Raw genomic sequence first — 44176 nt, 5'->3', positions numbered from 1 at the left:
TGGCAGGCGGTGCCTATTCCGTGCGGGCCGCTTTCGACCCCGGCGATTGCCTGCTCCGGCTGGTTTCCATACGTGATCCATCGCCGCTGAACACGCTGGATCAATTCGGCAAATCACCACTTTGGCTGTCCCGGCACGCGCGGGGCGAGCTGTTGGACCGCTGCCGGTCAGCGACACTGGGCCTTTTGCTGCGACCCGTGCGCCCCGAAGAAGTACTCACGACCGCGTTGCGCCGATATCTGAGCGGAGAGACAGCAATCACCCGCCAAAAAAGGTTGGATCAGGTCAAATCCGTCGGTTCAATCGAGATGCGTCGACTGGCGGATGAATTTGACGCGGGTTTGTCAGACGCACGGACAGTCATTCTTGGTCCGGAGGCAGGAGTGACCACAGTCGTCTCGAGCCTCGACGGAATGGTCATCCGGCGCTAAGTGCCGCAATACCCGCACGCACAGCGTCAAAGACGGCAGGGTGGCCAAGGGAATGGCCCGCCGCCTCGATCAGGACCAGTCGCGCATCCGGCCAGACAGCCGCAAGACGCGCGGACGTGATCGGCGGGCACAGCAGGTCAAGCCGGGCCTGTACGATGACGCCGGGAATCCCGACCAGCCTGTCCGCGCCGCGCATCAGCGCACCCGGCTCCAGAAAACAATCATTCGCAAAGTAATGCGCCTCCATGAAGGCGCTGGCGGGCAGCGGGCCGTCCTTTTTTGGAGGCGCGGGCGACAGATCGGACAAAGCGCGTTCCGCGTTGCTGAAGGCGCGGGCGGGGGCTGTGTGAATTGCCGGATCGGGGTTCAATATCTTGGGCCACAGCGTCTCAAGGCTTCCATCGGCCTGCGCCATCAACGCGGCGTAAAGATCAGGCTGGAACGCCGGCAGGGCTTGGTTGAACGCCCAGTCCAGTTCAGCCGCCGTGCCCAGAAACGTCGCACGCAGCACGATCCCCGTCACCCTCTCAGAATGCGCCTGAGCGTAGGCCAGCGCCAGCGTAGCCCCCCAGGAGCCACCCACCACAAGCCAGCTCTCCACTCCAAGATGCTGCCGCACCGCTTCCAGATCACTGATCAGATGCGTGGTGGTATTGGCCCGGCGTTCGCCGTGCGGCTGGCTTCGCCCCGCACCGCGCTGATCGACAAAAACGGCGAAATGCCGATCCGGATCAAACAGCTTGTGCTGCGACGGGTTGCAGCCGCTGCCCGGTCCGCCGTGCAGATACACCGCCGGGATGCCGCCCCGGCGCCCAACGGTCTGCACCCAGATGCGATGGCCGTCCCCCACATCCAGCAGTGCGCCAGTGTCAGACATGGACGCGGTAGACGAAGGGTTCGTCGGAAGCCGGGTCATCCAGCAGCGCATCGACAGCGGCGCGGTTGGGGGATTTGCGGCAGACGGGGTCTGTGGCCGCCGGATCGCCCAGAATCGCCATCGCCTGACAGCGGCAGCCGCCAAAGTCGATGTCACGACGCTCGCAGCTTTGGCACAACTCGGGCATCCAATCGGTGCCGCGAAAGGCATTGAACGCGGGATCGTCGTACCAGATCTCGGACAGGCTGGCCTTGGTGACATTGGCAAAGCTGAGCGAGGGAATCGTCTCTGCCGCGTGACAGGGCAGAACGTCGCCTGCTGGCGTGATGTTAAGCCCCGTCGATCCCCAACCGCCCATACAGGCTTTGGGATAATCGGCGAACCAGTCGGGCGTCACGAAATCAATCACCAGTTCCCCATGCAACCGCTCGCGTTCTGCATCCACCGTGGCCTTGGCGGCGCGGACCTTGTCGTTGAAGCCCTGCAGCGAGCGCACCGAGAGCGACGCCATCATCCGATAGCGATCCTCCATCTGCTCGACCGCCCATTTGAGCGCGCGGATCGCCTTGGCCGGCTCGGTGACGACGGGCGAGAGCAGATGCGGAATATCGTCGTAGATGCTGAGCTCGAGCATCTTCGGATCGATCATGATCAGCTTACATTCCTCGGGCGTCAGCCGGTAGAGCAGCGACAGGATCATGCAATTGAGCCCCACCGACTTGCCCGAACCGGTAGTGCCGGCGACGAGCAGATGCGGCATCGGCGCGAGATCGGCGATCACGGGATCGCCGGCGATATTCTTGCCGAGGATGATCGGTAGCTTGCCCGACTGGTCCTCGAAACTCGCGCTGCCGATCATTTCGCTGAGCACGACCATCTGGCGCGAGGAGTTCGGCAGTTCGATGCCGATCACGCTGCGGCCCGGAATCACCGCGACGCGCGCGGAGATCGCGCTCATATTGCGTGCGATATCGTCGGCGAGCTGGATGACGCGGCTCGCCTTGATCCCGCTTTCCGGTTCCAGCTCGTACATGGTGACGACGGGACCGGGGCGAACCTCGACGACTTCGCCCTTCACCTTGAAATCGTCGAGCACCGATTCGAGCAGCCGCGCATTGCGCTCGAGCGCGCTGCGATCGAGCTTGGGCCCGTTGTCGTCGGGCGGCGGGTTGAGCAGCTCGATCGGCGGCAGTTCGTAATCGAGATTGAGCGAGCGCTGCTTCGGCCTGGCCTTGCCCTGTTTCGCCGATTTGGGCTCGGCGATGACGGGGCTGCGCTTGTCTTCGGGATCGGGCGGCGGCGCGACGATCTTGCGCGGCTTGGGCGCCTTCGCCGCTTCGGGCTCGGAAATCTTGACCGGCGCTCGCGCCTCGCGGCGGAAGATGAAGGCGCGCTCTTCCTCTTCGAGCGCCAGGCCCTTCCACCAGAGATAAAGCCCGCCCGCGCCGAGCAGCGGCACCAGCGTCCAGCGTGCCCAGACGCCGGCATCGCCCAGAACGCCGATCAGCGCCTCGAACAGCGATCCGCCGCCATAGCCGAGCAGACCGCCCCATCCGAGCGGCAGCCCGCGAATGCTCGCATTGGTTGCCAGCATCATTGCCGCGCCGATCAGCAGGATCGCGGCCCAAATCAGGAGCGCCGAGCGCAGCCAGCGGCCGAGCGGCGCATCGCGCCACAGCCGCAGCGCGACGACGATCACGAGCGGGATTATCAGCGCCACGAGCGGCCCGAAGACGAGCAGCAGGAATTCGGACACATAGGCGCCGAGCGGGCCGAGCCAGTTCTGCGCCGAATGACCGGCCGAGGTGAGGAAGGAGGGGTCGGACGGACGGTAGCTGACGAGCGACAGCGTCACCAGCAGCGTCCCCACCAGCATGCCGAGCGCGCCCAGCAGTGCCGACGATCGCGCCGCCGCGCGCCGCATCGCCTCTCTCCAGGCCGGCAATTGTGCCGTCATTCCCTTGCTTGCCATGCGCGCGACCCCCGCTTTGTGCGCCAAATGTTCTCTCGATTAACCCTAATGCGCGCTGGGCGGACTCCGCGTCAAGCGCGACAGCCTATCGCGCCCGGTTTTCGCGCGTTAAAGCGAGTCCTCATGACGATGAGTGGTTTAGAAGTGGCACACTTCAGAAGAATGCCGTTTGGGCTGAGCTTGTCGAAGCCCTGTCTTTCCTTTGCCTGCGGGACAGAAGAAATCGGTCCTTCGACAAGCTCAGGACAAGCGAAGTGAACAACGACGTCATCATTCTCGGCGGCGGTCTCGTCGGCCAGACGCTCGCTCTGGCGCTCGACGCGCATGGCATGACGAGCGCCGTGATCGATTGCGCGCCGGCTGAAGCCTTGCTCGACACACGCTATGACGGCCGCGTTTCGGCCGTCGCCAGCGCGAGCTGGAAGATGTTGCGCGCCATCGGGCTCGGCGATGCGCTCGACGGCAAGGGCTGCCTGATCTCCACCATTCGTGTCAGCGAGGGCCTCGAACCCGGCGGGCTCGATTTCGAACCGGCGGAGGATGAAGGGCCGCTCGGCATCATGTTCGAAAACCGGTTGATGCGCGCGACGCTGTTCGAGGCATGCCGGAAGGCCGAAAATGTGTCGCTCCATATGGGCCGCAGCGCCGAAGCCATCGATCGCGGGCCCGGCCAGGTGACGGTAACGCTGGACGATGGCAGCGAACTCACCGCGCCGCTGCTGATCGGTGCGGAGGGGCGCGGGTCGCCGACGCGCGAGGCGGCGGGGATCAAGATCGCCAACTGGCGCTACGGCCAGCATGCGATCATCGCCTGCCTGAACCACGAAAAACCGCACGGCCATATCGCCTACGAGATTTTCTATGCGGATGGTCCGTTCGCGATCCTGCCGATGAACGACGATGCGAACGGCCATCGTTCGGCGCTGGTGTGGAGCGTGCCCGAGGCACAGGGCCCCGCGATGCTGAAGCTCGGCGAGCGCGCCTTCCTCGCCGAAGCGGAAAAGCGGATGGGCGGGTTTCTCGGCAGCGTCTCGCTTGCCGCGCCGCGCGCCGCCTATCCGCTCGGCTTCCACAACGCCGCGAAGATCACCGCGCACCGGCTCGCCTTGGTCGGCGACAGCGCGCACGGCATGCACCCGATCGCCGGGCAGGGGCTGAATGTGGGCTTCCGCGATGTCGCCGCGCTGACCGAAGTGCTGGTGGAAGGCGCGCGGCTCGGCCTCGACCTCGCCGACGCCCAGCTCCTCGCGCGCTACGAACGCTGGCGCGGCCTCGACACGCTGATGACCGCCATGGCCACCGACGGCCTGACGCGGTTGTTCGGGCTACCCGGCAAACCCGCCAGCCGCCTGCGCCAGTTCGGCCTGAACGCCGTGAGCAAAATCCCGCCGCTCCAGCGCAGGTTCACGGATGAGGCGCGCGGGACGAGCGGGAAACTGCCGCTGCTGTTGCAGGGGGTGATGGTTTAGCGCGTTGCCTACCTAGCTGATGGATACCGCCCGACCACTTGATCTAACCGAGATTCCTGACAGCTTGGCTGAACGGGCCGCCATGATGGAAAGCATATTAATCGAGTCTGCGACTGGCGGGTCGAATGGCACGAAATATTACGAGTATCTGCGTCGCGAATTCATGCGAAGTGAGAACACGCGACACCTCCTTCCAGATTTCGTTCGGACCCACCGAACTCTCGGGGCATTCTGGCCCTATATCCGTGATGCAGCCGGTTCATATGCAGATCGCAGAATGATCATAACTAACGCGTTCACACCGCTGATCGACTACCTCGAGGGCCGCGACCTAGCACCAATGGACTCGGTAGCGTCAGATTCCTTGCGCTCTTTTGACAGCGAGGGTGTTCATGAAGTTTGGGAAAAAGCACTTTCGCGGCGGAAAACGGACCCGGAGGGCGCGATAACCATCGCGCGAACTCTCTTGGAAACAGTGCTGAAAAGAATTCTTGATGAGACTGGCACGGAACACTCCGACACCGCAGACTTGCCTAAGCTCTATAGAATGGCAGCTGAGGAACTAAATCTATCGCCAACACAGCACTCAGCCGAAGCTATCAAAATGATTCTGGGCGGCGCAACTACTGTAGTGAATGGATTGGGCACGCTGCGCAATCGGCTGTCTGATTCTCACGGGCGATCTGAAAAAATCCCCGTGCGACCAGCCGAACGTCATGCAAAACTTGCCGTAAACATGGCCGGTACGATGGCCTCGTTCTTAGTGGAAACGCATTTAGATCGTCAGAAGAGCTAGGGGCCGATCAATCTACTGCAACGTCGCCCGATCGTCCCCGCCGCTCTGCTGGTGCATGCGGAAGAATTGCATGAACTGGATCAGCAGTTCGGCGCGATCGGCGATGGTGGGGGCTTCGAGCAGTGCCTGTTTCGCGGCGATGTCGAAGGGGGAGACCTGGGCGCACAGGTTGACGAAGCTTTCATCGTCCAGCCCGTCGATCCCGTCCCAGTCGACGGCATAGCCGAGCGCGTTCGCGAACTTCTTCGCCTCATCGGTCAGCCCGCCGCGCATCGCGATGGCGAGCGGTTCGGGGTCGAAATCGTCGTCCGCGAACTCGGTCAGGTCGGCATCGATCTGGCGGAAGCTGGTGCCGGCATCGCGCTCGCTGATCATCCGGAATCGCGTCAGCCCGTCGAGCACGATGTTGAACCGCCCGTCGTCGAGCGCCTCGACATCGGCGATCCGCCCGACACAGCCGATATCGAACAGCGGCGGGCGATCATTCTCGCCACCGCCTTCGCCGCGCGGCTGGATCATCGCGATCCGCCGGTCGCGCGCCATCGCATCCTTGACCAGCGCCCGGTAGCGCATCTCGAAGATATGCAGCGGCAGCTGCGCGCGCGGAAACAGGATCGCCCCCGCGAGCGGGAAAATCGAGAGGCGGGTCATACAATCCTCCCCGGTACGGGGAGGGGGACCATGCGCAGCATGGTGGAGGGGCGCCCGCCACAAGTGCTGATCCAGGAGGCGGGTGCCCCTCCGTCAGCGCTTCGCGCTGCCACCTCCCCGTTCCGGGGAGGAATTAGGGCGCGCTCCGCTATCACCCGAACAGGATCGCCGACAGCCGGCGGCGTTGCTGCGAGACCCACGGATCTTCCAGGCCGACGACCTCGAACAGCTTCAACAGCCGCTCGCGCGCCGCGCCGTCATTCCATTCGCGATCGGCCTCGATGATGTGGAACAGATTATCGGCGGCGGCATCGCGGTCGCCCTTGGCGATCTGCGCATTGGCGAGCTCCAGCCGCGCCTCGTGATCGTCGGGGTTCGCCGAGACCTTTTCTTCGAGCGGGCCGATGTCTTCGTCCGCCGCGCCGCTGCCGGCGAGGTCGAGCGCGGCCTGGGCGCGGACGATATCGGGATCGCTCTGCATATCCTCGGGCACCTGGCCCAGCATCTGCCGCGCCTCGTCGATCTTGCCCATCGCGATCAGCGTGCGGGCGAAACCGGAAATGACCTTCGTGTCGGTCGGCGCCATTTCGAGCACCTGGCTGAAAATGCCGAGCGCACGTTCATGGTCGCCATCCGCCAGCACATTCTCGGCCATCTCGACATATTGCGCGATCTCGGCGCTGTTGTCGGGCTTGCCGCCATCATCGGCGCCGGGCTCGACCGGCAGCTGCTGCAGGATCTGGTCGAGCGCCTGTTTCAACTGGCCTTCGGAGCGCGCACTGCCGAGATCGGCGACCGGCTGCCCCTGGAACATCGCATAGACGGCCGGGATCGACTGGACCTGGAATTGCGCGGCGATGAACTTCTGCTCGTCGACGTTCACTTTCTTGAGCACCACGCCCTTGTCGGCATAATCGGCCGCGACCTTTTCGAGCACGGGCGCGAGCTGCTTGCACGGCCCGCACCATTCGGCCCAGAAATCGAGGATGACGAGCTTCGTCATCGACGGTTCGACGACGTCGGTGCGGAACTGCTCGACCTCGGCCTTCTGGTCTTCGGTGAGGTTCAACTGTGTTGCCATGGGGGGATTGCTCCTGCTCGCGTTCGGCTTTGCGCCTATATGGGGGAAGCGCGGCGGGAACCCAAGGGGTAGGGGGAGGAGTCAATGGTCAAACTCGACCTAGCGGTCGAGCGCGGCACCGGCCCGCACCCCCACCCGACCTCCCACGAGAGTATTCTGAATGGGAGGTCGGGTGGGGGTGCGGGCCGGTGCCGCGCTTTGGCGATAGCCAAAGTCTGACAAAATCCGCGCTATCTTCCCATCAACAGCAGCAACAGCACGCAGATCACGACCGCGACCGCCTGCATCGCGATACGGCCCTGCATCGCCTTGTTCTGCCGGTGGCCCGACATGTTGGGCCCGTCGCCCATCAGATCCTGTTCGGTCGTCTTCAGGAACTGGACGATCCCGCGGATCAGGAAGAAAACGGTCGCGCCCATGGCGGCGATGAGAAAGATGATGAGGATCGTCTGCATGGGGCCAATGTAAGCCGAATCCGCGAAAATGCCATCGGCAAGACGATGATTTTGCCGATCAGCGGGATCGAAGCGCTGCATCGGGGACCTGCGGCCCCTCGCGCAATGCCGCAACGATCGCCGCCGGGTCCGCGCCCGCTTCGCGCAATGTCCGCAGCGAACGCGCATCGTCGCGCTTGGCCAGCCGCTTGCCCGCATCGTCGGTGACCAGTTCATGGTGCCAGTATCGCGGTTCGGGAAGGCCGAGCAGCTCCTGCAGCAACCGTTGGAGATCGGTCGCGGCGACAAGGTCGTTGCCGCGAACGACATCGGTCACGCCTTGCGCTGCATCGTCGACGACCACGGCGAGATTATAGGAGGCGGGCGCATCCTTGCGGGTCAGCACGATATCGCCATGGTCTTCCGGACGGGCTTTCACCCGGCCCAGCTCGCGATCCGTCCATTGCAGCGGGCCCACCAACTTCGCCGCACGCTCGATATCGAGCCGCCACGCAAAGGCCTCGTCCGCCATCCGTGCTTCGCGCTCGGCCGGCGCGACCGCTCGGCAGGTGCCCGGATAAACGGGGCCGTCGATACCATGCGGCGCCGATGCGCTGGCGCGGATTTCGGCGGCAATCTCCTTGCGCGTGCAGAAACAGGGATAGACGAGATCGCGCGCCCGCAATTGCGCCAAGGCCGCATCATAGGCCTCGAACCGTGCGGATTGCCGCATCGGCTCGCCGTCCCATTCCAGCCCGAGCCAGCGCAGATCCCCCTCGATCGCGGCGTAATATTCCTCGCGGACGCGGCCCTGGTCGATATCCTCGAATCGCAACAGAAACCGCCCGCCTGCCGCGCGCGCGGCGTCATGCGCGCACAATGCCGAATAGGCATGGCCGAGATGCAGATACCCCGTCGGGCTCGGCGCGAACCGTGTCGCGAAGGACTCACTCATCCGCAGATTCGCGCATTGCGGACTTGACCGGGACTTGGCGCTTTGCTTGTCATCATGGCGTCACGTTAACCTGTCTATGGGCGTGGCGACAGGAGGAGGCTCGGAAAACCGGCTTCTTCCGTCCTGAGTGCGACAGGCCGGGGGTGTCTGGTTTTGCGGGGTTTTTCCGCGAAGCTGGAGGCGTTGTCGGTTCATGTACCACCCGGATCTCATCCGCCATCCCGATAGTTGCCCGGCGCTGGTGCTCAACGCCGATTACACGCCTTTGTCCTATTATCCGCTCAGCCTGTGGCCTTGGCAGACCGCGATCAAGGCGTTTTTCCTTGATCGCGTCAATGTGATCGAGAATTACGAGCGCGAGGTGCATTCGGCCTCGCTGACGATGAAGATCCCGAGCGTGATTGCGCTCAAGCAATATGTGCGGCCGAGCCAATATCCGGCCTTCACCCGTTTCAATCTGTTCCTGCGCGACCGGTTCGTCTGCCAATATTGCGGTTCGCCCGACGAGCTGACCTTCGATCATGTCGTGCCGCGGCGGCTGGGCGGCAAGACGAGCTGGGACAATGTCGCCACCGCCTGCGCGCCGTGCAATCTGAAGAAAGGCGGGCGGACGCCGAAACAGGCGCATATGACGCTCACCGTCGCCCCGCACCGGCCGACGACATGGCAGCTGCAACAGCACGGCAAACGCTTCCCGCCCAACTATCTGCACGAAAGCTGGCACGACTGGCTCTATTGGGACATCGAGCTGGAGGCTTAGGTTTGTCAGACTTTGGCTAACGCCAAAACGACTTCCTCGCTCACTCCGCCATCTTGATGTGAACCGAAAGGCCGGGGCCCGGATCGATGGGCGCCGTGTCCGTCTCGATCCGCTTGGCATCGGCGCGCGCGCGGTGCGCGATCGCCTCCGGCACGCCCGGTGCGAGATAGACCCGGTCCGCACGGCCCAGCAGCAAGGTTTCGCCGATGGAGAGGTCGTCGGGATCGCCGGATCGCAGAACAATCGTCTCGAACTGGTCGCCGGTGCGCGGCGGGGCACTCTCCTGGCCGGCAAGCCAGCGATCGACGTCTTCGGCGCTCCGGGGCAGCAGCGGATCGAGCGGCCCGTGTTCGTCGAAGGCGGCGTCGATGGCGTGGCGGCGCGCTTCGGCGTCCGGCCAGCGCGCGCGAAGGTCGCCGCGCAATTCGCGCATACGCGTGGCGACGGCGCCGATGCCCGCCGGAATCAGCCGCTCGGCGCGCTGACGCAAGGCTTTGGCAAGCCCGGCCGACGCGCCCCCCGTTCCGATCGCGACGAGGACCGGATCACGATCGAGGATCGCCGGCATCGTGAAATCGCAATGATCGGGCCGATCGACCGCGTTGACGAGAGTGCCGCGCGTCTTCAGCCGGTCGATTGCCGCCAGTGCATCCGCCTCGTCGTCGATCGCGACGATGGCAAGCCGCGCTTCTTCGTCGGCCTCGTCGACCGGAATCCCGCCCGCGCGCTCGACGAGAACGCGCTTGGCGTCCGCCGCATCGCCGGCGCCCAGCACGATGACCGGGCGGCCCCTGATTTTCAGAAAGGCGGGAAGGCTGTGCATTGCGTGACCATAGCAGCCGGGCGTGGCCTGCTAAAGCGTTTCGATAAAGGCGCGGACCTCGGGTTCGAGCTCCGGATTGTCGAGCGCGAGCGCGATATTGGCGTTGATGAAGCCCGATTTGCTGCCGCAATCGAATCGCCGCCCGTCGAAAGTATAGGCGTGGAAGGGCTGCTTGCCGATCATCTGCGCCATGGCATCGGTCAGCTGGATCTCGTTCCCCGCGCCGCGGCCCTGGTCTTTCAGGATGCCCATGACTTCGGGCTGGAGGATATAGCGGCCGGGGATCATCAGGTTGGATGGCGCCGTGCCGGGGACGGGCTTTTCGACCAGCCCCTTCACCTCGGTAATCGGCCCGTCGGCCGCGCCGGGATCGATGATCCCGTAGGCACTCGTCTGATCCTCGGGCACTTCGAGGCCGCAGACGATATTGCCGCCGAGCCGGCCATAGGCATCGACCATCTGCTTCATGCAACCGGGGGTGCCGACCATCAGCTCGTCGGGAAGGAAGATCGCGAAGGGCTCGTCGCCGACAATATGCCGCGCGCACCAGACGGCATGGCCGAGGCCGATCGGCTCCTGCTGCCGCACGAAGGAGACATTGCCGGGTGCAAAACGCGAGCCATCGAGGATCGACAGATCCTTGTCGCGATCCGCCATCGTCGTTTCGAGCTCGTACGCAATATCGAAATGGTCCTCGATCGCGCCCTTGCCGCGGCTCGTGACGAAGATCATTTCCTCGATCCCCGCCTCGCGCGCCTCGTCGACCGCGTACTGGATCAGCGGCTTGTCGACGACCGGAAGCATTTCCTTGGGGACGGCTTTGGTCGCGGGCAGGAAGCGCGTGCCGAGCCCTCCGACGGGAAAGACGGCCTTGCGAACGGGTTTCATGGGGAAGCTCCTGAAAGGGTTATTGTTTGTCAGACTCGACCTTTCGGTCGCGGCGCTTTGGCGTTAGCCAAAGTCTGACAAAAGAAAAACCGGGTTTACGAGCTCACGCCAGAAAATCGGGCATGGGCTCCGCCTCGATCAGCGCTTCGGCCTTCACGCGTTCGGCGACGACGGCGAAACGGTCGCCATCAACCATCACTTCGGGCACGAGCGGGCGGCTGTTGTACGTGCTCGCCATCGTCGCGCCATAGGCGCCGGCGGTGCGGAAGACGGCAAGATCGCCGGCCTTCACGGCATCGATCTCGCGGTCCATCGCAAAGGTGTCGCCGCTCTCGCAGACCGGGCCGGCGATATTGGCGACCATCTTCTCGCCGGTCGGATGCACGGCGTCGAAATCGTGATAGGCATCGTACATCGCCGGCCGCGCGAGATCGTTCATGGCCGCATCGACGATCACATAGGGCCGCACGATACCGGGCTTCACCCAAATGACCTCGGTCAGCAGCACGCCCGCATTGCCTGCGATCACGCGGCCGGGTTCGAACATCAGCGTGACGCCCCAGTCCTTCGTCACCCGCTTCACCATCGCCCCGTAATCGGCTGGCGACGGCGGCACCTTGTCGCGCTCGTACGGCACGCCAAGGCCGCCACCGAGATCGATCCGGTCGATCACATGGCCCGCCTTGCGCAGATCCATAGCCAGCGCGCCGACCTTGGCATAGGCGCGTTCGATCGGATCCAGATCGAAGATCTGGCTACCGATATGGAGCGCGAGGCCCCGCATGTTCAGCCCCTTGAGCGCATCGAGGCGCGCGAGAATATCCCCGGCAAGATCAATCGGGACGCCGAACTTGTTTTCGCTGAGGCCGGTCGAGATCTTGGCATGGGTGCCGGCATCGACATCGGGATTGACGCGCAGCACGGCGGTGGCCGTCTTGCCCTTGGCCGCCGCGATTTCGGCAAGCGCGGCGCCCTCTTCCTCAAGCTCGATATTGAACTGGCCGATTCCCGCGTCGAGCGCGTGGGCAAGGTCGTCCCGGGTCTTGCCGACGCCCGAATAGACGATGTCCTTTGCAGCAACGCCCGCCGCGAGCGCCCGCTTCATCTCGCCGACCGACACGATATCCGCGCCGAAGCCCTGCCGCGCCAGCACGCGCAGCACGGAAAGGTTCGGATTGGCCTTGATGGCGAAGGCGATATGCACGTCGCCCAGATCGGCCAACGCCTCCTTGAACACGCGCGCATGCCGCTCCAGCGTTGCGCGCGAATAGACATAGACCGGCGTGCCGACCTGCTCGGCGATCGTCGCGAGCGGAACGTCTTCGGCGAACATGGCGCCGCCGCGAAGCGCGAAATGGTCCATCGCTCAGCCCGGCGGCGGCAGGTCGAAGGGATCGTCCTGGCGTTCCTCGGAGCGGCGTAGGATCTCGTCGACGCGTTCGGGGCGCTGTTGCGGCGTCGGCGTCAGCAGGTCGTCGGTCGTCGGCTCGGCGCGGGCCATCGCCGGCGCGACGGGCATGCCTTCGCCCGGTGCCGGGCGCAGCGCCTCGCGCCCGCCGCATCCGGCGAGCGTGACGGTGATCAGCAGGGCGGCGATCGCTTTGCGCATTATTCCTCGTCCAGCGCCTTGCGCGCTTCCTCGACGCGAGCCCGTACCTGATCGGGCGCGGTTCCGCCATAGCTCGACCGGCTGGCGACCGAGGCATCGACCGTCAGCACGTCGTAGACGCCCTCGCCGATCCGCGAATCGATGGCCTGCAGCTCGCCGAGCGACAGCCCGTCGAGCCCGCATCCCTTCGCCTCGGCGGCTTTCACCGCCGCGCCGACGATATGGTGCGCCTCGCGGAACGGCACGTCGCCCTCGCGAACCAGCCAGTCGGCGAGATCGGTCGCGGTGGCAAAGCCCGATTCGGCGAGCGCGCGCATCCGGTCGGTGCGAAAGGTCAGCGTTTCGACCATCCCCGTCATCGCCGCGATCGACAGCCCGAGCAGGTCATGCGTCTCGAACACCGGCGGCTTGTCGTCCTGCGTGTCCTTGGCATAGGCGAGCGGCAGCCCCTTCATCACGCCGAGCAGCGCGACGAGGCACCCCGAAATCCGCGCCGCATGGCCGCGCACGAGTTCGGCGGCATCGGGGTTGCGCTTCTGCGGCATGATCGAGCTGCCGGTCGAATAGTCGTCGGGTAGCGTCACGAAACCATAGGGCTGGCTCGCCCAGATCACGATTTCCTCGGCCAGCCGCGACAAATGCATCGCGGTGACGCTGGCGGCGTAGAGATAATCGAGCGCGAAATCGCGGTCCGACACCGAATCGAGCGAATTGGCGGTCGGCCGGTCGAAGCCCAGCGCCGCAGCCGTCGCCTCGCGGTCGAGCGCGAACCCCGTCCCCGCCAGCGCCGCGGAGCCGAGCGGCGATTCGTTGAGCCGGCCCCGCGCATCGGCGAAGCGGCTGCGGTCGCGCTTCGCCATTTCGTAATAGGCCATCAGATGATGCCCCAGCGTCACCGGCTGCGCCGACTGGAGATGCGTGAAGCCCGGCATCACGGCATCGGCATGTTCGCCCGCCCGCTTCACCAGCGCCCACTGCAACGCTGCCAGCCCCGCATCCATCGCGTCTATCGCGTCGCGCACCCAGAGCCGGAAGTCGGTCGCGACCTGGTCGTTGCGCGACCGCGCCGTGTGCAGCCGCCCGGCGACCGGGCCGATCAGCTCGGTCAGCCGCGATTCGACATGCATGTGAATGTCTTCGAGGTCGAGATTCTCCGGGACGCCGTCCGCCTCATATTCCGCAGCGACTCGGTCGAGCCCCTCGGAAATCGCCTTCGCGTCATCGCTCGACACGATCCCTTGCGCGCCGAGCATCGCGACATGAGACTTGCTCGCGGCGATGTCCTGCCGCCACAGCCGCTTGTCGAAGGGGATCGAGGCATTTATCTCGCGCATCACCGCGGCCGGGCCTTCGGCGAAGCGCCCGCCCCACATCGAGTTGGAGTTTTCCGTGCGATCAGTGATGGCCCTGGCCCTTGTTCCGATGCTTCTCGTCGCGGCTTGCGATAGGCAAAGCGGCGAAGCGCCGCAAGCGCGCGAGGGCAGCGCGCCGCAGATCGCCGCGCCTGCCGGCACGCCCGGCGGCACGAGCGAGCGCAGCTATGCGGGCTCCGAAGTCCTCGGCCGGATCAACACCGATTATCGCGGCATGGCGGCGCCCGAATTCGCCTTTCGCGATCCCGATGGCAACGAGATGCGGATATCGGACTATGCCGGGCGGCCGGTGCTCGTGAATGTCTGGGCGACCTGGTGCGCGCCGTGCATCGCCGAAATGCCGACGCTGGACCTGCTAGCCGAGCGCGAGGGCGATGCGCTCAAGGTGCTGACGATCAGTCAGGATCTGCAGGGCGCCGACGCCGTTGCGCCCTTCATGGCCGAATATGATTTCGCGCATCTCGAACCCTGGCTCGACCCGCAGAACAGCTACATGGCCGATCTGGAGGCGGAAACGCTGCCGATCACCATCCTCTACGATGTCGACGGCGCCGAGCTGTTCCGGGTGTTCGGCGGCATGGACTGGTCGGGCGAACGGGCGCGGGGGCTGATCGCGGAAGCGCTGGGCGGCTAACATTCCTTCCCGGCACGGGGAGGTGGCAGCGCGAAGCGCTGGCGGAGGGGGCTATCATCTTCGTTCCGCGTGTGGAGAGCCCCCTCCACCATGCTTCGCATGGTCCCCCTCCCCGCACCGGGGAGGAATTCAGCGCCGCATCACTGTCAACGGCAAACCACCTTCGGGCCTGAGCGTCACCATCCCCGTCGGCATCACGCTGCGATCCGGCAGCGCCTCGAACCGCCATCCGGTTAGCCATGTCGCGAGGATCGCCAGCGCTTCGGTGATCGAGAAGCGCGCGCCGACACAGGTGCGCGGGCCGCCGCCGAAGGGGATGTACTCGAAGCGGTCGATCGCCTTGCCGCGCGCGCCGAGAAAGCGCGTCGGGTCGAACCGGTCCGGCTCGTCCCACAGCGCACGATGGCGGTGCAGCACCCAGGGCCAGATCGAGATGATATCGCCGGTGGCGACGTCATACTCGCCGAGCCTGTCCTCCCCCGCCGCCTGCCGGTCGAAGCGCGGGACGGAGGGATAGAGGCGCAGCGTTTCGTCGAGCGTTGCGCGCAGCAGCGGCAGTTTCGCCGAAAGGTCGCCGTCGAGCGCGGTGCCGCGCGCCTCTTCGGCCAGCATCGCCTGCCAGTCGGGCTGTTCGGACAGCAGATAGAGCGCCCAGGTCAGAAGGTTGGCCGTCGTCTCATGCCCGGCAACGTAGAAGGTTGCCGCATTGTCCACGGCCAGTGCCAGCGCTTCACCCGGTTCGTAGCGCTCGCGCAACTCGCCGATCACGCCGCCGATAAAGTCGTCGCCGCCATCAGGCCCGCGCGCGCGGACCAGATCGGCGAGCGTGTGGCGCAGGAAGCGCTGCGCCCGCCTTCCCCGCCGGATCTTGCCGTTCCATGCCAGGGTCGGCAGGCCGAGCACGGCGGAGAGCCGCACGGCACCCGCGGCGACCAGTGCATCCTCGATGGCGGCGCGTGCCTCGGGCGTCTTGAGCGAGGGGTCACCGCCAAACAGCGCGTCCGCGATGATCGCCATCGTCGTACCGGTCGCGACCGATGACATGTCGATGGTCTCGCCCGCCCGCCACTGCGCCGCCGTATCGCGCGCCGCAGCGGTAAACTGATCGATCCGCGCATCGACGGCGGGCGGGGTGAAGCTTGCCGCGACGATCTTGCGCTGGTCGCGCCACAGCGTGCCGTCGCTGCTGAGCAGGCCTTTTCCGATCAGCGGCGCGAGCAATTTTTTGACGATATCAGGCTTGGGATAGTTGGACTGGTTGTCGAGCAGCACGCGTTTGAGCGAGGCCGGTTCGAACGGCATCTGCACCGTCCAGCCGAGGAGCCGCCGCTTGATATGCGGCTCGACGAAAGCGCGCTCCGACCAGCCCGACACTGCGCTTTTCGCCCGCTCGCCGATGAACCCGCTCCAGAACGGTCCGCGTTTTTCCGGGCGCGGCGGATGGGCGGGGACGAAAGGTGGTTGGGCCTGTGCGGGGCGGCTCATCAGGTTTCCCTATTCCGTTAGGGCTGAGCCTGTCGAAGCCCGGTTCTCGATCTGCGATACGCCCTTCGACAAGCTCGGGGCTAACGGTATCGTAGGAGCGTAGGGTGCGCCCATGTCAGGCCCAACCATTATCCGCGCAGCAGCTCGTTCACGCTCGTCTTGGCGCGCGTCTTTTCATCGACCCGCTTGACGATGACCGCGCAGTAAAGGCCCGGACCCGGCGATCCGTCGACCAGCTCCTTGCCGGGCATCGTGCCGGGAACGACGACCGAATAGGCGGGGACGCGGCCGGTGAATGTCTCGCCGGTGAAACGGTCGACGATCTTGGTCGATGCGGTGATGAAGACGCCCATGCCGAGCACCGCGCCCTCGCCGACGATCACGCCCTCAACGACCTCGGAACGCGCGCCGATGAAGCAATTGTCCTCGATGATCGTGGGATTCGCCTGCAGCGGTTCGAGCACGCCGCCGATCCCGGCGCCGGCCGAGATGTGGCAATTGGCGCCGACCTGCGCGCAGCTGCCGACCGAGGCCCAGGTGTCGACCATCGTCCCCTCGCCGACATGGGCGCCGATATTGACGAAGCTCGGCATCAGCACGGCGCTCTTCGCGACATGCGCGCCCTTGCGCACGATCGATCCGGGCACGGCGCGGAAACCGGCGGCGCGGAATTCCTCTTCGCCCCAATCGGCGAACTTGCTCGGCACCTTGTCCCACCAATGGCCGCCGCCGTTCGAACCTTCGATCAGCTGCATATCGTTGAGGCGGAAGGAGAGCAGCACGGCCTTTTTCAGCCATTGATGCACCTGCCAGACTGCGCCTTCGCGCGTCGCCACGCGCGCCTCGCCGGTATCGAGCAAGGCAAGCGCGGCCTCGACGGCGTCGCGGACTTCGCCCGTCGTATCGGGGTCGATCGTCTCGCGCTTCTCCCAGCCGCGTTCGATCGCCCGTTCCAGTGCCGCGTGGTTCATGCCGCCTCCGTCAATTGCTGCAGCCACGGCGTCACCGCGGCGATTTCATAGTCGATATAGCCCGCGTCCGCCTCGTGCGAACCCCTTTCCGAGCCGTTATTGACCCAGACCGTGGTCATGCCGATCGCTTTTGCCGGCTTCAGGTTGCGCGCCATATCCTCGACGAACAGCGCGCGTTCCGGATCGACGTCGAGCGCCGCGCACATCCCGGCATAGCTGACAGGATTGGGCTTGGGCGCATAGCCGCAGGCATGGATGTCATGGATCGCCTCGAAACTCTGTCCCAGCCCCAGCTGCGCGAGAACGCGGCTCGCATAAGCCGCATCGCCATTGGTGAAGACGAGCTTGCGCCCCGGTAGCGCGCCGATTGCGGTAACGAGTTCGCGATCCTCTTCGAGCACTTCGAGGTCGATGTCATGGACATAGTCGAGAAATTCGTTCGGTTCGACGCCATGCGCCTCCATCAGGCCGGACAATGTCGTGCCGTGCGAGTGGAAATATTGTTTCTGGATCCGCCGCGCCTCGACCCGGTCGACCGACAGCAGCTCGGCGATGAACGAGCCCATTTTCTCGTCGATCTGATCGAACAGTCGCGCGCCGGGCGGATACAGCGTATTGTCGAGATCGAAGATCCAGTGATCGATATGGGAAAGCGCCGGGACCATGGTCGCCGAGCCTGTTAGGCGCGCGGCGCGGCGAAGGCAAAGCGGTTAAGCACCGCGTAAGGCATTGCAGGCATAACCACAGGACCAATCGAGTGATTTTGCGAGTTCAAACATGATCGCGACCCGCACGCGCCTCCTGCTGGCGAGCAGCCTCCCCTTGTGCATGGCTCTGTCCGCCTGTGGTGGCGGGGGCGGAGGTGGCGGCGGGATCGCATCGGCGCCGCCGCCACCCGTGGTCCCGACACCGCCCGCGCCGCCACCCCCGGCTCCGCCGCCTCCACCTCCTCCGAGCGCAGGCTTCGACACCGCCGAATTCCGTCGCTCCGAAGGCATCGCTCATGCCAATGCGGTCACCGCCTATGAGAATGGCGCGACCGGTGCCGGTGTCACGGCGGCCGTGATCGACAGCGGTCTGGCCACCTCGATCGCAGAGTTCAACGGGCGCGTCAGCCCCGCGTCGCGGGACGTGGCGGGAAATCGCGGAATCGGCGATGTCGGCGGCCATGGCACGTCGGTCACCGCCGTGCTCGCCGCGGCGCGCAATGACGCGAATATCGTCGGCATGGCGTTCGACGCGACGATCCTGACGCTGCGTACGGACGAGCCGGGGACCTGCGAAAGCGAGGATGGCTGCTCGCACCTGACAAGCGATATCGCCGCCGCGATCGACATCGCGGTGCAGAATGATGCGCGCGTCATCAATATCTCACTCGGCGGTGGCGGAGCGGCCACGCCCGGCATGCGCGCGGCCGTCGGACGCGCGGCGCGGGCCGGCGTGGTCATCGTGATTTCGGCCGGCAATGAGGGCGATACGCCGGACGGCGCCAACCCCGACCTTCTGGCGCAGGTCGCCTTGACGAACGAAGCGAACGGCCATGTCATCATTGCCGGGTCGGTGGGCAATGGCGATGCGATTAGCGAATTTTCCAACCGCGCCGGCGTCGGGCAATCCGTATATCTCGCCGCGTTGGGAGAGCGCGTCCGCAGCTTCGATCAGAACGCGCAGACATTTCTCTATTCGGGAACCTCCTATTCGACGCCGCAAATTGCGGGCGCGGTGGCGTTGCTGGCCCAGGCCTTTCCGAACCTCAGCGGCCGCGAGATCGTCCAGCTTCTCTTCACGAGCGCGCGCGACGGCGGCGCGGCGGGGGATGACGCGATTTACGGTCAGGGCATCCTCGACCTGCGCGCGGCATTCAGCCCGCAGGGCGGAGCCAGCGTCGCGGGATCGGCGGGGGCGATCAGCCTGACCGGCAACGGCACGCTCTCCGAGCCGATGGGCGATGCCGCGCAGACGGGCATGGGCGCGATCATCCTCGACGGCTTCGACCGCGCCTTCGCCGTCGATCTCGCGCAAACGGTGCGCCGCGCGCCGTCGCAGCGGCATCTCGTCCACGCGCTGGGCTCGCGCGGTACCGCCCAGGCGGTCACCTCGGCAGGGCGCGACGCGATGATAGCCGTTTCGATCGATGCCGGCGCTGGCCCGGCCGAAGTCGCCCGGCTGTCGCTGCGCGGCGAGGATGCCGAGCGGGCGCGTGTCGCGGCCGGAATTGCCGCCGCGCGGATCGATCCCGACACGACCATCGCCTTCGGTTTTTCGCAAGGCGGCGATGCGGTCGGCGCGCAACTTTCGGGCCGTGTGCGCCCCGCTTTTCTCGTCGCCGATAGCGCCTATGGAGCGCGCGGCTTTGCGGGGCGTACCGATACCAGCTTCGCGCTGCGACACAGGATCGGCGATACGGGCGTGACGGTGTTCGGGGAGCAGGGCGATGCCTACAGCCTTGCCGATGCGTATCGCACCGCCTTCGACGATCCCTATCGCCGCAGCCGCTATTCGCTCGCGGGGATCGCTGCCGATCGCGCGTTCGGCGGCGTCCGGCTGGACGCGGCGTTCAGCTACGCAAGCGAGGAGGAGAGCGTCCTCGGCGCCCGTTTCGCCAACGGCTTCGGCAATCCGGGCAGCCGATCGGTCTTCGCCGATTTCGGTGCGCGCTACAATGCCGGCAACGGCTGGTCTTTCGCCGCCGATGCGCGCCATGGGTGGACGCTGGCCGATGCGACGACGGGCCTGATCGATGGCGGCACGATCCGCAGCTATGCGTTCTCCGCCGATGCGAGCAAATATGGCGTGTTCGGCGATGACGACCGGCTGTCCTTCCGCCTCGCCCAGCCGCTGCGCGTCTATGGCGGCGGTCTCGATCTGACGCTCCCGACCTCCTACGACTATGCGACGCTGACGCCGGGCTATTCCGAAACGCGGTTCAACCTCGCGCCGGATGGCCGGGAAATCGATGCCGAGGCCGCCTATGGCCGCGCGCTCTGGGGCGGCTGGCTGTCGGCCAATCTCTTCTACCGCCGCGATCCGGGGCATATCGACGCCCTGCCCGACGATTATGGCGCCGCGATGCGGTATACGCTGGGATTTTGAGAGCGGCGGACCTCCGTCAGGAAGTTTCTGACAAACTCCACCCTATCCGAGCGGCGCCAAGAGGATCACGCGCAGGTCGCGCTCCGGCCGAAAATTCTCGCGCACCATTTCGAACTGCGTCGGCGCGATCCTTCTCAGCCCGCTGCCGCAGAAGCTGACGATCGCATCGGTCGAACCCTTGTCCACGACGAGCCGGAACCGGCCGATGGGCGAGCGCCAGTTCGCCCCGGTCGTCAGCACATAGCCGAAGGTCGATTCGCTGAGCCCGCCATATTCGGACCGGCCGAGCATGTTCCGCGCGCCGGCGAGGAAATCCTCGTCCATGCAATATTCGGCGATCATTTCCCGGCCCCATTCGGATTCGCGAAAACCCGAATAGGCGAGCGCGGATCCGGCCGTTCCGCCGACGCTGGGGGCGTAGCGATGGGCGATCCGCAGCTCTTCCCCGGCGGGGAAGGTCTGTTCCCAATAATAGCTTTGCCGCACCGTCCATATCGGCCGGACGTAGCGATGCGAGGTGCCGTTATCCTCCCAGCGACTCACATCGATCACACCCTCCGCCTCCAGCGCGGCGGCATCTGCGGCGCTCATCCCATCGAGCGAGGCATTGTACGCGTTCCAGTCCTCGCCCGGCATCAGTACGATGTTCCGCGCCGTCAATAGATCGGTGACGTCACGATCACCGACAAAGGCGCGGGTTTCGACCGACATCGGCACGGACTCGCCCTCGACGCGGGTTTCGAAATCATGGGGGTAGGACCAGTCGCCGTCATAGGAGAGATCGAGTTCGGGCAGCGGAAACGCGACGATCGTCGTGACGTCATGATCCGACGCATTGCGGAAGATATAGTTCACGCGAATCTCGTCGGCCGAGAGGTACAAATCCTCTTCGAGCATATCGATATGTTCGCTCTGCCGCAGGACGAGGCCGCCGGCGGTCAGCTCGGCGGTGCTGTCATTGGCGTATGCCGGCGCCGCGCAGGCCAGCGACAGGGCGGCGATCAGGCGAAACGGCTTCATGCGGATATCCCCTCCGGACGCGACCGGAGCCGATACTGCCGCAGCGCCGCGCCCCGGTCTAGACCGTAAAGCTCTCGCCGCAGCCGCAGGTGCCGGTGGCGTTCGGGTTGTCGAAGGTGAAACCGGCGACGAAATCGTCTTCCTGCCAGTCCATCGTCGACCCGATCAGATAGAGCACCGAGGCGGCGTCGACATAGAAATCACCGCCCGGCGTTTCGATCTTCTCGTCCATCGGATCGGCTTCGGAAATATATTCGACCGAATAGGCGAGGCCCGAACAGCCGCGCTGCGGCGTCGACAGCTTGAGGCCGACCGTGCCTTCCGGTGCGTCTCCGAGCAGCTTTTCGATCCGCGCATTGGCGGCATCGGTGAGATTCAGTGCGGCGGGTATCGCGCGGGTTTTGACGTCTGTCATCACAGCATCCCCAGTTCGAGACGGGCTTCATCGGTCATTTTTTCCGGGCTCCACGGCGGGTCCCAGACGAGATTGACCTCGGCATGGCCAACGCCGGGCACGGCGCCGACGCGCAATTCGACTTCGCCGGGCATCGACTCGGCGACCGGGCAATGCGGCGTCGTCAGCGTCATCGTGACGATCGCTTCCTTGTCGGCGGTCACCTCGACACCGTAGATCAGGCCGAGATCGTAGATGTTCACCGGGATTTCAGGGTCGTAGATTTCCTTGATCGCGGCGACCACGGCGCCTTCGAGATCGTCCGCCTCTTCCGCGTCGGGATCGGGCTTCGGCTGCTGCGCCAAAAAGCCTTCGAGATAGTCCTTCTTGCGCGCCAGTTCCTCGCGCGGATCGCGTTCTTCCAGATCCTGCGCCTCGAAGGGCGAAGGCGCGACAACCGGTTCGCTGGTGTCGGCGTCTTCGACTCTGGCCCGGGCGGGCTTGTCGACGCTGTCGACCTCTTGTGTTTCGATCTTGCGGGGTTCGTCGTCCATCATTCCCACCCTATCCGAAAATTCGTGTCACGCGCTCGATCCCGCGCACCAAAGCGGCGACGTCGTCGCTGTTGTTGTAGACGCCGAAGCTCGCGCGCGCCGTGGCGTCGACGCCGAGATGCGCCATCAGCGGCTGCGCGCAATGGTGGCCGGCGCGGATCGCCACCTGCTCTTCGTCCAATATGGTGCCGATGTCGTGGGGATGAACCCCCTCGATGCCGAAGCTGACGATCCCGGCCGAATCGTCCGGCCCGAACAGCCGCACCGAATTGATCTGGGACAGCGCCTCGCGCGCCTCCGTCACCAATGCGTTCTCGTGCAGCGCGATATCGTCGAGCCCGATGGCTTCGACATAATCGATCGCCGCATGCAGCCCGAGCGCGCCGACGATATGCGGCGTTCCGGCCTCGAAGCGCTGCGGCGGCGGGGCGAAGGTCGTGCCTTCGAAGCTCACCTTGTCGATCATCGCGCCGCCGCCTTCCCAGGGCGGCATCGCGTCGAGGATCTCGGCCCGCGCCCAAAGCGCGCCGATGCCCGTCGGGCCGTAGAGCTTGTGCCCGGAAAAGACGTAGAAATCGCAATCGAGCGCGGCGACGTCGACGGGCATGCGCGGCGCGGCCTGGCAGCCATCGAGGAGCAGCTTCGCGCCGACGCCATGCGCGAGATCGGCGGCACGCTTGCCGTCGAGCACCGAGCCGAGCACGTTCGAGACATGCGCGAGTGCGACGAGCTTGTGCGTCTCGGTCAGCATGTCGGCCATCGCATCGAGATCGATCCGCCCGTCTTCGGTCAGCGGGCAGACGTCGATCTTTGCGCCCGTCCGCTCGGCGAGCAACTGCCACGGGACGATATTCGCGTGATGCTCTAGCGTCGACAGCATGATCCGGTCGCCGGCGCCGATATTTACGCCGCCCCAGCTGTTGGCGACGAGGTTCACCGCCTCCGTCCCGCCGCGCACGAAGACGATCTCGCCCTCCTTGCCGCCGATGAAATCGGCAACCCGCCTGCGCGCCGCTTCATAGGCGACCGTCATATCCGCCGAGCGTGCATAGACGCCGCGATGGACGGTCGCATAGGTCTCGCCATAGCCACGCGTGATCGCGTCGATCACCGCCTGCGGCTTCTGCGCCGTCGCGGCCGTATCGAGATAGGCCCAGCCTTCGGGGATCGCCGGGAAGTCGGCGCGGCGGTCGAGCGCCTTTGCGTCCTCTCGCGGCGTAACGGCGACGTTCATACCAGCGCCTCCAATGCAGCCAGCGCCTTTGTTTCCATCGCCTCGCGCGCATCATTGTCGGCCATGCTCACAAAGGCGTCGGCGATGAACGCCTGCAGCATCAGCCGGCGCGCCTCCTTGGGCGGAATGCCGCGCGAGGCCATGTAGAACAGCGCCGCCTTGTCGAGCTCGCCGACCGTGGCACCGTGGGCGCACAGCACGTCGTCGGCGAAGATTTCGAGTTCGGGCTTGGCGTTGGCGGTCGCGCTGCGATCGAGCAGCATCGCCTTCACCGACTGCGCGGCGTCGGTCTTCTGCGCGTGGCGCGCGACGCCGATGCGGCCGAGAAAGCTGCCCGTCGCTTTATCCGCGAGCACCGAGCGCACGACCTGGTTCGACGTGCCGTTGGGCTCGTCATGGCGGACATCGGTGACGATCTCGAGCGTCCGCTCGCAGCCGCCGAGGATCGCGCCGCCCAGTTCGAAATGCGCGCCGTCCTCAAGCCGGACATCGACCGCAATCCGTCCGTAATCGGTATCGATGGCGAGGCAATGCAGCGCGAACCGCCCGCCCTTGCCGACATGGACGTCGAGCGTGCGAACGGAAACATTCGGTTCCGCTGCTTCGAGCACGATCTGCCGCGATGCCGTTTCGCCGGCAGGCACGTCGATCGTCTCGCGCTGTCCGGCAATGTCGGCCCAGACGCTTTCGAGCGCGCCGAGATCGGCATAGCGCCACGCCTCGTCGCGGCGGGTGGGAAGGGGGAGCGTTTCGTTCATGTCGTGCCAAGCCGGCGCAAGCCGGTCTTCTCATTTGAAACGCCGATATTTGAATCACGCAAAGACGCAAAGACGCGAAGAGCGCTACGCTGCAACCACCTTCTTTGCGTCTTTGCGTCTTTGCGTGAGACAATTCGACGCATCCGGATTGCGCTATCGCGCGAAGAAAGAAGGAAGCCGGTCGACATTACGCCGCCTCCGCCACGGCCTCATAGCCTTCTTCTTCAAGCTGCAGCGCGAGATCGGGCCCGCCCGTCTTCACGATCCGGCCCGCCGCCAGCACATGGACGTAATCGGGCTTCACCGTCTCCAGCAAGCGCTGATAATGGGTGATCAGCAGTACGCCCTTGTCGGGTTTGCGCATGATCGCGTTGATGCCCTCGCCCACGGTGCGCAGCGCATCGATGTCGAGCCCGCTATCGGTCTCGTCGAGGATGGCGAGTTTCGGGTCGATGATCCCCATCTGTACCATCTCGTTGCGCTTCTTCTCGCCGCCCGAAAAGCCGACATTCACGGCGCGCTTTAGCATATCGGCGTCCATTTTGAGCGCCTTGGCCTGTTCGCGCGCGACCTTCAGGAAATCACCCGCCGACAGCGGGTCTTCGCCGCGCGCCTCGCGCTGCGCGTTCACCGCCGCGCGGAGGAACTGGATGTTCGACACGCCGGGAATTTCGACCGGGTACTGGAAGCCCAGGAACATGCCCGCCGCGGCACGCTCATGCGGATCCATTTCGAACAGGTCTTCGCCGCCGAAGGTCACCTTGCCTTGCGTCACCTCATAGCCGTCGCGCCCGCCCAGCACATAGGCGAGCGTCGACTTGCCGGCGCCATTGGGGCCCATCACGGCGTGAATTTCGCCCGCGCCGATGGCGAGGTCGATGCCCTTCAAAATGGGCTTGCCGTCGACTTCGGCGTGCAGGTTTTCGATGTTCAAAAGCGTCATTCGCTGATTTCTTCCTCGTCTTCGGCCGCCGGCTCGTCTTCGGCAGGCGGCTGGTAATTCGGCGCTTCGCGCGCGACGAGCGCGGCGACGGCGCGGTCGGTCTGCTGGGTCAGCCGCTCAGCGCTGGCGCGGACTTCGGTCTCCGCGGCGCCCGGATAGCGGGGCAGTAGTTCGAAATAGAAGGCGTTGACATAGGCCGCGCGGGCGCCGGAGCAGCTGAGCACACTCTGCTCGCCCGCCTGTTCGGGCTCATAGCCCTGTTCGATCAGGCTGGCACCTGCCGCGATGGCGCAATCCTCATAGCCGTGCAGCGCGCGGGTCAGGTCGGAGATCTCCCGTTCCTCTTCCGTTTCGACCGCTTCATCAGGGTCGGTGATTTCCTCGTCCGCTGGCGGTTCGGCTTCGCTGTCCATGCCATCGTCATCGGCAATGGCGGCGTCTTCCTCGGCCGCATCGCCGTCATCGTCTTCGCCGCCGGTAACGACCTGGTCGCCGAACAGCAGGTCGATGGCTTCGAGATTGGGCTCGCCATCGGGCTCATCGTCCTGCGCGAGGGCGGGCGCGGCAGCGGTGGCCATCAGGGCCGCAATGGAAATGCCAAGCAACTTCATTTCATTGTCCTCTCGTCGACGCGCCTATCGCGCCTTCACATGGATCGGGACGGCGCAGCCCGGATAGCGCGCCGCCATCCGGTCCACCCAGTCGAATGCCTGCGGCTGATACAGCGCCGCCGCGCTCGCCGTGCGTTCGCCTTCGCAGGCCGCGAGCCGCGCAGGCAGCTCAGCCTCACTCGGCAGCCCGTTGGCACCGATGCACTGCGCATAGACCTCCGCCTGCACCGCGGCCGGACCGTAATCGCTGCGGAACTCAAGCGCGCCAGGGCAGGGTTCGGTTGCCCCTTGGAGGAGCAAAAATAGGGCTGCGGCAATACTCATCCGACACTTCCTTTAATTTGCCGATTCATGCCCTTGGCATCCTGTTGCAATCCGACTTGGCGCAGGACAGCATTGATCCGGTCGCGTTCGCCGGACGCCTTCGCCAGATCATACTCGTCCAGCAATCCGGCAGCGAAAAGGCGCTCATTGACCGTCATTGCAGAATAATTCTCAGCCAACGGACCCCTCCAGCGAAATAGCCAGAAGCTTCTGCGCTTCCACCGCGAATTCCATCGGCAGTTCTTTCAGCACTTCCTTGGCGAAGCCGTTGACGATCAGCGCCACCGCCGCCTCTTCGTCGAGGCCGCGCTGCATGGCGTAGAAGAGCTGGTCGTCGCTGATCTTGCTCGTCGTCGCCTCATGCTCGATCTGCGCGGTCGGGTTCTTTACCTCGATATAGGGCACGGTGTGCGCGCCGCATTCGTCGCCGAGCAGCAGGCTGTCGCACTGGGTAAAGTTGCGGACATTCTCGGCGCGCGGGCCCACCCGTACCAGCCCGCGATAGGTGTTGTCGGACTTGCCCGCGCTGATGCCCTTGGAGATGATCGTCGAACGCGTGTTCGCGCCGTTGTGGATCATCTTCGTGCCGGTATCCGCCTGCTGATGGTTGTTCGTGAGCGCGACCGAATAGAATTCGCCGACGCTGTTTTCGCCGTTCAAGACGCAGCTCGGATATTTCCAGGTGATCGCGCTGCCCGTCTCGACCTGCGTCCAGCTGATCTTGCTGTTCCTGCCTTGGCACAGGCCGCGCTTGGTCACGAAATTGTAGATGCCGCCCTTGCCGTCCTTGTCGCCCGGATACCAGTTCTGGACGGTCGAATATTTGATCTCGGCATCGTCGAGCGCGATCAGCTCGACGACCGCGGCGTGCAGCTGGTTCTCGTCGCGCATCGGTGCGGTGCAGCCTTCGAGATAGGAGACATAGCTCCCCTTGTCGGCGACGATCAGCGTGCGCTCGAACTGCCCGGTATTTTCGGCATTGATCCGGAAATAGGTGGAAAGCTCCATCGGGCAGCGGACACCTTCGGGAATGTAGACGAAGGTGCCGTCGGAAAAGACCGCGCCGTTGAGCTGCGAGAAGAAATTGTCCTTCGAGGGTACGACCTTGCCGAGCCATTTGCGGACCAGGTCGGGATATTCGCGGATCGCCTCGGAAATCGACATGAAGATGACGCCGGCCTTGGACAGCTCCTCGCGGAAGGTCGTGGCGACGCTGACGCTGTCGAACACCGCATCGACGGCAACTTTTCTGGCGCCTTTGACACCCGCGAGCACCTTTTGCTCCTCGATCGGGATGCCGAGCTTCTCATACGTCTCGCGGATATCGGGATCGAGCTCGTCGAGCGATTCGAGTTCGGGCTTCTTTTTCGGCTCGGCGTAATAATAGGCGTCCTGGTAATCGATCATCGGGATGTCGAGCTTCGCCCAGTCCGGCTCTTCCATCTCCTGCCAGAGCCGGAAGGCCTTGAGCCGCCAGTCGAGCATCCATTCGGGCTCTTTCTTCTTCGCCGAAATGAAGCGTACCGTGTCCTCGTTCAGCCCCTTGGGCGCGAAATCCGACTCGATGTCCGACGACCAGCCGAATTCATAGGTTTCCGCCTTTTTCGCGGCGGCCCGCGCCTCGGCGTCCTGGATTTTGACTTCCTCGTTCATGCGCGCGCCTCCTGCGACAGGCTGGCAAGGGTGACGCCGGTCAGTGCGCCGCGGACGGCCTGGTTGACGGCGCCCCAATGCGGCTTGACGGTGCAGCAGGCTTCGAGCCCGCAATCATGTGCGCCCTGATCGACACAGGCCGTCATCGCGATCGGCCCTTCGATGGCCTCGACGATATCGGCCAGGCTGATCGAGGCCGCGGGCCGGCCGAGGCTGATCCCGCCGCCCGTGCCCCGCATCGAACGCAACAGCCCGGCACGCGTCAGCAGGCTGACGAGCTTCTGCGCCGTGGGCACGGGAATGCCCGTCTCGGCGGCGAGTTCGGCAGCGCTCGTACGCGCGCCGCCGCAATGGCGCGCGGCGGCGCTCATCATGACGACGGCATAGTCGGCCATATTGGAAAGACGCATGACACCCTTCGTTAATCGGATTGATTCGTTCCGATTACGATCTGGGCCATGACGCAGCGGAAATCAACCATTTGCCGCATGTGCGAACGAAAGAATCAGCTGTCGGAAACGAGCGGATCGACCTGTCCCGACAGGCCTTTGCGGCCTTCGGCGACGCGCCGGTTCAGCTCGGGCGGCGACGCGCGCATCTTGCCGGGGGTGAAACCGGTGAACTGCTTGAGCTCGCGGATCAGGTGCGACTGGTCGTAAAAACCCTCGGCGGCGGTGTCGGCGCCCTCGGGATCGTTGCGGACGAGTGCCGATGCCGCACGCAGCGCGCGGTGCTTGCGCGCGAGCAATTTCGGCGTCGCGCCGTAGAACCGCTTGGTCATCCGTTCGACTTGGCGCTTCGAAAGGCCCGTCTCGGCGATCAGGTCTTCCAGCTTGGGCGATGCATCGCTGAGCAGCCATTTGTCGACCGTCCGCGTGAACCAGAAGGGTGCGGAATCGGCCCGGCTCAGCAGCCCGCGCGCGAATTCATTGGCGATTTCCACCTTGGCGGCCATGGTCGGCGCCGCGATCAGCGCGTCACGCACCTGAAGCAGCCCTTCGCCGAAAACGGCGATCGCGTCGATCAGGCTGTCGCTATGCTTGTGGCCCTCGGTGCCCATCAGCGTGCCCCAGCCCGCTGGCTGCAGCCCGGCGCCGAAAATCTCGAGCGGGCCCTTGATATGGCCGATGGTGGGGCCGGTCGTCGGCCCGATGATCGAGATCAGCGACGATTCGTGATAGCTGCCGTCGTGGAATTCATATCCGCCGCTCCCGCTCAGCAGGAACCGGAATTGCGCGCGATCCGCCCGTTCCGTCTGGCGCGTCTCCTCAACATCGGCACGAAAATGATAGAAGGAGGAGACCAGCTCCTTCAGGTCGTCGGCAGGCGCAGCGTATTCCAACGAAAATTTGGAAAGATCGTCCACCAATGCGTCCCGTTATATATTTTTATGGCGCCATTGTGCCGCATCAGGCTTGAAAAGCAACAAAAAAACGGCCCCGATGCCGAAACATCGAGGCCGTTAGGATCAGGAATCCCGGAATGGGCTTCCTTCGGGTCGCAAGGGTCGGATAGCGAGTCGCCGCTACGGCGTATTGGATAAAAGCGACATCATCGGACTATTTACCCTAACTTTGTTGCGCCGCGATCCACGCATCGATGTTTTCTTCCAACAGGTCGAGCGGGACCGGCCCGGGCAGCAATACCGCATCGTGGAAACCACCCCAGTCGAAGCGGTCGCCGAGTGCGTCCATGGCGCGTTGGCGCAGCTCCATGATCTTGAGCTTGCCGATCATGTACGCCGTCGCCTGGCCCGGATAGACGATATAGCGCTCGATCGCCTTGCGGATGTCGCCGTCCGGATTGGGCGTGTTTTCGGACAGATATTCGATCGCCTGTTCGCGGCTCCAGCGCATATGATGGATGCCGGTATCGACGACGAGCCGGCAGGCCCGCCACAGTTCCATGCCGAGCCGGCCGAAATCGGAATAGGGATCGGTGTAGAAGCCCATATCCTTGCCCAGCTCCTCGGCATAGAGGCCCCACCCCTCGGTATAGGCGGTGAAGCCGCCAAACCGGCGGAAAGCGGGAAGGCCTTCGGTCTCGGTCTGGATCGCGCGCTGCAGGTGATGTCCGGGCACGGCCTCGTGATAGGCCAGCGCCTCGAGCTCGGTCTTCGACATGTCGCGCAGATTGTAGAGATTGACGTAATAGGTGCCGGGGCGCGACCCGTCCGGCGCGGGCGAGTTGTAGAACGCCTTGCCCGCGGATTGTTCGCGAAATTCCTCGACCGCTTTCACGATCAGGTCCGACTGGGGCAGCGTGCCGAAATATTCGGGCAGCCGCTCGCGCATCGCGTCGATCACGGTATTGGCCTCGGCGAGATATTCCTCGCGCGTGTCGAAGAACATGTCGTCGTTGGTGCGCAGATATTCGAAGAATTCCTGCAGCGTGCCGTCATATTCGACCTGCTCCATGATCGCGCGCATCTGGCCATGGATGCGTTCGACATTGTCGAGGCCGATCTGGTGAATCTGTTCGGCGCTATAGTCGGTGGTCGTGTAATTGCGCAGCCGCTCGGCATAATATTCGGCACCATCCTCGAAGCGCCAGATGCCGTCATCGGTCGGCGCATTGGGCTGCTGCGCCTCAAACATCGCGATCAGCCGCTCATAGGCCGGGCCGACCGATTCGAGCAGCGCCGTCCGCCCGCGCGCGATCAGGTCCGCCTTCTCCTCGTCGGAAATCTCGAGCGCGTTCACCTTTTCCTGCAGGTCGGCCCAGAGCGGGGCGTCCTCGCCGCTGTCGTCGAAGGGCGCGCCGGTGATCACGTTGCGCGTGTCCGACAGCACATAGGGATAGACCCAGTCGGGCGGCATCACGCCGTTTTCGGCGCGCGTTTCGGCTTCGGCGATCAGCTGGTCCATCGCCGGACCCAGCAACGCCAGGCGGCTGACATAGGCTTCGGCGTCGTCCTTAGCCGAAACGCGGTGGATGTTGATGAGGAAGGCCGGCAGCCCGCTCTGTGCCCCGTTCATCTGGTCGAAGACATAATCGTTGTGGCGGAATTCGAATGCGCGAGAGCTGCGATCGGCCATCCGTTCGAACAGCGTATAGCTCAGCCGCGAATCCGCGCTCAGCTCGGCATCGGCGAAATTGGCGCGCATCTCGGCGAGGGCGGCCTGATGCCGCTCATGCCCTGCAACGGCATCGGCATCGCTGAAATCGCCCCATTCGCCATAATCCTCGTCGCGAATGCCGCGATAGGCCTTGGACAGCGGGGAGAAGGCGAGTTCGGCCTCGTCATAGGCCTCGAAGAAATCGGCGAGCCGCGCATCGGGCGGCGGCGGCATCATGCTGTCGGCTGCGGCGCCGGCAGCGCTTTGGGCAATTGCCGGGGTGACCGCGACACAGCCGAAAGCGAGGGCGGTCGAAAGAAACAATCTGCGATCCATGAATTGCGACTCCGTTTATCGTGACAGGCGCCCACCCTAGCCAGTCGCCGGGTGCTTTGACCAGCCTTGCCCCCGGTGCCATAGCGCGGCGCATGGGGCTCTATTCGCTTGTCCGGCCGGCCGTTTTCACGCTCGATGGAGAGCGCGCGCACCGGTTGACCATCGCGGGATTGAAGGCGATGCCCCGCCGCGCGCCGCACTCCGCGCCGACGGCGATGCAGGTCGAACTGGCCGGTCTGCGCTTTCCCAACCCCGTCGGCCTCGCCCCGGGTTTCGACAAGGACGCCGAAGTTTTCGACCGGATGTTCGGCTTCGGCTTCGGCCATGTCGAGATCGGGACGGTCACGCCCTTGCCGCAGCCCGGCAATCCGAAGCCGCGCCTGTTCCGGCTCACCGAAGACCGGGGCGTCATCAACCGGATGGGGTTCAACAATGCCGGTCAGCAGGCGGCGCTCGTCCGGTTGTCGCGGCGGGATCGCACAAAGGGGATCGTCGGCGTCAATATCGGCGCGAACAAGGATTCGGACGACCGGATCGGCGACTATGCCAGGGGAGCGGCGGCGATGGCCAAGGTCGCCGACTATCTGACCGTCAATGTCTCTTCGCCCAATACGCCCGGCCTGCGCGCGCTGCAGGACGAGGGCGCGCTGGCGGCGCTGCTCGAGGGGGTGATGGATGCGAAGCGCGAGCCCGGAGGAGAAAGGGGGCCACCCGTCTTCCTGAAGCTCGCGCCCGATCTCGAGCCCGCCGATATCGACGCCGTCGTGCGCGTCGCGATCATGCACGGCGTGGCGGCGCTCATTATCGGCAACACGACGATTTCGCGCCCGGACCTGAGGTCGAAACATGCCGGAGAGGCCGGTGGCCTGTCCGGCGCGCCGCTGGCGCCGCTGGCGCGGCAACGGCTCGCCGACTTTCACAAGGCCTGTGGCGGGATGATCCCGCTGATCGCGGCGGGCGGCATCGACAGCGCAGAGGAAGCCTGGGCGCGGATCAAGGCCGGGGCGAGTCTCGTCCAGCTCTACAGCGCGCTGGTCTATGAAGGTCCGGGGCTGGCGAAGCGGATCGTGAGGGGGATGGACCGGCTACGCCGCCGTGACGGGTTTGCGGATATCGCCGAGGCGGTTGGCACCGGATGACCGGCGCTTGCCCGATCGCAACGACAAGGAGAATTCCGTGATGCGCAACATCTATAGGCTGCTCGCAGCATGCGCCCTGGGTGCGGCCACGGCACCCGCAAACGCGCAACACGGTGCGGAGTCGGACGAAATACAGACCGCAAGCGCAGCAGAGGAGGCTTTCACCCGGCTATCCGCACTCGCCGGCATGTGGCGCAACGCCGACGATGCCGATTCCGCCCTCCGCGTGCATTTCTACCTGACCGCCCGGGGAACCACCTTGGTTGAAGAATGGATGGCGGGCGACCGGCCGCATTCGCTGACGCTATACCATCTGGCAGGCCCCACTCTCATGGTGACGCACTATTGCCCGCAGGGGAACCAGCCCCGCCTGATGCTCTCCGAACGGGAGGCGGACGACGCCATTTCCTTCGCCTTTTTCGATGCGACCGACCTTTCGGGCGACGAATCGGCGCTGCACGATCTCGCCATCGCCATTGTCGGCGACGATCGGATCGTCCGCAGCGAAACCTATCGGCAAGGCAGCGAAAGCGCGCCCTCTACGCTCAACCTCGTTCGCGCCGAAGCCGAGTAGGAAGCCGGCCGCTACTCCCCGACCAGCACCGCGCCTTCGCGCCGGGGATCGTAGCCGCCATCGACCCGGCCGCCGTCGCGGATGATGACGGCATGGACGCCCGAATCTTCGCCCTGGCCGGGTTCGAGGTCGATGCCGCGCTCGGCTAGCCCCTCGACGATTGCCGGATCGAAATCGCCGACTTCGCCGCCGATCCGGTTGCTGCGCGCGACGAGGTTGGGGAGCGCCAGCGCGTCCTGCATCGGCAAGCCCCAGAGTACCGCGCCGACGAGCGACTTGCCGACATAGGCGAGGATCGAATTGCCACCCGCTGACCCGATCGCGCCCGCGAATGCGCCCTCGCCATCGACCATGATCAGCGGAATCATCGAGGAGCGCGGCCGCTTGCCCCTTGCCACCGCGTTGGGGGCGAGGCTGCCGTCCGCCTGGTACGGGTTGAACGAGAAATCGGTGAGCTGGTTGTTGAGGAAGAAGCCGTCGACCATCCGGCCCGTGCCGAAGATCGATTCGACCGTCGTCGTCATCGAGATCACATTGCCCTGCGCGTCGCGGACGATGAAATGCGATGTGCCGGCCGGTTCGCGTGTCATGTCGGTGACGGTCTCGGACGCACCGGGCGGGGTTCCGGCCACGACATTCTCCGCCGATCGCGGCCCGATCAGCGCCGCGCGGCTATCCAGATAGGCCGGGTCGAGCATCCCGTCGATCGGCACCGTCGGCACGTCACCGACATAGCGGTCGCGATCGGCGTACATCAGGCGGCTCGCCTCGGCGAACAGGTACCAGGCCTGCGGATCGTCCGGCCCGCGCTCGGCGATATCGGTGCGGTCGAGCAGGCCGAGAAGCTGCAGGAAACCGACGCCGCTCGATGGCGGCGGCGGGACGCAGACGCGATAGCCCTGCCACGGCCGGCAGACGGGCTCGCGCACGACCGGGCGGTAGTTCGCAAGGTCCGCCATGGTCATCGTGCCGCCCAGCGGCCCCTGCCGGGTCCGCTCGACGATCCGCGCCGCCGTCTCGCCGCGATAGAGCGCATCGGGCCCGTTGGCGGCAAGGCGGCGCAGGAAATCGGCATAGTCGGGATTGCGGAGCCGGTCGCCGATCTGCAGCCGCGTCCCATCGGGTCGCGAGAAATAGGAATCGGCATCGGGCACCGAAAGCTGCGGAAAATCGATCGTCAGGAATCGCCCGAGCCGCGGGCTGACGATAAAGCCCTCATCGGCCGTCGCGATGGCCGATCCGAACAGCTGCGACCAGGGCAGGCTGCCATGCGCTTCGTGCACCATCGCCAGCGCGGCGACCGCACCGGGAACGCCGGTCGCCCGCCCGCTGACCACCGCGTCGCGAAAGCCGATAGGCTCGCCATCGGCGTCGAGAAACATCGTCCGGCTTGCCTGCGCGGGCGCCACCTCGCGGCCGTCATAGATGACGACGCTTTCCTCGGCGGCGTTGTAATAGTTGATGAACGTACCGCCTCCCATGCCGGAACTTTGCGGCTCGACGAGCGACAGCATCGCCTGCACGGCGACGGCCGCATCCGCCGCGCTGCCGCCGCGCTCGAACACCTCCATACCGGCGCGCGCGGCAAGCGGGTTGGCCGCGATCACGAAAGGCTGGACCAGAGTCTCGGCCTGCGCTTCGGTCACGGGCGGTGCGGCCGATTGCGCTGTGTCCGGTGGCGGCATGGCGGCACAGGAGGCAAGGGCGAGAGCGCAAAGCGCGGCGAACAGGCGATAAAATGTCATGGCCGCGTGTTAGGCGAGGCCCGCGCCGATTGTCCATCTGGCACTGCGCCCGAAATCCGCTAAAAGTGCGGCAACGAGAATCCCTTTGTGGACCCGAGAGGATAATTCATGGCCAGGCGCTCGCGGACCGCGCTCGAACATTTTCCCAATCTTCTGACGATGTTCTTCACCCGGGCGAAGGAGCGCGGCGATGCGCCGTTCCTCTGGCACCGGGAGGGCGATACGTGGCAGTCGCGCAGCTGGCGCGAAGCGGCGGAGCAGGTCTGCGCGCTCGCCGACGCGCTCGAGCGGCTCGGCATCAAAAAGGGCGACCGGGTAATGCTGGTCAGCGAAAACCGGCCCGAATTCTGCATCGCCGATCTCGCGATCATGGCGGCGGGCGCCGTCACCGTTCCGACCTATACGACGAACACCGAACGCGACCACGCGCATATCCTCGAGGACAGCCGGGCCAAGGCGATCATCGTCTCGACGCAGAAGCTGGCGACGACGGTCGTGCGTGCGGCGCTCAATTCGCGGCACGGCCGCATGGTCATCGGGATCGAACCGATGCGGATCGGGCAGGGCGGCGATATCCATTATCACGACTGGGAATCGCTGATCGGCGCCGAAGGGTGCGATGTCGAAAAGCGCGCCGCGGCTTGCGACTTCGCGCGCGAGGATCTGGCCTGCCTCATCTATACGAGCGGCACGGGCGGCGCGCCACGCGGCGTCATGCAGTCGCACGGATCGATCCTCGCCAATTGCGAAGGCTGCGTCGATATCATCGCCAATGATTTCGGCTGGGACGAGGAGGTCTTTCTCTCCTTCCTGCCGCTCTCTCACGCCTATGAACATACCGGCGGGCAGTTCTTCCCGATCGCATTGGGCGCGCAAATCTATTATTCGCGCGGGCTCGACAAGCTCGCCGCCGACATCGTCGAAACGCGCCCCACGCTGATGATCGTGGTGCCGAGGCTGTTCGAAGTGCTGCGCACCCGGCTGCTCAAGGCGATGGAAAGCCAGGGCAAGGTTTCCAACTATCTGCTGCAAAAGGCGCTCGATATCGGCGAGCGCGAGGCCGGCGGGAAGAAGCGGATCACCGACCGGCCGATGGATTTGCTGCTCGACATGATCCTGCGGCCGAAAATCTCCGAACGCTTCGGCGGCCGGATCAAGGCGCTGGTCTCGGGCGGCGCGCCGCTCAATCCGGAAATCGGCACCTTCTTCCATTCGCTGGGGCTGACGCTGCTGCAGGGCTACGGCCAGACCGAGGCCGCGCCCGTCGTCAGTTGCAACCGGCCGAGCACGGGGCTGAAGATGGATACGGTCGGCCCGCCGCTGAAAGGCGTCGACATCCGGATCGCCGAAGACGGCGAAATCCTGGTCAGCGGCGAACTCGTCATGAATGGCTATTGGCGCAACACCGAAGAGACCGAGCGCGCGCTGCAGGACGGCTGGCTCCACACCGGCGATATCGGCCATCTCGACGAAAAGGGCCGGCTCGTCATCACCGACCGCAAGAAGGACATCATCGTCAACGACAAGGGCGACAATATCGCGCCGCAGCGGATCGAGGGGATGCTGACGCTGGAGCCGGAAATCGGCCAGGCGATGGTCGCCGGCGACAAGCGGCCGTATATGGTCGGCCTGATCGTGCCCGATGCCGACTGGCAGAAGCAATGGGCGAAGGACCATGGCGCGGAGAACGACCTCGCCGCTCTGCGCGACAACCCGGAATTCCTGAAACCGCTATCGGCGGCGGTCGACCGGGTGAACAAGGGCCTCGCCGCGGTCGAAAAGGTCCGCCGCATCGTGCTCGCCGACGAAGCTTTCACCATCGAAAACGACCAGATGACGCCCTCGATGAAGATACGTCGGCATATTTTGCGCAATGTGTATCACGAGCGGCTCGACGGGCTGTATCGATAGGGTCGCGGTCACGAGCGATGGTGCCCTCCGCGCTCACCCTGAGCTTGTCGAAGGGTCGGTGCATTAACGAGATTACGCTTCGACAGGCTCAGCGTGAGCGCATGGACGATTTGCGCCTGCTCGTGCGCGCGACCGGAAAATTGATCACGCAAAGACGCGAAGCCGCAAAGAGATATCCCTCAAGATGGAACCCTTTGCGGCTTAGCGTCTTTGCGTGAGTCCATCGACGCCGGTGGCTTCTTGAAAACGTCGCAAGCGACGTCGAACGTCAGTCTCCGCCCTACCCCTCGCGCCGGTACGGCACGAATTCGCCGATCGAACAGCGGCCGTAGTCGGCACCGGTCTGCGTATCGAAAACGCTGATCGCGTCGCCGGCGCACAGATGCGTGCCGGTCTGCCGGATTTCGATCGCGCGATCGTGATCGAGGCCGGGGCAGCCGCCGGGGATCTCGCTGCGATAGACGACGCTCGTATTCTCGCGGAACAGAATCGTGTCCTCGTCGATGATCGTCGAATCGAAGCGCCGCGGGATGCAGCGTTCGGCCGGGCCGGGCGTTTTGCCGGCTAGCAGCCGATCCATCCGCGTATCGATCGGCAGTGCGCGTTCGCCGTCATCGGCCAGCGCCGCACCGGCGCCCGCGCCTGCCACTCCCAATACCGCTATGATCGCTAATGTCGTGCCACGCATGGCAATACTCCTTCAACAGCCACGCCCCCGAAATTCCGCCTATAGCACGGATTCGCTCAGGCTGCATCTTTTGCCGCGCGGCGCTCGGCCAATTCCTCGACCGATTGTGCGCGCATGAAGGGATTGGTCGCCTTTTCGGCGGCGATCGTCGTCGGCACCGTCGCCTCGCCGCGCGCGCGCATTTCGATCACCTCGGCCATCCGCGCCTGCAGCGCTTCGTTCTCCGGCTCGGCCGTCAGCGCGAACTCGCCGTTCGATTGCGTATATTCGTGCGCGCAATAGACGCGCGTCTCGTCGGGCAGCGCCTCAAGCTTGCGCATATTGGCGTACATCTGCTCGGCGGTCCCTTCGAACAGCCGGCCACAGCCCATGGCGAACAGCGTATCGCCGACGAACGCGACGCCTTCGGACGGAATATGATAGGCGATATGGCCGGCCGTGTGCGCCGGCACGTCGATGACCTTCGCCTTGACATCGCCGAGCCGGGCCGTGTCGCCTTCGGCCACCTTCACATCGAGCGTCGGAATCCGCGCTTCCTCGGCGCCCGGCCCGGTGATCGTGCACCCCGTCGCCGCCTTGATCGCCTCATTCCCGCCGGTGTGATCGGGATGCCAGTGCGTGTTCCAGATCTGCGTGATCTGCCAGCCGCGCTCCTTGGCCGCGTCGAGCACCGGATCGGCGACGGCGGGATCGACGACCATCGTCTCGCCGCTCTCCGGCTCATGGACCAGCCAGACATAATTGTCGTTGAGGACAGGGATGCGGACGATTTCCATTACCATTCTCCCACATTCTCCATGCTGGCCCAGGGTTCAGCCGGTTCCTTCGCGCCGTCCTTCTGCAGCAATTCGATCGAGATATTGTCGGGCGTGCGGACAAAGGCCATGCGCCCGTCGCGCGGGGGGCGGTTGATCGTGACGCCGCCATCGGACAGTCGCTGGCAGGTCGCGTAGATATCGTCGACGGCATAGGCGAGATGGCCGAAATTGCGGCCGCCGTCATAATCCTCCGCCGCGCTGCCGTCTTCGGGCGGCCAGTTGTAGGTCAGCTCGACCTGCGCCTCCTCATCGCCGGGCGCGGCGAGGAAGACGAGCGTGAAGCGGCCGGCCTCGACCTCGTAGCGCTTCTGTTCCTCCAGTCCGAGCAGATCGAAGAAGCGCAGCGTCTCGTCGATATCGGAGACACGGATCATGGTGTGGAGATATTTCATGGGACGATCTTAGAGCATTCGCACCAATTCCGAAACGCCGTCATTGCGAGCGCAGCGAAGCAATCCAGAGCCGCAGAGGGATGTCGCTTGAGACTCTGGATTGCCGCGTCGCCTTCGGCTTCTCGCAATGACGGACAATGAAAGATGCGCCCACCCTGAGCTTGTCGCAGGGTCGGTTCTGGTTCGCGAAGACCCTTCGACAGGCTCGGGGTGAGCGCAAAAGGAGTGTTGTACGATCAACTAGGGTGTCGGTGCGTCGCCACCCTCTTCCGCATCCATAACCTCATCGTCCTCGATCAGCCCCTCCGGCAGATCGACATCGACCGTCCCCTCTTCCGCCGTGAACTCGGCGAGGCGTTGCAGGTTTCGCGCGGCGGCCTGGCCGGCGGGGGTGTCGGGGCCGGCGGCGCTGGCTTCCTGCCAGGCTTGGCGGGCGACGTCATAGGCGTTGAGCCCGATGGCGATATTGCCGGCTTCGAGCAGCACGGCGGGGTCCTCGCGGTCGAGTTCGAGCGCGCGATCGATCAGGTCGCCCGCAGCCTCCAGCGCGCCCTGACGCCGCGCAAGCGTCGCCGAAAGCAGCCAGATGCCGACATCGTTGGGCGCCAGCCGCTGCGCTTCGAGCAGGTCGGCCCGCGCCGCATCGCCCTCGTCTAGCGCGACCAGAGCGCGCGCCCGTTCGGCATGGACCTGCGCCTGCGTTTCCTCGTTGAGCGCGCTTGATCCGAGCGCCGCGTTGAAGATCGCACGCGCCGCTTCGGCATCGCCCTCGGCCAGCGCCATGCGCCCGATGGACACGCGGATGCCCTGTTCGCGCGGATCGCCCGCGGTTGCGGCGAGGCCAGCGGCGCGATCATAGGCGGCGCGCGCCTCGGCGAAACTCCCGGCGGCTTCCTGCCCCACGCCGACGCAAAGCTCCGCCTCGATCCCGCCACCATCGAGCAGCCAGCGCGCGCCCTCGGCGATCGCGGCCTGCGGATCGGTGTCGGCGGTCTGGATGCAGCTCAACAGCCGGCGCCCTCGCCGGACGACGGGCGAATCCGCCTCGGCGGGTGCGGGCGTAGCAGTTTCACTTTCTTCGCGGCGTTCGGGCATGAGCACGGGGTCGATCACGGGGGGTGCGGCCTGCATGGCCAGCATCAGGAAAAGGCTCAATTCAACTCGCTTTCAGGCTTTCGAGCAGCCATTCGATTCCAGCCAGCAGCCGGGCGACATCCTCGACCCGGCTCAGGCGATGGTCGCCGTCCTTGACCAGCGTCACCTGCACATCGGCTGAACGCAGCTGCCGGGCGAGCCGGACCGAATATTCCCACGGGACGTCGGCATCGCGCTGCCCATGAAACAGCCGCACGGGAACGTCGATGCCGATCTCCGCGCCAAGCAGCCGGTTCGCCTCGCCGCTCTCGAAGAACGCCTTGGTCGTGATATAGGGTTCGTCGCCATAGTCCGAATGCTCGACCAGCTTCCCATCGCGCATGATGGTGAGCTTGTCTTCCTGACTGAATCCCCAGTCTGTAAAGTCGGGCGCGGCGGCCACGCCGACCAGCGCCGCGATGCGCTCCGGGTGCGCCAGCGCGCAAAGCAGCATCAGCCAGCCGCCCATCGACGATCCGATCAGCACGACCGGGCCGAGCACCAGCGCGTTGACGAGATCCATCACATCGTCGCGCCAGTCGGTGATCCGCTGCTCCTCGAACGCGCCGTCGCTGGCGCCGCAGCCGGCATAGTCGAGCAGCAGGCAGGCGCGATCCTCGGCCTCGGCATAGGCCCAGATCGTCTGCGCCTTCGATCCGGTCATGTCGGACATATAGCCGGGCAGGAAGACGAGCGTCGGCCCGATCCCCTCGCGATGGCGATAGGCGAGCCGCGGCTTGCCCTGGCGTTCGTGATACTGGACGTCGCTCATATTGCCCCTATCCTGCGCTGGCTGCCGGGCGGGACTGCCCGGAAACCGGCCATCGCGTCAAGGAGAAGCCCTGCCCATGCCCGACCCGCAAACCGCCGCCCGGCCCCGGCTCTATCACTGCGCCGCCGCGCGTTCGTTCCGCTGCCTGTGGGCGCTCGAGGAACTGGGGCGTCCCTACGATCTCGTCGTAATGCCCTTCCCGCCGCGCTATGCCGCGCCGGAATATCTGGAGGACAATCCGCTCGGCACGATCCCGCTCTTTCTCGACGGCGATGTGCGGATGACGGAAAGCGTGGCGATCTGCGACTATCTGGCGCGCAAGGCGGGCAGCGATCTCGCCATTGCGACGGACGAGCCCGGCTTCGGCGATTATTGCGACCTTCTTTCCTTCGGCGAGGCGACGTTGACGACGCCGCAGACGGTGTCGTTACGCTACGGTCGCTTCGCCCGGCCCGGCGAGGAACGGCCCGAGATCGACCAGGACTATCGCGACGTCTTCCAGAATCGCGTGACGCGGATTGCCGACCGGCTGGCCGACGGCAGCGAATATCTGGCGGCCGGCCGCTTCACCATGGCCGATATTTCGATCGGCTATGCCCTGATCCTCGCTGGCTTTTCCGGCAACGCCGATGCCCTTGCCGGCCCGCTCGCCGCCTATCTCGACCGGCTGAAGGCCCGCGACGGCTTCAAGCGCGCCAGGGCGGCGGAAAAGGCGGGCGGCCAGCCCGACGCCATCGATTGAGGGCGGTTAGTCGGCGGAAAGGATTTCCTCGATCGTGAATGTCCAGCATGTCTGTCTATTTGTCGATAGCGCTGGCCTTTGGGTCCGGATTCCCCGGCTTAGTGACTTCCTCACCCTTTTTCCCTATATCGCTGCCCATGGCGCTCAATCGCTTCTCGACCACGACTACCACCACCGGCATCTGCCGGGGGCGGACGGTCGCGCGTTGACGTAGCGGCCCCGCCGCCCGGGTTCGGGTGGCGCGGCGTCGGCCTCCCGGTCCTGCTTTCGAAATTCCGACGTCACCCCTTCCGGCGCGCGGCGGCTTCTGCCATGTGCGCGCCGGGGCGCGCGCGGAGAAAGACATGCGCGCCGGATGCGCATGAAGGAAACCGGTTTGATGACCGAGATGCTGAAGATCACCCTCCCCGACGGCTCGGAGCGGCAGGTCGCGCCCGGCACCACGCCGGCCGAGATCGCCGCCGATATCGGCCCGGGCCTCGCCAAGGCCGCGCTTGCCGCGCGCGTGGACGGGGAGGTGCGCGACATCATGCGTCCGCTCGAGCGCGATGTCGCGCTGTCCCTGATCACGGCGAAGGACGAGGCCGATGCGCTCGAGCTTGTCCGCCACGACTATGCCCATGTGCTGGCCGAGGCGGTGCAGGCGCTGTGGCCGGGGACGCAGATCACCTTCGGCCCGGCGACCGATGACGGCTTCTATTATGACGTGATGGCGCCCGAGGGCCGCGATCCCTTCTCGATGGACGATCTTCCCGCGATCGAGGAGAAGATGCGCGAGATCATCAGGGCGGACAAGCCGCTGCGCCGCGAGGTGTGGTCGCGCGAACAGCTGATCGAGAAATGGCAGAGCGAGGGCGAGACGTTCAAGGCGGAATGGGCCGCCGAACTACCCGAGAATGAGGAACTGACGGTCTACTGGTCGGGTGACGACTGGCTCGACATGTGCCGCGGCCCGCATCTTGCAAGCACGGGCAAGCTCGACCCGCAGGCCTTCAAACTGATGCGCGTCGCGGGCGCCTATTGGCGGGGCGACCAGAAGAATGCGCAGCTGACGCGTATCTACGGCACCGGCTGGCTGAACAAGAAGCAGCTCAACGCCTATCTGCATCGTCTCGAAGAGGCGCAGAAGCGCGATCATCGCAAGCTGGGGCAGGAAATGGACCTGTTCCACCTGCAGCAGGAAGCGCACGGATCGGTCTTCTGGCATCCCAAGGGCTATCGCATCTGGCGCGAGCTGGAGAGCTATATGCGGCGCAAGATGGACGGCGCGGGCTATCGCGAGATCAAGACGCCGCAGGTGATGGACGCCCGGCAATGGGAGAAATCCGGCCATTGGGGCAAATATCGCGAGAACATGTTCGTCATCCCCGACGAAGTGCCGAATACCGAGGATGACGCCGAACTCGTGTCGCACGACGCCGAGTGGATGGCGCTGAAGCCGATGAACTGCCCCGCGCACGTCCTCGTCTTCAAGCAGGGCATCACATCCTATCGCGACCTGCCGGTCCGGCTGGGTGAAATGGGCTGCTGCCACCGCAACGAACCGCATGGCGCGCTCCACGGCCTGATGCGCGTGCGCCAATTTACGCAGGACGATGCCCATATCTTCTGCACCGAGGATCAGGTGATCGAAGAGACGCGGCGCTTCTGCGAACTCGCCGATACGGTCTATGCCGATTTCGGGTTCACATATGAGATCAAGCTGGCGCTGCGCCCCGAACAGCGCTTCGGGTCGGACGAGGACTGGGACAAGGCGGAGGCCGAGCTGCGGCAGGCCGTCGTCGATGCCGGCATGGCGACCGAGGAATATGGCTGGGAAGAGCTTCCCGGCGAAGGCGCCTTTTATGCGCCGAAGCTCGAATGGCATCTGACCGACGCGATCGGCCGGACATGGCAGGTCGGCACGATCCAGTCGGACCGGGTGCTGCCCGAACGGCTCGATGCGAGCTATGTCGGCGAGGATGGCGAGCGGCATCGCCCCGTCATGCTCCACCGCGCGATCTTCGGCAGCTATGAACGCTTTATCGGTATCCTGATCGAGCATTTCGCCGGGCGACTGCCCGTATGGCTCGCGCCGGTACAGGCGGTGGTCGCGACGATCGTCTCGGATGCCGACGATTACGCCAACGAGGTCGAGGCGAAGCTCGCTGCGGCAGGGATCCGGGTCGAGACCGATCTTCGCAACGAGAAGATCAACTACAAGGTCCGCGAACATTCCGTGGGCAAGGTTCCGGTCATCCTCGCCATCGGCCACCGCGAAGTCGAGGAGCGGACGGTCACCGTGCGCCGCCTCGGCGAGAAGCAGACCTCTGTAACATCGCTGACGGACATCGTGAGCGAGCTGTCGCGCAGCGCGACGCCGCCCGATCTGCTGTAACATTACGTCAGAACCGGCAACGTAAAGGGCTCCGATTGTTTCGGGGCCCTTTTTCGTTTCCCTGATTTCACTCGGTTTCTGCGGCTGCGCAGTGTCACACAGCCATGACGTGCCCTGACACGGGCGTGATGCACAGCTGCGTGAATGGCCTGCGGCGGGACGTCGCGTCAGGCTTGGGGCACCGACCGGCAGGACCGCCGGACCACGGTCAAGCAAACAACCGAATACTGTCTGACGAAAGGAAAAGACATGTCCTCCACCCTCAAGACCGCAGCCCTCGTGGGTGCCATCGCCGCATCGTTCGCCGCCACCGTCGTCCAGGTGCTCTCGGTGAAGGTCGTCATGAAGATATCATAACGCTCCTGCGGATCGGAGAGGAGGTCGAAGACCTGCGGGACGGTCGCCACGTAGCTCTCCGCGCCCTTCCAGCCGAGGTTGGTGTCGACCGCGAGGCCGCCCGTCGAGGCGCCGTCGTCGCCGCGCAGGTTGAACACGAACTTGAACTGGCCGCCGCGCACGGCACCCGGGCTCAGCTCGTCCTCGGTGAAGTAGTACCATTCGTTGCGCGGGCTGTCGCCCGAGCCGGTCCAGACCGGGGTCATGTCGTAGCTGTCGAAGATGGTCGGCTTTCCCTCGCGATCTTCCTTCGGAAGTTCCACGTCAGCGAGCGACGCAAATGTCGCCATCAGGTCGAGG

44 protein-coding genes and 1 pseudogene are annotated in these 44176 nt (G+C 65.1%); 11 read left to right on the top strand and 34 right to left on the bottom strand.

Going from position 1 to position 44176, the window contains the following annotated elements:
• The coding region (locus tag Q0139_RS12885; protein ID WP_298022650.1) for a hypothetical protein at window positions 1-431 on the top strand (431 nt) is incomplete at its 5' end.
• Here Q0139_RS12885 and Q0139_RS12880 read toward each other — a convergent pair.
• Window positions 418-1308: an alpha/beta fold hydrolase gene (locus Q0139_RS12880; RefSeq protein ID WP_298022647.1), complete on the bottom strand. Its 891-nt coding sequence runs from the start codon at window positions 1306-1308 to the stop codon at window positions 418-420. The genes Q0139_RS12885 and Q0139_RS12880 overlap by 14 nt on opposite strands.
• On the bottom strand, window positions 1301-3280 hold the full coding sequence (locus Q0139_RS12875; protein ID WP_298022644.1) for a DNA translocase FtsK 4TM domain-containing protein: 1980 nt from the start codon (window positions 3278-3280) through the stop codon (window positions 1301-1303). Before Q0139_RS12875 ends, Q0139_RS12880 begins: the two co-directional genes overlap by 8 nt.
• A 254-nt stretch (window positions 3281-3534) precedes the next feature.
• On the opposite strand from Q0139_RS12875, the gene Q0139_RS12870 reads away from it, so the two are divergent.
• Both Q0139_RS12870 and Q0139_RS12865 read left to right on the top strand, forming a co-directional pair.
• Window positions 3535-4749: a UbiH/UbiF/VisC/COQ6 family ubiquinone biosynthesis hydroxylase gene (locus tag Q0139_RS12870; protein ID WP_298022642.1), complete on the top strand. Its 1215-nt coding sequence runs from the start codon at window positions 3535-3537 to the stop codon at window positions 4747-4749.
• 19 nt (window positions 4750-4768) lie between these two features.
• Window positions 4769-5545 (top strand): abortive infection family protein, encoded by a 777-nt coding sequence (locus Q0139_RS12865; RefSeq protein ID WP_298022639.1) that lies wholly within the window; start codon window positions 4769-4771, stop codon window positions 5543-5545.
• Window positions 5546-5557: 12 nt separating this feature from the next.
• On the opposite strand, the gene Q0139_RS12860 is transcribed toward Q0139_RS12865, so the two are convergent.
• The 4 genes from Q0139_RS12860 to gluQRS all read right to left on the bottom strand — a co-directional run bounded on the left by Q0139_RS12860 (window position 5558) and on the right by gluQRS (window position 8666).
• The gene (locus Q0139_RS12860) at window positions 5558-6196 is read right to left on the bottom strand and encodes an LON peptidase substrate-binding domain-containing protein (protein ID WP_298022636.1); all 639 of its coding nucleotides are present in this window, start codon (window positions 6194-6196) and stop codon (window positions 5558-5560) included.
• A 151-nt stretch (window positions 6197-6347) separates the two neighbouring features.
• Window positions 6348-7277, bottom strand: a complete 930-nt coding sequence (locus tag Q0139_RS12855; protein WP_298022633.1) for a tetratricopeptide repeat protein — start codon at window positions 7275-7277, stop codon at window positions 6348-6350.
• 230 nt (window positions 7278-7507) lie between these two features.
• The gene (locus Q0139_RS12850; RefSeq protein WP_298022629.1) at window positions 7508-7732 is read right to left on the bottom strand and encodes a twin transmembrane helix small protein; all 225 of its coding nucleotides are present in this window, start codon (window positions 7730-7732) and stop codon (window positions 7508-7510) included.
• Between the two features lie 58 nt (window positions 7733-7790).
• Entirely contained in the window at window positions 7791-8666 is an 876-nt protein-coding gene (gluQRS, locus tag Q0139_RS12845) for a tRNA glutamyl-Q(34) synthetase GluQRS (protein WP_298022625.1), read from the bottom strand.
• A gap of 193 nt (window positions 8667-8859) precedes the next feature.
• On the opposite strand from gluQRS, the gene Q0139_RS12840 reads away from it, so the two are divergent.
• Window positions 8860-9426 (top strand): HNH endonuclease, encoded by a 567-nt coding sequence (locus tag Q0139_RS12840; protein WP_298022622.1) that lies wholly within the window; start codon window positions 8860-8862, stop codon window positions 9424-9426.
• 40 nt (window positions 9427-9466) lie between these two features.
• Here the strand turns inward: Q0139_RS12840 and Q0139_RS12835 are convergent, their stop codons facing one another.
• From Q0139_RS12835 to argH, 5 genes are all read right to left on the bottom strand, one after another.
• A complete protein-coding gene (locus Q0139_RS12835) occupies window positions 9467-10249 on the bottom strand; it encodes an NAD(P)-dependent oxidoreductase (protein WP_298022619.1) in 783 nt (260 codons plus the stop codon).
• A 30-nt stretch (window positions 10250-10279) separates the two neighbouring features.
• Window positions 10280-11137, bottom strand: a complete 858-nt coding sequence (gene galU / locus Q0139_RS12830) for a UTP--glucose-1-phosphate uridylyltransferase GalU (protein WP_298022616.1) — start codon at window positions 11135-11137, stop codon at window positions 10280-10282.
• A 103-nt stretch (window positions 11138-11240) separates the two neighbouring features.
• On the bottom strand, window positions 11241-12500 hold the full coding sequence (gene lysA, locus Q0139_RS12825; RefSeq protein WP_298022613.1) for a diaminopimelate decarboxylase: 1260 nt from the start codon (window positions 12498-12500) through the stop codon (window positions 11241-11243).
• A 3-nt stretch (window positions 12501-12503) separates the two neighbouring features.
• Window positions 12504-12746 carry a hypothetical protein gene (locus Q0139_RS12820; protein ID WP_298022610.1) on the bottom strand — a complete coding sequence of 81 codons (243 nt, stop codon included), beginning with the start codon at window positions 12744-12746 and terminating at the stop codon, window positions 12504-12506.
• On the bottom strand, window positions 12746-14119 hold the full coding sequence (argH, locus tag Q0139_RS12815; RefSeq protein WP_298022607.1) for an argininosuccinate lyase: 1374 nt from the start codon (window positions 14117-14119) through the stop codon (window positions 12746-12748). The genes Q0139_RS12820 and argH overlap by 1 nt, the downstream gene beginning before the upstream one ends.
• A gap of 28 nt (window positions 14120-14147) precedes the next feature.
• On the opposite strand from argH, the gene Q0139_RS12810 reads away from it, so the two are divergent.
• A complete protein-coding gene (locus Q0139_RS12810) occupies window positions 14148-14753 on the top strand; it encodes a TlpA disulfide reductase family protein (protein ID WP_298022604.1) in 606 nt (201 codons plus the stop codon).
• 129 nt (window positions 14754-14882) lie between these two features.
• On the opposite strand, the gene Q0139_RS12805 is transcribed toward Q0139_RS12810, so the two are convergent.
• The 3 genes from Q0139_RS12805 to Q0139_RS12795 all read right to left on the bottom strand — a co-directional run bounded on the left by Q0139_RS12805 (window position 14883) and on the right by Q0139_RS12795 (window position 17874).
• Entirely contained in the window at window positions 14883-16238 is a 1356-nt protein-coding gene (locus tag Q0139_RS12805; RefSeq protein ID WP_298022601.1) for a cytochrome P450, read from the bottom strand.
• Window positions 16239-16366: 128 nt separating this feature from the next.
• The gene (gene dapD / locus Q0139_RS12800) at window positions 16367-17209 is read right to left on the bottom strand and encodes a 2,3,4,5-tetrahydropyridine-2,6-dicarboxylate N-succinyltransferase (protein ID WP_298022598.1); all 843 of its coding nucleotides are present in this window, start codon (window positions 17207-17209) and stop codon (window positions 16367-16369) included.
• Window positions 17206-17874, bottom strand: a complete 669-nt coding sequence (locus Q0139_RS12795; RefSeq protein WP_298022595.1) for a pyrimidine 5'-nucleotidase — start codon at window positions 17872-17874, stop codon at window positions 17206-17208. The genes dapD and Q0139_RS12795 overlap by 4 nt, the downstream gene beginning before the upstream one ends.
• Before the next feature lie 112 nt (window positions 17875-17986).
• Between Q0139_RS12795 and Q0139_RS12790 the strand changes: the two genes are divergently transcribed.
• Complete coding sequence (locus Q0139_RS12790) at window positions 17987-20302, top strand: S8 family peptidase (protein WP_298022592.1); 2316 nt, start codon at window positions 17987-17989, stop codon at window positions 20300-20302.
• A gap of 42 nt (window positions 20303-20344) precedes the next feature.
• Here Q0139_RS12790 and Q0139_RS12785 read toward each other — a convergent pair whose 3' ends face one another.
• The 13 genes from Q0139_RS12785 to Q0139_RS12725 all read right to left on the bottom strand — a co-directional run bounded on the left by Q0139_RS12785 (window position 20345) and on the right by Q0139_RS12725 (window position 31188).
• Complete coding sequence (locus Q0139_RS12785; RefSeq protein WP_298022590.1) at window positions 20345-21322, bottom strand: DUF4424 family protein; 978 nt, start codon at window positions 21320-21322, stop codon at window positions 20345-20347.
• A 58-nt stretch (window positions 21323-21380) separates the two neighbouring features.
• On the bottom strand, window positions 21381-21737 hold the full coding sequence (locus tag Q0139_RS12780) for an iron-sulfur cluster assembly accessory protein (protein WP_298022588.1): 357 nt from the start codon (window positions 21735-21737) through the stop codon (window positions 21381-21383).
• The gene (locus Q0139_RS12775) at window positions 21737-22270 is read right to left on the bottom strand and encodes an SUF system Fe-S cluster assembly protein (protein WP_298022586.1); all 534 of its coding nucleotides are present in this window, start codon (window positions 22268-22270) and stop codon (window positions 21737-21739) included. The genes Q0139_RS12780 and Q0139_RS12775 overlap by 1 nt, the downstream gene beginning before the upstream one ends.
• A 10-nt stretch (window positions 22271-22280) precedes the next feature.
• A complete protein-coding gene (locus Q0139_RS12770) occupies window positions 22281-23504 on the bottom strand; it encodes a cysteine desulfurase (protein ID WP_298022584.1) in 1224 nt (407 codons plus the stop codon).
• Entirely contained in the window at window positions 23501-24262 is a 762-nt protein-coding gene (locus Q0139_RS12765; RefSeq protein ID WP_298022582.1) for a SufD family Fe-S cluster assembly protein, read from the bottom strand. The genes Q0139_RS12770 and Q0139_RS12765 overlap by 4 nt, the downstream gene beginning before the upstream one ends.
• 187 nt (window positions 24263-24449) lie before the next feature.
• Window positions 24450-25205: a Fe-S cluster assembly ATPase SufC gene (gene sufC, locus Q0139_RS12760; protein WP_298022580.1), complete on the bottom strand. Its 756-nt coding sequence runs from the start codon at window positions 25203-25205 to the stop codon at window positions 24450-24452.
• Entirely contained in the window at window positions 25202-25783 is a 582-nt protein-coding gene (locus tag Q0139_RS12755) for a hypothetical protein (RefSeq protein WP_298022578.1), read from the bottom strand. Before Q0139_RS12755 ends, sufC begins: the two co-directional genes overlap by 4 nt.
• Window positions 25784-25840: 57 nt before the next feature.
• Window positions 25841-26140, bottom strand: coding sequence for a hypothetical protein (locus tag Q0139_RS12750; RefSeq protein ID WP_298022577.1), 300 nt, complete (start codon window positions 26138-26140; stop codon window positions 25841-25843).
• Window positions 26137-26319, bottom strand: coding sequence for a hypothetical protein (locus Q0139_RS12745; protein WP_298022575.1), 183 nt, complete (start codon window positions 26317-26319; stop codon window positions 26137-26139). The genes Q0139_RS12750 and Q0139_RS12745 overlap by 4 nt, the downstream gene beginning before the upstream one ends.
• Window positions 26312-27793 carry a Fe-S cluster assembly protein SufB gene (gene sufB, locus Q0139_RS12740; RefSeq protein ID WP_298022573.1) on the bottom strand — a complete coding sequence of 494 codons (1482 nt, stop codon included), beginning with the start codon at window positions 27791-27793 and terminating at the stop codon, window positions 26312-26314. The genes Q0139_RS12745 and sufB overlap by 8 nt, the downstream gene beginning before the upstream one ends.
• Window positions 27790-28203, bottom strand: coding sequence for an SUF system Fe-S cluster assembly regulator (locus tag Q0139_RS12735; RefSeq protein WP_298022571.1), 414 nt, complete (start codon window positions 28201-28203; stop codon window positions 27790-27792). The genes sufB and Q0139_RS12735 overlap by 4 nt, the downstream gene beginning before the upstream one ends.
• 95 nt (window positions 28204-28298) lie before the next feature.
• Window positions 28299-29159 carry an AraC family transcriptional regulator gene (locus tag Q0139_RS12730; RefSeq protein ID WP_298022569.1) on the bottom strand — a complete coding sequence of 287 codons (861 nt, stop codon included), beginning with the start codon at window positions 29157-29159 and terminating at the stop codon, window positions 28299-28301.
• A 202-nt stretch (window positions 29160-29361) separates the two neighbouring features.
• Window positions 29362-31188 carry a DUF885 family protein gene (locus tag Q0139_RS12725; RefSeq protein ID WP_298022567.1) on the bottom strand — a complete coding sequence of 609 codons (1827 nt, stop codon included), beginning with the start codon at window positions 31186-31188 and terminating at the stop codon, window positions 29362-29364.
• 92 nt (window positions 31189-31280) lie between these two features.
• Between Q0139_RS12725 and Q0139_RS12720 the strand changes: the two genes are divergently transcribed.
• Both Q0139_RS12720 and Q0139_RS12715 read left to right on the top strand, forming a co-directional pair.
• Window positions 31281-32327 carry a quinone-dependent dihydroorotate dehydrogenase gene (locus Q0139_RS12720; protein ID WP_298022565.1) on the top strand — a complete coding sequence of 349 codons (1047 nt, stop codon included), beginning with the start codon at window positions 31281-31283 and terminating at the stop codon, window positions 32325-32327.
• 40 nt (window positions 32328-32367) lie between these two features.
• Window positions 32368-32901 carry a hypothetical protein gene (locus Q0139_RS12715; protein WP_298022563.1) on the top strand — a complete coding sequence of 178 codons (534 nt, stop codon included), beginning with the start codon at window positions 32368-32370 and terminating at the stop codon, window positions 32899-32901.
• Between the two features lie 11 nt (window positions 32902-32912).
• Here the strand turns inward: Q0139_RS12715 and Q0139_RS12710 are convergent, their stop codons facing one another.
• Entirely contained in the window at window positions 32913-34646 is a 1734-nt protein-coding gene (locus Q0139_RS12710) for a gamma-glutamyltransferase family protein (RefSeq protein ID WP_298022562.1), read from the bottom strand.
• Between the two features lie 108 nt (window positions 34647-34754).
• Here Q0139_RS12710 and Q0139_RS12705 point away from each other — a divergent pair, with 108 nt between their 5' ends.
• Window positions 34755-36557, top strand: a complete 1803-nt coding sequence (locus Q0139_RS12705) for a long-chain fatty acid--CoA ligase (RefSeq protein WP_298022560.1) — start codon at window positions 34755-34757, stop codon at window positions 36555-36557.
• 280 nt (window positions 36558-36837) lie between these two features.
• On the opposite strand, the gene Q0139_RS12700 is transcribed toward Q0139_RS12705, so the two are convergent.
• From Q0139_RS12700 to Q0139_RS12680, 5 genes are all read right to left on the bottom strand, one after another.
• A complete protein-coding gene (locus tag Q0139_RS12700; RefSeq protein WP_298022557.1) occupies window positions 36838-37245 on the bottom strand; it encodes a hypothetical protein in 408 nt (135 codons plus the stop codon).
• A 56-nt stretch (window positions 37246-37301) separates the two neighbouring features.
• The gene (gene gloB, locus Q0139_RS12695; RefSeq protein ID WP_298022555.1) at window positions 37302-38027 is read right to left on the bottom strand and encodes a hydroxyacylglutathione hydrolase; all 726 of its coding nucleotides are present in this window, start codon (window positions 38025-38027) and stop codon (window positions 37302-37304) included.
• Window positions 38021-38455, bottom strand: a complete 435-nt coding sequence (locus Q0139_RS12690; protein ID WP_298022554.1) for a VOC family protein — start codon at window positions 38453-38455, stop codon at window positions 38021-38023. The genes gloB and Q0139_RS12690 overlap by 7 nt, the downstream gene beginning before the upstream one ends.
• Window positions 38456-38695: 240 nt before the next feature.
• Window positions 38696-39610, bottom strand: a complete 915-nt coding sequence (locus tag Q0139_RS12685) for a tetratricopeptide repeat protein (protein ID WP_298022552.1) — start codon at window positions 39608-39610, stop codon at window positions 38696-38698.
• Window position 39611: 1 nt separating this feature from the next.
• Window positions 39612-40361 (bottom strand): alpha/beta hydrolase, encoded by a 750-nt coding sequence (locus tag Q0139_RS12680; protein ID WP_298022550.1) that lies wholly within the window; start codon window positions 40359-40361, stop codon window positions 39612-39614.
• Window positions 40362-40437: 76 nt separating this feature from the next.
• On the opposite strand from Q0139_RS12680, the gene Q0139_RS12675 reads away from it, so the two are divergent.
• Together Q0139_RS12675 and thrS are read left to right on the top strand one after the other, a co-directional pair.
• Entirely contained in the window at window positions 40438-41103 is a 666-nt protein-coding gene (locus tag Q0139_RS12675; RefSeq protein WP_298022548.1) for a glutathione S-transferase family protein, read from the top strand.
• A 379-nt stretch (window positions 41104-41482) separates the two neighbouring features.
• On the top strand, window positions 41483-43480 hold the full coding sequence (gene thrS / locus Q0139_RS12670; protein ID WP_298022546.1) for a threonine--tRNA ligase: 1998 nt from the start codon (window positions 41483-41485) through the stop codon (window positions 43478-43480).
• A 167-nt stretch (window positions 43481-43647) separates the two neighbouring features.
• Here thrS and Q0139_RS12665 read toward each other — a convergent pair.
• Window positions 43648-44176, bottom strand: a pseudogene (locus tag Q0139_RS12665) (hypothetical protein); the annotation flags it as partial.

The sequence above is a fragment of the uncultured Parasphingopyxis sp. genome, from assembly GCF_937129435.1.
GTDB lineage: Bacteria > Pseudomonadota > Alphaproteobacteria > Sphingomonadales > Sphingomonadaceae > Parasphingopyxis.
Note: the sequence above shows the minus strand (reverse complement) of the source record. Positions and strands in the feature narration are given on the sequence as shown.

Coding starts and splice junctions, on each gene's coding strand:
- Q0139_RS12880 (WP_298022647.1), bottom strand. CDS start 1,308: ATGTCTGACACTGGCGCACTGCTGGATGTGGGGGACGGCCATCGCATC.
- Q0139_RS12875 (WP_298022644.1), bottom strand. CDS start 3,280: ATGGCAAGCAAGGGAATGACGGCACAATTGCCGGCCTGGAGAGAGGCG.
- Q0139_RS12865 (WP_298022639.1), top strand. CDS start 4,769: ATGGATACCGCCCGACCACTTGATCTAACCGAGATTCCTGACAGCTTG.
- Q0139_RS12860 (WP_298022636.1), bottom strand. CDS start 6,196: ATGACCCGCCTCTCGATTTTCCCGCTCGCGGGGGCGATCCTGTTTCCG.
- Q0139_RS12855 (WP_298022633.1), bottom strand. CDS start 7,277: ATGGCAACACAGTTGAACCTCACCGAAGACCAGAAGGCCGAGGTCGAG.
- Q0139_RS12850 (WP_298022629.1), bottom strand. CDS start 7,732: ATGCAGACGATCCTCATCATCTTTCTCATCGCCGCCATGGGCGCGACC.
- gluQRS (WP_298022625.1), bottom strand. CDS start 8,666: ATGAGTGAGTCCTTCGCGACACGGTTCGCGCCGAGCCCGACGGGGTAT.
- Q0139_RS12840 (WP_298022622.1), top strand. CDS start 8,860: ATGTACCACCCGGATCTCATCCGCCATCCCGATAGTTGCCCGGCGCTG.
- Q0139_RS12835 (WP_298022619.1), bottom strand. CDS start 10,249: ATGCACAGCCTTCCCGCCTTTCTGAAAATCAGGGGCCGCCCGGTCATC.
- galU (WP_298022616.1), bottom strand. CDS start 11,137: ATGAAACCCGTTCGCAAGGCCGTCTTTCCCGTCGGAGGGCTCGGCACG.
- lysA (WP_298022613.1), bottom strand. CDS start 12,500: ATGGACCATTTCGCGCTTCGCGGCGGCGCCATGTTCGCCGAAGACGTT.
- Q0139_RS12820 (WP_298022610.1), bottom strand. CDS start 12,746: ATGCGCAAAGCGATCGCCGCCCTGCTGATCACCGTCACGCTCGCCGGA.
- argH (WP_298022607.1), bottom strand. CDS start 14,119: ATGTGGGGCGGGCGCTTCGCCGAAGGCCCGGCCGCGGTGATGCGCGAG.
- Q0139_RS12810 (WP_298022604.1), top strand. CDS start 14,148: ATGGCCCTGGCCCTTGTTCCGATGCTTCTCGTCGCGGCTTGCGATAGG.
- Q0139_RS12805 (WP_298022601.1), bottom strand. CDS start 16,238: ATGAGCCGCCCCGCACAGGCCCAACCACCTTTCGTCCCCGCCCATCCG.
- dapD (WP_298022598.1), bottom strand. CDS start 17,209: ATGAACCACGCGGCACTGGAACGGGCGATCGAACGCGGCTGGGAGAAG.
- Q0139_RS12795 (WP_298022595.1), bottom strand. CDS start 17,874: ATGGTCCCGGCGCTTTCCCATATCGATCACTGGATCTTCGATCTCGAC.
- Q0139_RS12790 (WP_298022592.1), top strand. CDS start 17,987: ATGATCGCGACCCGCACGCGCCTCCTGCTGGCGAGCAGCCTCCCCTTG.
- Q0139_RS12785 (WP_298022590.1), bottom strand. CDS start 21,322: ATGAAGCCGTTTCGCCTGATCGCCGCCCTGTCGCTGGCCTGCGCGGCG.
- Q0139_RS12780 (WP_298022588.1), bottom strand. CDS start 21,737: ATGACAGACGTCAAAACCCGCGCGATACCCGCCGCACTGAATCTCACC.
- Q0139_RS12775 (WP_298022586.1), bottom strand. CDS start 22,270: ATGGACGACGAACCCCGCAAGATCGAAACACAAGAGGTCGACAGCGTC.
- Q0139_RS12770 (WP_298022584.1), bottom strand. CDS start 23,504: ATGAACGTCGCCGTTACGCCGCGAGAGGACGCAAAGGCGCTCGACCGC.
- Q0139_RS12765 (WP_298022582.1), bottom strand. CDS start 24,262: ATGAACGAAACGCTCCCCCTTCCCACCCGCCGCGACGAGGCGTGGCGC.
- sufC (WP_298022580.1), bottom strand. CDS start 25,205: ATGACGCTTTTGAACATCGAAAACCTGCACGCCGAAGTCGACGGCAAG.
- Q0139_RS12755 (WP_298022578.1), bottom strand. CDS start 25,783: ATGGCCACCGCTGCCGCGCCCGCCCTCGCGCAGGACGATGAGCCCGAT.
- Q0139_RS12750 (WP_298022577.1), bottom strand. CDS start 26,140: ATGAGTATTGCCGCAGCCCTATTTTTGCTCCTCCAAGGGGCAACCGAA.
- sufB (WP_298022573.1), bottom strand. CDS start 27,793: ATGAACGAGGAAGTCAAAATCCAGGACGCCGAGGCGCGGGCCGCCGCG.
- Q0139_RS12735 (WP_298022571.1), bottom strand. CDS start 28,203: ATGCGTCTTTCCAATATGGCCGACTATGCCGTCGTCATGATGAGCGCC.
- Q0139_RS12725 (WP_298022567.1), bottom strand. CDS start 31,188: ATGGATCGCAGATTGTTTCTTTCGACCGCCCTCGCTTTCGGCTGTGTC.
- Q0139_RS12720 (WP_298022565.1), top strand. CDS start 31,281: ATGGGGCTCTATTCGCTTGTCCGGCCGGCCGTTTTCACGCTCGATGGA.
- Q0139_RS12715 (WP_298022563.1), top strand. CDS start 32,368: ATGCGCAACATCTATAGGCTGCTCGCAGCATGCGCCCTGGGTGCGGCC.
- Q0139_RS12710 (WP_298022562.1), bottom strand. CDS start 34,646: ATGACATTTTATCGCCTGTTCGCCGCGCTTTGCGCTCTCGCCCTTGCC.
- Q0139_RS12705 (WP_298022560.1), top strand. CDS start 34,755: ATGGCCAGGCGCTCGCGGACCGCGCTCGAACATTTTCCCAATCTTCTG.
- Q0139_RS12700 (WP_298022557.1), bottom strand. CDS start 37,245: ATGCGTGGCACGACATTAGCGATCATAGCGGTATTGGGAGTGGCAGGC.
- gloB (WP_298022555.1), bottom strand. CDS start 38,027: ATGGTAATGGAAATCGTCCGCATCCCTGTCCTCAACGACAATTATGTC.
- Q0139_RS12690 (WP_298022554.1), bottom strand. CDS start 38,455: ATGAAATATCTCCACACCATGATCCGTGTCTCCGATATCGACGAGACG.
- Q0139_RS12680 (WP_298022550.1), bottom strand. CDS start 40,361: ATGAGCGACGTCCAGTATCACGAACGCCAGGGCAAGCCGCGGCTCGCC.
- Q0139_RS12675 (WP_298022548.1), top strand. CDS start 40,438: ATGCCCGACCCGCAAACCGCCGCCCGGCCCCGGCTCTATCACTGCGCC.
- thrS (WP_298022546.1), top strand. CDS start 41,483: ATGACCGAGATGCTGAAGATCACCCTCCCCGACGGCTCGGAGCGGCAG.